The following is a 57,671-nucleotide window of genomic DNA, read 5'->3' as shown; positions in this document are numbered from 1 at the left end:
ATGCGCTGTGGTTCATGGTGAAAGGCGCGCGCACGCTGGCGCAACCGGCACAGGAGGCACGCTGATGGAGAACTACATTGCCCTGGCGCTGTTCGGCAGTTTTTTCATTTTGGTCTTTATCGGCGTTCCCATTTCTTTTTCCATCGGTATCGCCACCGTGCTTTCCATGCTGCTGATGTTTCCGTGGGACGTCGCCGTCATCACCGTTTCACAGCGCCTGGCTAACGGCCTGGACAACTTCGCCCTGCTGGCGATTCCGTTTTTTATCTTCGCCGGCACGCTGATGAACAGCGGCGGTATCGCCATACGGCTTATTAACCTGGCGCAGGTCATGGTCGGCCGCGTACCCGGTTCGCTCGGTCACGTTAACGTACTGGCGAATATGATGTTCGGCTCCATTTCCGGCTCTGCGGTTGCCGCCGCTGCCGCGGTGGGCGGTACGCTTAACCCGATCCAGAATAAAGAGGGGTACGATCCGGCCTTCTCTACGGCGGTGAACGTCTCATCCTGCATCACCGGGCTGCTGATCCCGCCTTCCAACGTTCTGATTGTCTTCTCCCTGACCGCCGGCGGCGTGTCAGTGGCTGCGCTGTTTATGGCCGGTTACCTGCCCGGTATCCTGATGGGGCTCTCCATCATGCTGGTCTGCGGCATCATCGCCAAGCGCCGCAACTACCCCGTTGCCCAGCGCCCGACCTGCGCTATGGCGGCGAAGGCATTCTTCGATGCGCTGCCCAGCCTTCTGCTGGTCATTGTCGTCATGGGCGGCATTCTCAAGGGCATCTTTACGGCAACCGAAGCCTCCGCCATCGCGGTGGTATATACCTTCGTGCTGTCGGTGTTGATCTATCGTGAAGTGAAGTGGCGCGATCTGCCCCGGCTGATACTGGAGTCTGTGGTCACAACGTCTATCGTGCTGTTGCTGATCGGTTTTTCAATCGGTATGTCGTGGGCAATGACCAATGCGGACATTCCCTACATGATCAGTGACGCACTGATGGGGATTTCCGAAAATCCGCTCATCATTCTGCTGTTGATCAATATTGTTTTGCTGATTGTCGGCATTTTTATGGACATGACTCCGGCAGTGCTGATTTTCACCCCGATCTTCCTGCCGATCGCAGAAGAATTGGGTATGGACCCGGTTCATTTCGGCATCATGATGGTCGCTAACCTGTGCATCGGTCTGCTAACTCCGCCGGTCGGCAGCGCCCTGTTCGTCGGCTGCTCGATATCAGGCGTAAAGATCCAGCAACTGATCCGGCCGCTGCTGCCGTTCTACGCCGCACTGCTCGTCTCACTGATGCTGATTACCTACATCCCGCAGATTTCGCTGTTCATACCGCAACTGCTTAACCTGATGTAACCCTGGTGAATACCGGCGCGGCAGCGGCGCCGGTATTCACATCTCCTCACTCATCCGGCTCTCACGATACTCTTTGGGCGTCATGCCGTAGCCTTTCTTAAACACGGAGTAAAAATACTGCAATGACGGATACCCGCACATTTGCGAAATTTCATTAATCGATAAAGAGGTGGCGCTCAGCAGGTTACGGGCGCGGTCCAGCTTTTCTTCATGGATCACGCCATGAATTGTCTGCCCGGTTTCATCTTTAAAACGCTTCTCAAGATTGGAGCGTGACATTCCCACCGCGTCCAGCACCTGCTCCACCTTAATGCCCTTGCAGGCGTGGTGACGGATAAAGTGCATGGCCTGAATAACAGCGGGATCGCGCAGCGAACGGAAATCCGTGGAACGACGGGCGACAACCTTCATCGGCGGCACCAGAATACGCTGCAATGTTTCCGATCCATTCCCCAGCAGCAGTTGATGCAGCAGCTTGGCGGCACGGTAGCCCATCTGGCGGGTTCCCTGCGCCACGGATGAGAGCGCCACGCGCGACAGGTAGCGCGTCAGCTCTTCATTATCGATGCCGATAACACTGAGCTTCTCCGGTACGGCGATATCCAGGTGCTCACACACCTGCAACAGGTGGCGCGCCCTGGCATCCGTCACGGCGATAATTCCGGTTTGGTGCGGCAACGTCTGCACCCAGTCGGCCAGGCGGTTCTGGGCATACTGCCAGTTGTCCGGCGACGTTTCCATGCCCTGATACACCACGCCCTGGTACTGCTCGGCCTCAACCAGGCGGCGAAAAGCATACTCGCGTTCGAAAGCCCAGCGTTTGCCGCTGGCGGCGGGCAGGCCGTAAAAAGCGAAGCGGTTAAGCCCGCGCTCCTTCAGGTGCATGAACGCGGCTTCTACCAGCGCGGTATTATCGGTGGCAATATAATGAACGGGCGGGTAATCCTCAGCGCGGTGGTAAGAACCGCCGACGCCTACCAGGGGAACATTGACCCCGCTCAGCAGTGATTCAATCTCGCGGTCATCGAAGTCCGCAATCACACCGTCGCCCAGCCAGTTCATGATGTTGTCAATGCGGCAACGGAAATCCTCCTCAATGAAGATATCCCAGTCGCACTGAGACGCCTGCAAATACTCTCCAACCCCCTCAACCACCTGGCGATCGTAAGCCTTGTTGGCGTTAAACAGCAGGGTAATGCGATAACGTTTATCAAACATGGTTCCGTTGCGCTCCAATAAGAAAAGTTCAGGCCGCATCCCGGATGCCCGGAACACAGCCTATAACACAACCCTCCGCAATCGGGTAAAAAACGCAGCCAAGTGTGATCGTTACCGCCTTATGCACGGCGCTTGGTGGCCGAGTCCATCCATACGGCCAGTAGCAGAATGGCGCCTTTAACGATGTACTGCCAGAACGTCGGCACGTCCAGCATGCTCATTCCGTTGTCTAACGAGGCCATGATAAAAGCGCCCATCACCGCGCCGGCCACGCTGCCTACGCCGCCCGCCAGGCTGGTGCCGCCGATAACACAGGCGGCGATGGCGTCCAGCTCGGCAATATTCCCCGCCGAAGGCGAGCCCGCACCCAGCCGGGAACTCAGGATCAAACCAGCAATCGCCACCATCAGGCCGTTAATCGCAAACACCGCCAGCTTGGTGCGCTCCACGTTAACCCCGGAGAGGCGCGCCGCGTCGATATTGCCGCCGATAGCGTAAATCCGGCGCCCAAACGCGGTGCGGGTCGCCATAAAGATCCCGGCCAGCATCAGCGCTACCAGAATCAGCACCGGGGTTGGTACGCCACGGTAATCGTTAAGCAGATAAATCGCACCTAATACGATGATGGCCGTCAGCGCCTGACGGGTTACGTCGCCGCCCGCTGCCGGTACGCTCAGGCCCAGTTGCTGACGCTGGCGGCGGCTGCGCCACTGCCAGGCCACGAAAAGCACCAGCCCGAGCGTACCGATACCAAAGCCGATGCCATCCGGCAGATAACTCTGGCCGATCTGCGACATCGCGGCGCTGGTCGGCGATACCGTCGTACCGTTGGTAATACCAATCAGGATACCACGGAAGGCCAGCATGCCCGCCAGCGTCACGATAAACGACGGCACCTTACGATACGCCACCCACCAGCCGTTCCAGGCGCCCAGCACCAAACCGGCAACCAGCGTCACCAGCACAGTAAGCGGCAGCGGCCAGCCGAGCCAAACATCCAGTATCGCCGCCACGCCGCCCAGCAACCCCATCATAGAGCCGACCGACAGATCGATTTCAGCGGAAATAATGACGAACACCATGCCCACCGCCAGAATGCCGGTGATTGCGGTTTGGCGCAGCAGGTTGGAGATATTACGGGCGCTCAGGTAAGCGCCTTCCGTCGTAAAAGTGAAAAACAGCATAATGACGACGATCGCCGCCAGCATCACAAAAACCTGAAGATTGATATTCCTGAACCGCGAACCGGCGGCAGGGGCCGCAGCCGGCGCGGCAGTTTCAGCTTGTGGGGTCTTCAACATGGTTGTTCACTCCTGAGTGCGGCTTCCATCACCTGCTCCTGCGTCAGGTTGTGGTTAACGAGGCTGGCCTTAATCCGGCCCTGATGCATGACCAATACGCGGTCGCTGATGCCGAGCACTTCGGGCAGCTCGGAAGAGACGACGATCACCGCGATACCTTGTTCCACCAATTGGCAAATCAGCTTGTAGATCTCATGCTTGGCGCCGATGTCGATGCCACGCGTTGGTTCATCCAGAATCAAAATGCGCGGATTGAGCAACAGGCACTTAGCCAGAATCGCTTTCTGTTGATTCCCGCCGCTCAGGCGGGCAATCGCTAATTCCGGCGACGAGGTTTTCACCCTCAGGCGCGCCAGCGACTGCTGAATCGCCGCCTGTTCGCGTGCCGCATCCAGCACGCTGCCCACGCCGGTAAAGTCATCCAACGCCGCCAGCGTCATGTTGGCGCCGACGCCCATCACCGGCACAATGCCGTCCTTCTTGCGATCTTCCGGCACCATGGCAATGCCTAACTCCATCGCCTGCCGGCAGGTGGAGATCGTCACCGGCTGGTTGTCGATGAAGATATCGCCGCGCCAGCGTCCCGTATAAGCGCCGAACAGGCACTGCACCATTTCCGTCCGCCCCGAGCCCACCAATCCGGCGACGCCCAGAATCTCGCCCCGGTGCAGGGTAAAAGAAGCATTATCGACGCGGCGGATATGGCGGTTAACCGGATGCCAGGCGGTCAGGTTCTCCACCCGCAGGATTTCATCCCCCGGCACATGATCGCTGTGAGGGTAAAGTTCATTCAGCTCGCGCCCGACCATCATGGCGATGATGTCGTCCTCGCTCATCGTGTCGGCGGCGCGGGTGCCAATGTGCTTACCGTCGCGGATGACGCAGATGGTGTCCGAAATCGCTTTCACTTCGTTCAGCTTGTGCGAGATATAGACGCAGGCGATATCGTGGTTGCGCAGGTCGCGCACGATATCCAGCAGAATGTCGGTTTCGCTTTCGGTCAGCGACGCGGTTGGTTCATCCAGCACCAGCAGGCGCACCTGCTTGTTCAGCGCTTTGGCGATTTCCACCAGTTGCTGCTGACCCAGACCCAGTTCGCCGACTTTGGTATTCGGATCCACGTTAAGCCGCACTTGCTCAAGCAGGGTGCGGCAACGCACGTACATGGCATCGTAATCCATGATGCCGAACCGCCCCCACTCCGCACCCAGGAACATGTTCTCCAGCACCGACATCTCCTTCACCAGCGCCAGTTCCTGATGAATGATGGCAATGCCTTTCTGCTCCGTATCACGAATGGTTTTAGCCTTCAGCTCCGTGCCGGAAAACAAGATATCGCCCTGATAGCTGCCGAACGGATAAATCCCGCACAGCACCTTCATCAACGTAGATTTCCCTGAGCCATTTTCACCGCAAAGAGATAAAATTTCCCCGGCATTCAGCCGCAGCGTTACATCATCAACAGCTTTTACCGCGCCGAATTGCTTGGTGATATTTTTCATTTCCAACAGGCAGGGCATATTTCCCTCCATGTTATTATCGTAATATTCACCGGTTGACATTACGAAGAAGCAGCGGCGGAAATATTTCCACGACTTTTCCGCAACGCCGCCAGAGAATAACCAACGTTACTGCCCGTATTATTTATAGACAGCGTCTTTAGTATGGAAACCGTCGGCAATAACCGTTGAATCTATGTTGTCTTTATCTACCGCAACCGGTGTTAATAAATAGGCGGGAACATCCTTCAAACCATTATTCAGCGTGGCGTTGGACTCCGGCGCCGCGCCTTTTCCTAATTCCACGGCAATACCCGCTGCGTCATCCGCCAGCTTACTGATCGGCTTGTAGACCGTCATAGTCTGCGTGCCGGCGACGATACGTTTTACGCCGGCCAGATCGGCATCCTGCCCGGAGATGGCAACCTTACCCGCCAGCCCCTGCGCCGCCAGCGCCTGAATCGCCCCACCGGCGGTGGCGTCGTTGGAAGCCACCACGGCGTCGATCTTATTATTGTTGGCGGTCAGCGCGTTCTCCATGATTTTTAATGCATTTTCAGGCAGCCAGGCATCAACCCACTGGTCGCCCACCACCTTAATCTTTCCCTGATCGATCAACGGCTGTATCACGTTCATCTGCCCCTTACGGAACAGCTTGGCGTTGTTGTCGACCGGCGATCCGCCCATCAGGAAATAATTCCCCTGCGGCACGCGTTCGACCAGGCTTTTAGCCTGCAATTCGCCCACTTTTTCGTTGTCGAAGGAAATATAGAAATCGATGTCCGCGTTGTTAATCATGCGGTCATAGGCCAGTACCTTAATACCTTCGCGTTTCGCTTCGGCAATCACGTTGCTGAGCACCTGCCCGTTGTAGGGAATAATCACCAGCACGTCGACACCGCGGTTAATCATGTTTTCAATCTGCGACATTTGGGTTTCTTCATTACCGTTCGCCGATTGCACGAATACCTTCGCCCCCAGGGACTCCGCTTTTTTCACAAAAATATCGCGGTCTTTTTGCCAGCGTTCCAGACGGAGGTCGTCAATCGCCATGCCGATTTTTACTTCTTTTGCCATAGCGCCATGACTTAATAACGCTAAAGCCGTACAGAGTGTGAGTACAATGTTCTTCAGTTTCATCTCATTTTACCTGTTATTTTCAGTGGATAGGGATAAGTGAGAAAAGGACAAAACATTTACGCTCCGGGGATTGTTGACTCTCTTTTTTACTTCGGCAATTACAGATTTTCATCTGTCAGTTATGTTTTTTCGTTTAATTCTCGTTTTATGATAGTGATCATATTTATTAGTAACCCCGTACATCCGTTGAAATAAAAATGCTTCAGTCCCCGTAAACCTTATTTTCCCCAGCCGAATTAATGAGATCTTCCGCACAATAAGCAATTCTCTTAATTTGACTGTGAAATAACGTAATTGTGACGACGGGGGAGAACTTCCAAGATAAGGCCGTATTCATTAGTTCCCTTGCGCCCGAATCATACCCAGGAGTTAACCATGCAAGCTTATTTTGACCAACTTGAACGCGTTCGTTACGAAGGAACGCAAAGCAGCAATCCGCTCGCCTTCCGTCACTACAACCCGGATGAGCTGGTGCTCGGCAAGCGGATGGAAGATCACCTGCGTTTTGCCGCCTGTTACTGGCATACGTTCTGCTGGAACGGCGCGGACATGTTCGGCATCGGCGCATTCGACCGTCCCTGGCAACAACCCGGCGACGCCATCGCCCAGGCCAAGCGCAAGGCCGACGTCGCCTTTGAGTTTTTCCATAAGCTCAACGTTCCTTTCTACTGTTTCCACGACGTAGACGTTTCGCCGGAAGGGAATTCTCTGAAAGAGTACCGGAGCAACTTCGCCGCGATGGTTGATTATCTGGCGGAAAAACAGCAGAGCAGCGGCGTGAAACTGCTGTGGGGCACCGCAAACTGTTTCACCAATCCGCGCTACGCCGCCGGCGCCGCCACCAACCCGGACCCGGAGGTTTTCGCCTGGGCCGCCGCGCAGGTGTGCAGCGCCATGCAGGCGACCAAAACGCTGGGCGGGGAAAACTACGTCCTGTGGGGCGGGCGTGAGGGTTATGAAACCTTGCTGAACACCGACCTGCGTCAGGAACGCGATCAAATCGGCCGCTTTATGCAGATGGTTGTGGAGTACAAACACAAGCTCGGCTTCCAGGGCACCCTGCTGATTGAGCCGAAACCGCAGGAGCCGACCAAACATCAGTATGACTACGACGTCGCCACCGTATACGGCTTCCTCAAGCAGTTCGGCCTGGAGAAAGAAATTAAGGTCAATATCGAGGCGAACCACGCCACGCTGGCCGGCCACACGTTCCATCATGAAATCGCCAGCGCCATCGCGCTGGGTATTTTCGGCTCCGTCGATGCCAACCGCGGCGACGCGCAGCTGGGCTGGGACACCGACCAATACCCGAACAGCGTGGAAGAAAATGCGCTGGTGATGTATGAAATCCTCAAAGCCGGCGGCTTCACCACCGGCGGCCTGAACTTTGACGCCAAAGTACGCCGCCAGAGCACGGATAAATACGATCTGTTCTATGGCCATATCGGCGCGATGGACACGATGGCGCTGGGCCTGAAGATCGCCGCCAAAATGCTGGAGGATGGCGAGCTGGATCGCCGCGTCGCCAAACGCTACGCCGGCTGGAACGGCGAGCTTGGTCAGCAGATTCTGCAGGGCCAGATGTCACTGGATGCCGTGTCGCATTATGCCGATCAGCGTCAGCTGGCGCCGGTTCACCAGAGCGGTCAGCAGGAGCTGCTGGAAAACATCGTCAACCGTTATCTGTTTGGTTAATCTGCCGTTTACCGGCATCCGCACGGATGCCGGTTTTTTTATCACTCTTTTTTATCGCATTGCCTTTCCGGCAACGAGGAGTCGCCATGTATCTGGGGATCGATTTAGGGACTTCCGGCGTCAAAGCCATCCTGCTGAGCGAAGAGGGCGAGGTCATCGCCGCACACAGCGCCGAATTACAGGTTTCACGCCCGCATCCGTTGTGGTCGGAGCAAGATCCGGAATCCTGGTGGCAAGCAACGGAGCAGGCAGTCGCCGGGCTGGCGCAGGCACACCCGCTGCGCGCGGTACGCGCCGTCGGCCTTACCGGCCAGATGCACGGCGCCACGTTGCTGGACAAACAACAGCGGGTGCTGCGACCTGCCATTCTGTGGAACGACGGACGCAGCGCACGCGAATGCGCCGAGCTGGAACAACTGGTGCCGGATTCGCGCCGCATCACCGGCAACCTGATGATGCCGGGTTTCACCGCCCCCAAGCTAAAGTGGGCAGCACGTCATGAGCCGGATATTTTCTCCCGCGTAGACAAGGTGCTGCTGCCCAAAGATTACCTGCGCTGGAAGATGTGCGGCGTTTTCGCCGGCGACATGTCCGACGCCGCCGGCACCATGTGGCTGGACGTCGGCAAACGCGACTGGAGCGATGCCCTGCTGGACGCCTGCGGGCTGAGCCGCAGCCATATGCCGCAGCTGTTTGAAGGCCCACAAATTACCGGCGAACTGCTGCCCGGTGTGGCCGAACGCTGGGGCATGCCGGCGGTGCCGGTCGTGGCCGGCGGCGGCGACAACGCAGCCGGCGCGGTCGGCGTCGGGCTATACCGCCAGGGGCAGGCAATGCTGTCACTCGGTACATCCGGCGTCTATTTCGCCGTCAGCGACGGATTTCTCAGTAATCCGGAAAGCGCGGTACACAGCTTCTGCCATGCGCTGCCCAACACCTGGCATCTGATGTCGGTGATGCTGAGCGCTGCTTCTTGCCTGGACTGGACCGCACGCCTGACCGGCGTGACCGGAGGCGTTCCCGAACTGCTGCACGAAGCCGAGCACGGCGCGCGGGCCAGCCTGCCGCTGTGGTTCCTGCCTTATCTCTCGGGCGAACGTACCCCGCATAACAACCCGCAGGCCAAAGGCGCATTCTGGGGACTGACGCACGAACACCAACGTGCCGATCTGTGCCGCGCGGTGCTGGAAGGCGTCGGTTTTGCGCTGGCTGACGGCATGGACGTACTGCACGCCACCGGCCTGCGCCCCGACGGCATCACGCTTATCGGCGGCGGCGCCCGCAGCGCTTACTGGCGGCAAATGCTGGCGGATATCAGCGGTCAGCGGCTGGAGTACCGCACCGGCGGCGATGTCGGGCCGGCGCTGGGCGCCGCACGTCTGGCGCGCATCGCCCTGCACCCGGGCGCATCATTGTCAGAATTGCTGCCCGCGTTGCCACTGGAGCAGATACATGAGCCTGATGCGGCGAACCATGCCCGCTATCAGGAACAGCGGAAAACGTTCCGTGAGCTTTACCGCCTGCTGCTGCCATTGGCACAGTGATCTTACCAACGGGGATGCCGGCATCCCCGCTTTTGGCCTTACGCCACATGATTCAAGGCGATAACCTTGGCCGGCAGGTTCTTTGATAACGGCGTGCCCGGATTTCCGCTCGCCGCCAATACCGGTACAGTTTAAATAATAGGATATATAATAATCACGGTTGCCAACCGCGCCGGTTGGCGTCAGAATAGCCGCCCGGATGTTGCTTAATCTCACGCCCGCCTGATTTCTCTTTCGCTCTTTATCGGTTAACTCATCAAATCAACTATGAAAAGTTCTTCACCCTCTGCCCTGCGCTTAGGTCGGCAAGCGTTGCTGTTCCCTCTCTGCCTGGTGCTGTATGAATTTGCCACCTATATCGGCAACGACATGATTCAGCCCGGCATGCTGGAGGTGGTACAAAACTTTAACGTCGGCGAAGAGTGGGTACCCACTTCCATGACCGCTTATCTGGCGGGCGGCATGTTCCTGCAATGGTTGCTGGGGCCGCTGTCTGACCGTATCGGTCGCCGCCCGGTAATGCTGACCGGCGTGATTTATTTTGCCGTCACCTGCCTGGCGATTCTGCTGGCGCAAACCATTGAACAATTTACCCTGATGCGTTTCCTTCAGGGGGTCAGCCTCTGTTTTATCGGCGCCGTGGGATATGCCGCTATTCAGGAATCGTTTGAAGAAGCGGTGTGTATCAAAATCACCGCCCTGATGGCCAACGTGGCGCTGATTGCCCCGCTGCTCGGGCCGCTGGCCGGGGCGGCATTAATTCATGTCGCGCCGTGGCAAACCATGTTCGTTCTGTTTGCCGTGCTGGCGATCATTGCGTTTTTCGGGCTGTGGAAAGCCATGCCGGAAACTGCACCGCGCCGGGGTGAAAAGCTCTCTCTGCGTTCAATAGCGCAGGATTACAAGCAGGTACTGTCCGATCGTCATTTTCTGTGCGGCGCGATTGCAACCGGATTTGCCGGATTACCGCTGCTGGCCTGGATTGCCCAGTCTCCGGTCATCATTATTACCGGAGAAAAACTGGGTACTTATGAATACGGCCTGCTGCAGATCCCGGTATTCGCCGGCCTGATTTTGGGGAACTTCACGCTGGCGCGCATCGCCGGACGCGTTCCGACGCGTCTTCTGATCGTCCGCGGCGCCTGGCCGATACTGGCCGGGTTGACGATCTCTGCGGTCATGACCCTGCTGTGGTCATCCCACGCGTATCTGTGGATGGTCGCTGGCCTCAGCCTGTACGCCTTTGGCCTCGGTATCGCCAACGCCAGCCTGTTCCGCCTGACGCTGTTCTCCAACCCGATGAGTAAAGGTACGGTGGCGGCAACCATGGGCATGATCAATGCGCTGACGTTCACCGTGGGAATTGAAGTCATGAAGCACGCCTGGCTGGGCGGCGGCAACGGCCTGTTCAGCGCCTCCAACCTGATCAGCGGGCTGATCTGGCTGGCGCTGGTCGCCGCCTTCTTGCGGGATAAAACCGTGGGGATGCCGGCGCCTGCGGCATAACGCCAAAAGGGCATTTACGCGCCCTGCGTAAATGCCCTGATAACTTCGTTTACCAAAAAGAACGATTATTCAGTTATCAAAAATCGGCCTTAATGATCTCTTTGATATTACGTTCCGCCAGTGCGGCAATCGTCAGCGACGGGTTTACCAGGCCGGAGCTGCCCGGCATTAGCGCACCGTCGATAACATAAAGTTTGGCTGCACCTTTCACCCGTCCATAGTTGTCGGTCGCTTTACCAATAACCGCCCCGCCCAGCGGGTGAGCCGTAAAGCCCGCCGCAATGTCAGGCACAACAAGCGGCACGCCGGGAACGCTGAGTGACTTACTGGCAATCTTATTATTCACTTTCCTGATGGCATTTACGGCCTCGTCGTTACCGTTTTTCGGCCACAGCAGATCAACGCTGTCGCTGGATTTGTTATACACAAAATCAGCCCGGTTTTTGGTATCAAACGTCATTGCCAGCGAGCCGGCAATGCCAATGTTGACCGGAATGCCCGGCGCATACCAGTTTTCGAGCGTAACCGGCATTTTCGACGTCGTCGTATCGTCAATTTTAGACACGCTCGGCGCAGCCTGAACCAGGCCTTTAAGCTTGCTCATGGAACGCACGACAATCGCATCGCCGTTAGTCCCCCAGCCTTTACCGATATGCTCGTTCAGGCCCGGGATCTTATTCAGCGCTTTCGCTTTCACCAGCAGTTCAGAAGTCCCGATTGAACCTGCAGCCAAAAAGAGATAATCACAGGTCAGGGTATAGGTATCGAGAACTTTGCCATCCGGGTCCAGTTTCTTCACCTTAACGTTGTACTTATTCCCCTGGAAGGAAATATGCTCCACCTGCTGTCCGGTATATACCTCCGTCAATCCGCTGTCTTCGGCATATTTCAGGTAGTTTTGCGTCAGGTCGAACTTCGCGCCGTTGCTGTTGCCCAGCGTACTTTCGCCGATGGTGGCCGAAGCCCGGCTTTTACAGCTCAACTCCTCACGGATAACATCGAGATTAAAAATAGTCTCAATCTTATAAGGCTTATAACCCGCCTTCGTTGATTGCTCATCCCATACGCGTGAGTGACCGAAGGGGCTGCTCTTATAAATATCATCCGGGATAGTTTTAAGATTCAGCATCTTTCTTACTAACGGAAAATATGTTGAGTTCATTTCATCATAGTTAACGCTGCCCTGAAATAACGCATCAAAATACTTTCGCTCCGGCTGGATCATCACACCCGTAAAAATAACCGAGCCGCCGCCAACGCACGCACCACGCCACACGTCGATGTGCTTATAGGCAGTGACATCCATCACCCCGCCAAAGTCATCAACGAGAGCAGGCAACGTATTCAGCTTTTTGAATATCCCTTTCTTATGCCAGAAGCCGCGCCCGTCCGGCAAGACTTCATCGGTAAACGTTTTCCTGTTTTTAGAGATTGGCCAACGTAAACCGCGCTCCAAAACCGACGATTTTATACCGGCCTGCGCCAGCCGCCACGCCGTAATAGCGCCGCCAAAACCGGAGCCGATAATTAAAACCTTAGAGTGAGCCGGGGGTGTTTTGGTTTTTTCAAACACCTCAGGAACAACACTTTTATAATATAAAGAAGAAGTCATACTATACCTTATGTATTTTATATAAAATCAATAAATGTATTTATTTTTATTCAAACTTAGCAACCTGCTAATAAAAATCGTATTAGCTAAAATAAGAGCAGGTATAAAATTGACAGAACAATTATTCAGAAAGGTTGGCCAATAATTATTAGCTTTATATATTGCAGAAATTTATCTGCACTGATGAGCCATAATCGGCTAAATAATAATATTTTCTAAAGGTCCTCCGCTCAGTTACTGTTTATGCACACAGTATACTTCCTGTTTACGGAGTCACCTAGATTATGGCGGGATCTTTTTTAATAAATAATCATATATATTACAATTAATTAAGTTTTTATGAAGAGCAGGCCGCTGCCCACCCTTCATTATTCGCCATTACTCTTCGCTAAACAGACCACGATCTCTCAGCACATGCTGATTCCCTTTCCGGCGGGTAAACCCGCTGCGATCGAAAAACTCCAGAATCTGAATCGCCAGTTTACGCCCCACACCCAGCCGATCGCGAAAATCCGCAGCATTGGTGCTGCCCTGGGTTACGTCCATCGCCCGGATCAAATCGGCGAATTGCCGTATACGCCCGGCGATGTAGTAACGATCGCGCACAATCGCAATGATGTGCCCCAGCAGCGCCGCCTTGCGCAGCATCTGGCGCATATCATCCTCTTCCGCGCCGGATTGCACGGCGAGATCGCGCACCCACCAGGCCTCATCGCCGAACAGCGGCGCGGTACGATCCCACAGCGCCTGTTGTTCCGGGCTGAATGACAGGCCGTGTTGGGGAAGATGCAGCCAGCCGCGGGTATTGATCAGTTTCCCCTCCGCCAGCAGGCGGTCGATCAGGGTCAGAACCAGCGTTTCCGGCTCTGAAGGCAGCGCCATGCGCCGCAGCCGCGCCCGTCCGACGCCCAGCTGATCGGCATGCTGCTGATGAAACTGTTCCAATACGTCGAATAAACGCTGCTGATAGCGCAACGCCAGCGCCGGGGCCAACGCATAATCCCCCGCAACCAACGCTCCGCTTTGTTGCAGCAAGGCCGTGCAGGCTGCTTCCGGCAGCTGACGCGCCCAGGCAAAGTAAGGCACCGACAGCGTACCGCGCGGCAACCGAAGCGCCAGTGTACCTGCGTCATCGCGGGTTGCCGTCAGTTGGTGCAGCCAGTCGAGAAATTCCGGCTGGCGCTTACCGCGACGCGGTGCGGTAAGCTGAATCACACGTGCTCCGGCCAGCGTACGGCGGGCGGAAATGTCACGCACAATCAGGCGATCTTCCTCCGCCAGCCACAGAGGGGAATCCAGTATCAGTTCAGCCAGCGGTTCATCGCCCGGCGCGTCTTCCAGCAGGGAAACACGCCCGGTGATATGGCTGGCGCCATGATGCAGGTGCACCGGCTGCCAGTGTTGAAGCGGAACCAACGGGTCCAGCGCGACCAGCACCCGTTCGGCGGGCGAAACCGGCGGACGCTGCGCCAGCAGCCAGTCGCCGCGGGAAATTTGCCCTTTATCCACGTCGCCGGCGATATTCAGCGCAATGCGCTGGCCGGAGTGCGCCTGTTCTGCCGGTTGGTTCTGGGCATGAATGCCGCGCACCCGCACCGGGCGATCGCTGCCGGTCAGCCACAATGTCTCTCCCACGCTGACGCGTCCGGCCAGCGCGGTTCCTGTTACCACCAATCCGGCCCCTTTGACGCTGAAGGCACGGTCAATCGCCAGGCGGAAACGGTGATCGAGATGCTGCGGCTGCGCGTTCAGCGCAATCAGATGCGCGCGCAGAGCATCAATCCCTTCCCCGTTCGCAGCGGCGGTAACAAACAACGAAACCTCATTCCACCCTTGTTGCTGAACCTCCAGCGCCACCTGTTCGCGAACTTCTTCGACCCGTGCGGCATCGACGCGATCGGCCTTGGTCAGCGCGACGGTCAGCGACGGCTTACCCGCCAGACGCAGCAGGGTGAGGTGTTCACGGGTTTGCGCCATCACGCCGTCGTCACAGGCCACGACCAGCAGCGCATGGGGAATACCGCCGATACCGGCCAGCATGTTAGCGAGAAATTTCTCGTGCCCCGGTACGTCGATGAATCCCAGCACCTCGCCTTCCTGCAAAGGCAAATAGGCATAGCCGAGATCGATAGTCATGCCGCGCTGCTTTTCTTCCGGCAGACGATCGGCATCCACACCGGTCAACGCACGCAGCAGGGTGGTTTTGCCGTGGTCAACATGACCGGCGGTGGCGATAATCATTGGCATAACTCCTTCAGCAGACCTTCCTCATCATCCAGACAACGTAAGTCAAGCCAGAGCCGGCCATCGCTTAAGCGACCAATAACCGGTTCCGGCAATTCACGCCATGCCTTCGCGAGAGATTCGAGTTCGCCGCCGCGACCGTTGCGCGGCGTGAGCGTCAGCGCATAGCCGGGCAGGCGATCTACCGGCAGCGAACCACTGCCGATCTGGGATAAACAGGGTTCAACGCGGATATCAAAGCGTTCGCCATAACGGGCGATGAGCGCCGGCAGCAGGCGTTCCGCGGTCACCTGAATCGCCTGCGGGGCGCGCGTTAAATGGCGCAACGCCGGTAAATGCGCGCTGAGCTTCGCCGGTTGCTGGTAGAGGCGCAGCGTAGCGTCCAGCGCGGCCAGGGTCATTTTGCCGACCCGCAGCGCACGCTTGAGCGGATGCTGTTGCAGCTTCTCGATCAAATGCCGCTTGCCGACGATAATGCCCGCCTGCGGTCCGCCCAGCAGCTTGTCGCCGGAAAAGCTGACCAGGTCCGCACCGGCGGCAATCAGCTTCTGAGGCATAGGTTCGGCCGGCAGGCCGTATTGCGTCATGTCCACCAGTGAACCGCTGCCGAGATCGGTGATTACCGGTATACCCTGTTCCCGCCCCAGCGCTACCAGCTCTTCTTCGCTTACTGCGGCGGTAAATCCCTGAATCGCATAATTGCTGGTATGCACCTTCATCAGCAATCCGGTGTGTTCCGTCAGCGCCGCCCGGTAGTCTTTTAAGTGCGTGCGGTTAGTGGTGCCCACTTCCCGCAGCGTACACCCGGCCTGGCGCATCACATCCGGAATCCGGAAGGAACCGCCAATCTCCACCAGTTCGCCGCGCGACACCACGACTTCCTTCCCCGTCGCCAACGCAGCCAGCATCAACAGCACCGCGGCCGCGTTATTGTTAACAATACAGGCATCTTCGGCGCCGGTAAGTTCACACAGACGATCGGCGATAGCGCGATCGCGATGGCCGCGCCCGGCGCCGTCGAGATCGTACTCCAGCGTTACCGCATGGCGCATCGCCGCCGCGCAGGCGTCAATCGCCTCCTCCGCCAACAGCGCGCGCCCCAGGTTGGTGTGCAGCACGGTGCCGGTCAGGTTAAACACCGGCCGCAGCGCGTCCCGTTGCCCTTGCGCCAGCTGCGCTTCTGCGGCCTGCGCCCACGCGTCGCACCATGCCGGCAACGACTGCGACTGCTGGATGGCATCGCGCGCCTGCTGCTGAAGCACGCGCAGGCACTGCGTCACCAGCGGCGCGCCGTAGGTTTCCAGCAGCGGCTGAAATGCGGTGTCGCGTAGCAGCGTGTCTACGGAAGGGATCTGGCTGAAAAGGGTTTGACCGTCTGCGCTCATGGAGGCTCCCGTGCCTGTATCGTCGGAAATAATGCTTAATGATAAAGGCTGCGCAGGCAGGAATACAGGTATCCGGGGCAGAAAGTCAGCACCGATCGCAAGGAGCTCATCTTTCCGCATTTACGGAGAAATGTTTTTTTCCCAATAATGCGTTCTGTTACGGGTGAATTTATAACGCCCCTCCTGGCGGAAACATTTCCATATTATAGATTTGATACAGTAGTAACATTTGATAGCTATCACATACAAACCAGCAAAAATTAAGTTCTAATAATGGATTAAATAATAAAAAAGAGATGCATTACACTTTTATCGTTATAATAAGGAAATCAGCCATGATAAATACAATCAAAAGAATAATATCTTTTGGTAATAAAAATCCATTACAGAATGAGATGGATATCTTGCTGTCTGATACATCATTGCCCGTCAATGCCGGTGAAAATTCAGCCGCCTACGAAAGAATTATCTGCGCACAGTTGTTGTCGGGTTCCACAATGTTAGAGGCTATCCGGGATGCACAGCTGCGCTCCAGCCAAACGCTGCATAATGAGCAAAAAACCATTGATGAACTGAACAGCAGCAACGATGAAGCAAAAACAGCGCTGAACCACCTGAAGCAGATTATCAGCGAAATCAGCGCCGGCGCGGACCACAGCACGGCATCAATGACAGAACTCACGCATTCGTTAAATGAGGTATCGGAATGCGTTACCGCAATCCAAAAGATATCCAATCAAACCAACTTAATTGCCATTAACTCAGCCATTGAGGCCGCCCATGTCGGTATTGACGGGCGCGGTTTCAGTGTTATCGCCAAAGAGATAAAAACGCTTTCCCATGATGTGCAGACAAGCGCCGCCAATATATTTGAAATAATCAAAGTCATTGAACAAAAGTCTCACAAGGTACACACCACAATGTCCGCACAAATACCGTTAGTCACACAGGTAAATAAAGACATTGCCAGCACCATAGAGCTAATAGAGCGGGTTATTCATCGCTCCGCAAAAATGCAGGACATCATCAGATATATTTCATTATTACAGTTTCTGAATACGGTCAAACTGGATCACGTAATATGGAAGTTTCAGGTCTATCACTTACTGTATCAGCAGGAAACCAGTTACCATCTCAGCGCCTGTACGGAGTGCCGCCTGGGGAAATGGTATTACGAAGGCGAGGGGCGCGCATTTTCCCACTTTGAGGCCTTCAGCGCGCTTGAAGCCCCTCATAAGGCCGTGCACACCTCAGGAAGAGAGGCGCTGGAGTCCTTTCTCTCCGGCGATCTTGATGCCATGACGGCCGCGCTCGCCGACATGGAACAGGCCAGCCAGCGCGTGGTCCTGCTCATCGATCGGCTGGTGGAGAACATCACGCCTCAGGAACAGTTACACTGAGCTCCCGCGCCGGATTAAGGCTGGGGCGGCTCAGTACGGGCGAAGCTCTCACGGGCAAACAGGCGCTCGGCCAACCTGACCAGCGCCGGACGGTTAACGCACCAGTTCGGCGCCAGGCGGCGGAAATTGAGGTAGCCGATACAGCAGCCGACGGCAATGTCCGCCAGCGTTAGTTGCTCGCCGCCCAGCCACTCTCCCTGCGCGGCATGCTTCTCCAGCGCGTCCAGCCCGCGGTTCACCGCGTTGCGCTGGCGCAGCACCCAGTGCTCATCCTGCTTTTCTGCCGGCCGGCGGCTCTCCAGCAAAATCGCCACCGCCGCATCGGTCACGCCATCGGCCAGCGATTCCAGACGCCGCACGCGCAGCGCCTCCATTGGGTCGGCGGGTAAAAACGCCGGCGCAGCGCCCAACAACTCAACATAGCCTGCTACGACGGGCGAGTCATAAAACACTTCTCCCTGTGCGGTAACCAGCGCAGGCACCTTGCCCAACGGATTGAAGTCCGGCACGTGCGTGGCGGCCTCCCACGGCACGTCATTAACGAACTCAAACGTTATTCCTTTTTCCAGCAACATGACCGAAATTTTACGCACGTAGGGGCTGGTGTAACTTCCGATCAGCTTCATAATCCGTTCCTCTTCGTTTCAACGTGGCGGGAATGCCTGCAGAGAAAAGTATGGCATGAATCCGGGAAGATAAAGAAGAGAGCCTGACAAGGCTCTCCGGGAAATGCGTTATTGATGCTGCCCTTGCTGACGCAGGAACTCTACGCCCTTATCCGGGAAGTCGGTAAATACGCCGTCAACGTCCGCCTTATTATACATCAGGTCAAACAACTGGTTTACGTCGGTGACGTAAGCCGGCAGCGCATCGGCGCGGATGGTATAGGGGTGCACCGCCATGTTGCTGTCGTGCGCGTCATTCACCATGGTCGTCAGGGTGATGTGGCCCGGTTTGGCGTCTTTTTCCACCAGCATGTGATAGTCCGGTCCGATACCGTCGGCCCAGGCGGCAACCTGCTTCATCGCGCCCGGTTTCATCATCCAGTCATAATCGTAGTTTACCCATTTACCGTCAGGTTTCTTCTCGAAGGTTTCTTCCCAGTCGGTATAGGCGATCAGTTGCACCAGCTTCAGGTTCATGCCCATGGCGGGCATCAGCTCGTTTTTGATGCGCTTAAGCTCGTTCGGATCGAAGCATTGCAGGTAAACCTTGTCCTTCTTCTGGGTGTAGCCGTACTGCTTCAGCACCTCCAGCGTCCGCGCAGCAATGTCCTTTCCTTCCTGATGGTGGAACCAGGGCGCCTTGATTTCCGGGTAGATGCCGATGTTTTTGCCGGTAGAGTGGTTCAGCCCCTGAACGAACTCAATTTCCTCCTGGAAGGTATGCACCCGGAACACTGATTTGTCCATTGGGAAGCGGCCGGGATAGCTCTGCACCCGCTTGCCGTCTTTAATATCAAACCCTTCGGTAAACTTCAGGGACTTGATCTCAGCCAGGGTGAAATCGATGGCGTAGTAACGGCCGTCTTTGCGCGCGCGATCGGGGAAGTGCTGCGCGACATCGGTGACGCGGTCAAGGTAGTGATCGTGCAGCACCACCAGCTGATCGTCTTTGGTCATCACCAGATCCTGTTCCAGATAATCCGCCCCCTGCGCGTAGGCCATCGCCTTCGCCGGCAGTGAATGCTCCGGCAGGTAACCGCTGGCGCCGCGGTGAGCGATAACCACTTTGTCCGCCGCCTGAACCGCGCAGCTCATCATTCCGCCAAGCACCAGCGCCGTTACCAGAGTTTTCAGAGGTGAGGTCATTACGTTCTCCTTCATTACGTCATTATAAAAGCTGACAAAAAAAGCCGTATCGTTATGTGCCCACAACGGTACGGCCTGAACATGACAAACGAATTACTTCACTGCGCGCTGTGCAGCAATCTCTTCATGATGTTTTTTCTCACCACGCATCACGACCAACAGCAGAATCACGGCCAGCACGCTGCCGCCAATCATCACCATGAATCCGCCGTCCCAGCCGAAGAAGTCCACGGTGTAGCCGACGATGGCGCTTGCCGCCACGGAGCCGCCCAGGTAGCCGAACAGGCCGGTGAAGCCCGCCGCGGTTCCCGCCGCTTTCTTCGGCGCCAGCTCAAGGGCATGCAGGCCAATCAGCATAACCGGGCCGTAAATCAGGAAGCCGATGACGATCATACAGGCCATGTCTACGCCAGGGTTGCCCGGCGGGTTCAGCCAGTAAACCACGGTGGCGATAGTGACCAGCGTCATAAAGAACACGCCGGTGGCGCCGCGGTTGCCCCTGAAGACCCGGTCAGACATCCAGCCGCAGATCAGGGTGCCGGGAATCCCCGCATATTCATACAGGAAGTAGGCCCAGGATGATTTATCCAGCGCAAAGTGCTTCACTTCCTTCAGGTAGGTCGGCGACCAGTCGAGAATGCCGTAACGCAGCAGATAAACGAATACGTTGGCGATCGCGATGTACCACAGCAGACGGTTGGGGAATACGTACTGCATGAAGATTTGCTTCGCGGTCAGCTCTTGCTCGTCTTTCTCGCTGTAGTCGTCCGGATAATCGTTCTTGTATTCTTCAATCGGCGGCAGGCCGCAGGACTGCGGCGTATCCCGCATCAGGCCGAAAGCGATCAGCGCCACCAGAATGGCGGCGAACGCCGGCATATAAAGCGCCGCGTGCCAGTCGTTAAACCACGCCATGCCCAGCAGGAACAGCAGCGGAGGCAGGCCGCCGCCGACGTTGTGCGCGCAGTTCCAGATAGAAACGATGCCGCCGCGCTCTTTCTGCGACCACCAGTGCACCATGGTACGGCCGCAGGGCGGCCACCCCATGCCCTGGAACCAGCCGCACATAAACAGCAACACGAACATAATGGCAATGCTGGACGTCGCCCAGGGGACAAAGCCCATAAACAGCATCACCAACGCGGCGAGAATCAGGCCGGCAGGCAGAAACACCCGCGGGTTGGAGCGGTCGGATACCGACCCCATGATGAATTTGGAGAAACCATAGGCGATGGAGATCCCGGAAAGCGCAAAGCCCAGATCGCCGCGGGAAAACCCTTGCTCAACCAGATACGGCATCGCCAGGGTAAAGTTTTTACGTACCAGGTAGTACGCCGCATAACCAAAAAAAATCCCCATGAAGATCTGCCAGCGCAGTCTACGGTATGTCGGATCGATTTGATCCGGCTTCAGCCGTGCGGCATGCGCAGCAGGTTTAAAAATACTTAACATAGAAAGCCTCCGTGTGGCCGTTCATTATCGTTATTAGTCACCGGCTCCCCGATGAACCGGTCAGAACACATACTGCAAAAACAAAACGGGATGACCTTCGTCATCACCAAGTAATTTTCCTTTTCGCGCGGATACTATTCATTTTCACTCATGAATACTGTGAATCATCGCACATTGTGTTACAAATGTATTACACCAAGACTTTTATTCACGATTAATTCTCTTTTTAGAAAATACACACATTATTAGAAGTGATTTACATCACACAATATATTTCTAAAACGGAAAATATTTTCGTTTTATGTTCGAATTTGCTCATTATCAAACAAAAGACACCAGAGACACGGTTAATATATAGAAGTGGTCATTCGGTGAATTACAGAGCAACGGGAGCCTTTTATGTCGCCAGTCCCGGCCTTACAGGAAACAGACGTTATCATTATCGGTGGCGGCGCAACCGGCGCAGGCATCGCCCGTGACTGCGCACGGCGCGGTCTGCGTTGCATTCTGCTGGAACGCCACGATATCGCCACCGGCGCGACCGGCCGCAACCATGGCCTGCTGCACAGCGGCGCGCGCTATGCCGTGACGGACGGTGAGTCCGCGCGGGAATGTATTGAGGAAAACCGCATCCTGAAGCGTATCGCGCGCCACTGCATTGAGCGCAGCGACGGCCTGTTTATTACCCTGCCGGAGGACGATCTGGCCTATCAGCCGGGTTTTATTGCCGCCTGCCGTGCTGCGGGCATCGACGCCGAGGCGATCGATCCGGCACAGGCGCGTATTCTGGAGCCGTCGGTCAACCCGGCGTTGATCGGCGCAGTGCGCGTACCGGACGGCACCGTCGATCCCTTCCGCCTGACCGCCGCGAACATGCTGGACGCGCGCGAACACGGGGCGCAGGTGCTGACCTACCATGAAGTCACCGGTCTGCTGCGCGACGGCGATCGGGTGCGCGGCGTGCGCGTTTTCGATCACCATGCGGGAACACATTACGAAATTCATGCCGGCATAGTGGTGAATGCGGCCGGAATCTGGGGTCAGCGCATCGCGGAATACGCCGATCTGCGCGTACGGATGTTCCCGGCAAAAGGGGCATTGCTGATCCTGGGGCACCGCATCAATAACATGGTCATCAACCGCTGCCGTAAACCGGCAGACGCCGATATTCTGGTGCCGGGCGATACGATTTCGCTGATCGGCACCACCTCGACCCACATTGATTACGACCAGATCGACAACATGCTGGTGACGCCGGAAGAAGTGGATATTCTGATCCGCGAAGGCGAAAAGCTGGCGCCCAAACTGGCGCAAACGCGCATTCTGCGTGCTTATGCCGGCGTACGCCCATTGGTGGCAAGCGATGACGATCCCAGCGGTCGTAACGTCAGCCGCGGCATCGTCCTGCTCGACCATGCCGCACGCGACGGACTGGAAGGTTTCATTACCATTACCGGCGGTAAACTGATGACCTACCGCCTGATGGCAGAATGGGCGACCGATATGGTGTGCGCCAAGCTTAACGTCAGCACCCCCTGCACCACCGCCGAAGAACCGTTGCCCGGCTCGCGCCATTCGGCAGAGGAAACCCTGCGCAAGGTTATCTCGCTTCCGGCACCGATTCGCGGCTCGGCGGTTTACCGTCATGGCGATCGGGCCGAACGCATGCTGGCCGGCGATCGCCTCAGCAACAGCCTGGTGTGCGAATGCGAAGCCGTCACCGCGGGTGAAGTGCGCTATGCGGTGGATTCGCTCACCGTCAATAATCTGGTGGACCTGCGCCGCCGCACCCGCGTCGGGATGGGCACCTGCCAGGGTGAACTATGCGCCTGCCGCGCCGCCGGTTTGCTCAACCGCTTCCGGGTGACTACGCCGCAGCAGTCCATCAGCCAGCTTTCCCATTTTCTCAATGAGCGCTGGAAAGGCGTACGTCCTATCGCCTGGGGCGACGCCCTGCGCGAAAGCGAATTCACCAGTTGGGTTTATCAGGGGCTGTGCGGGCTGGACGCGCCCGCCGCCGTGAACGACATCCGGGAGAGCGACAATGAAATTTGACAGCGTGATGATCGGCGGCGGCCTGGCCGGTCTGGTATGCGGCATTCGTCTGGCGGAAGCCGGGCAACGCTGCGCCATCGTCAGCGCCGGGCAAAGCGCGCTGCATTTCTCTTCCGGCTCGCTGGACCTGCTGTGCGCCCTGCCCGACGGCACGCCGGTGGAAACGCCGCCGACGGCGCTGGATGCGCTGTCCCGCCTGGCGCCGGCGCATCCTTACAGCCTGATGGGCGCGGATGTGGTTCTGGCGCATGCGCAGGAAGCAGAGCGCCTGCTGGCACGCAGCGGCCTGCAACTGACGGGCAGCTACCGTGAAAATCACCTGCGCATTACGCCGCTCGGCACCCGGCGCAGCACCTGGCTCAGCCCGGATGAAATCCCGACGCTGCCCCTTAATGCGCCGTTGCCCTGGAAGCGGATTCTGGTCGCCGGCATTGAAGGCTTCCTCGACTTTCAGCCCCACCTGGTTGCCAGTTCGCTGGAGGAACAGGGCGCAAGCACGGAAACCACCGAGCTTACGTTACCGGCGCTGGATCAATTACGTAATAACCCGAGCGAATTCCGCGCGGTCAATATCGCGCGGGTACTGGATATCGAGGAAAACCTGGCGCTGCTGGCGGAAGAGCTGAATCAGTTAACGCAAAACGCCGACGTCGTTTTCATGCCCGCCTGTATCGGCCTGGAACATCCGGATGCGCTGGCAAATCTGCGTTCACGCATCCGTTGCCCTCTGCTGCTGCTGCCGACGCTGCCGCCATCGGTGCTGGGGATGCGTATGCATCACCTGCTGCGCCGTCGCTTCCAGCAATTGGGCGGCACCATTATGCCCGGCGACGCGGTGCTGAAAGCGGAAATCCACGACGGACGCATTACCGGCATCTACACCCGCAACCACACGGACATCCCACTGCGCGCCAGCAACGTCCTGCTCGCCAGCGGCAGCTTCTTCAGCAATGGGCTGCACGCCGGTTTTGACGCCATCCGGGAACCCGTGCTGGGGCTGGACGTCACCCCTGCGCCCCCGCGTTCCCAATGGTCCGTACCGGAATTCTTCGCCCCCCAGCCCTACTTACAGGCGGGCGTCACGACCGACGGCGCACTGCGCCCGACCCTCAACGGCGTGAAGTTGCGCAATCTGTACGTTGCCGGCGCGGTGCTGGCCGGTTTCGATCCCATTCAACAAGGCTGCGGCGCGGGCGTTTCGGTCATTACCGCCCTGCATGCGGCGCAGCATATTCTGGCGCAGACGGAGGACGTACGATGAGCCTGCTTAACGACAGCAGTTTCGAAAACTGTATCAAGTGTACCGTCTGCACCACGTACTGCCCGGTCGCCAAAGTGAATCCGGCCTATCCGGGGCCGAAACAGGCCGGGCCGGACGGCGAGCGCCTGCGGTTGAAAGATCCCATGCTGTATGACGATGCGCTGAAATACTGCACCAACTGCAAGCGCTGCGAGGTGGCCTGCCCGTCAGACGTGAAGATCGGCGACATCATCCAGCGCGCGCGCGGCAACTACAGCAAGCAAAAACCGACGCTGCGCGACACCATTCTCAGCCATACCGATCTGATGGGGTCGCTTTCCTCGCCTTTTGCGCCGATCGTCAATGCCACCACCGGCCTGAAGCCGGTGCGCATGCTGCTGGATAAGGCCCTGCAAATCGATCACCGCCGCGAGTTGCCGAAATACTCCTTCGGCACATTTCGCCAGTGGTATCGCAAGCAAGCCAAGGCGCAGGCGCGTTTCGCCGAACAGGTAGCGTTTTTCCACGGCTGTTATGTGAACTATAACCACCCGCAGTTGGGCAAAGATTTAATTCGCGTCTTTAACGCGATGGGCATCGGCGTGCAGTTGCTGAAACGCGAGAAATGTTGTGGCGTGCCCCTGATCGCCAACGGGTTTATCGATAAAGCGAAAAAACAGGCCGCGGTGAATGCGGAGTCGCTGACGGAAGCGGTGATTGGGCGTGGTATTCCGGTTATCGCTACTTCGTCCACCTGCACCTTCACCCTGCGCGATGAATATCCGCACGTGCTGGACGTAGACACCCGCCCGGTGCGCGATCACATCGAACTGGCGACGCGCTATCTGTATCGTCTGCTGGACGGCGGGCGCGAGCTGAAGCTCAAAACCACGCCGCTGCGTATCGCTTACCATACGCCGTGCCATATGGAGAAGATGGGCTGGACGCCGTACACCCTGGCGCTGTTGCGTATGATCCCCGGCGTTGAGCTGACGATTCTGGAGTCCCAGTGCTGCGGTATTGCCGGTACTTACGGATTTAAGAAGGAGAACTACCCGACGTCACAGGGGATCGGCGCGTCGTTGTTCCGTCAGATTGAGGAAAGCGGCGTGGATCTGGTGGTGAGCGACTGCGAAACCTGTAAGTGGCAGATCGAAATGTCCACCAGCAAACGTTGCGAACATCCCATCACCCTGCTGGCGCAGGCGCTGGAATAATCCCCCGGCGGCGCCCCTTACTATGGGGCGCCGTGCGTTATTAACGAATCTCGCCCTCTTCGTCATCTTCCGACGCCGGCAAAACCATATACGTCCCTTCAAACACCGCGCCGCTGGCGCCATCTCCCAGCAAATTCACCGAAAGCTGCGCCCTGGCCCGGCGGCCGCGGGCGAGACGATCAAGATCGCCGCTCATCGAGTTGAGATCGGCCACTGCGCGCGGGCGCCCGGTAATCGGCGCACTATAACGGATATGCGCATCGACCAGAACGATAGTGCCGCCCAGATGACGTTCGCGCAGTAACAACCAGATCAATCCCCAGCCGGTCAACGTCGCCAGAGAGAACAGGCTGCCGGCGAACAGGGTATGGTGCGGATTCTGATTGCCGGCCTCCGGCATGGTGGTTTCGAAAAGCTGGCCGGTATACTGGCTGATACGAACGCCCATTTTTTCACTCAGCGGGATATGTTCGTACCACGCCTGCTGGAGCTGCCCGCACCAGTCGGGGCGGTGAAGGATGTCGTCCAGCGTCACCACCGGCTTAATCATCAGGAAGTGGCGCACCGGCGTAGTTTGCGGCGTTGTAATCTCGCCGCGGTTTTCAAAACCAAGCTTGGCAAAAAAAGGCACCGCTTCCTCACGCGCGCTGCACACTACGCGCTTCACGCCTTCCTGACGCGCCACGGACTCCAGCGTCATCGCCACCAGCGTTCCCAACCCCTTGTTTTGTAACGACGGGTCCACCGCCAGAAAACGAATTGAGGCCTCATTGTCCGCATTCACATACAGTCGCCCGATGGCGACCGTTCTGCCCCGATCGTCTACCACCATCTGGTGGTGCGCCATGGCATCGTAGGCGTCGCGCTCCGAACCCACTGGCTGATGCAGCGGCTTGCGCAGCATTTCCCAGCGGAACTGGTAATACTCATTCAATTCTTGTTCTGTAACCGGAACCCGCAAGTGATACATGGATATTATCTCTACGTAGTAGGGGCTGAACGCGCGGTTTATACCTGCAACCAGAAAGTGACCGGCCCGTCGTTCAGCAAAGAAACCTTCATGTCCGCCGCAAAACGTCCCGTCTGTGTGCTGATTCCCGTCGCCCGGCATTGTTCGGCAAAGTATTCGTACAGTTTTTCCGCTTTGTCCGGCGCAGCGCCGCCGGAAAAGCTGGGGCGCATCCCTTTGTTGGTGTCCGCCGCCAGCGTGAACTGCGACACCACCAGCACGCCGCCGCCGGCCTGCTGGACGTTCAGGTTCATTTTGTCGTTCTCATCGCTGAAAATGCGGTAACCCAGCACTTTCTCACATAGTCGCCGGGCTTTTTGTTCGTCGTCCTCTTTTTCCACGCCCAGCAGCACCAGCAATCCGTTGCCTATATCTCCCACCACCTGACCGTCAACCGCGACGTCGGCGCGGGTTACCCGTTGAATTAACGCTATCATTGACTCACTTTTCCCGTGTCATCATTTTCCGGCCCGCGCTGCCGGCGGCGGCGCCATGCCCGGTGCTGCCCCAGCACCACGGTAATTTCCGCCCCCAGCAACACAATACACCAGCTCCAGTACACCCAGACAAACAGAATAGGAATAACGGCCAGCACCCCATAGATCAATTGATAAGAAGGGAACAGGGTGACGTACAGCCCGAACACCTTTTTACCCAGCTCAAACAGCACGCCGGCCACCAGTGCGCCAATCAGCGCATCGCGCGGCGGCACGCGCGTCGTCGGCACCACGCAGTAGATCAGCCAGAAGCTGACGCAGGACAGCAGCAGCGGAAATATGCGCAGCGCCTGATCCACCACGCCGTGAATGCCGTCGGAAACCAACCAGCGCAGCGAAAGCAAATAGGTGCTGATCGCCATGCTTGCCCCGACCAGCAGCGGCCCGAGCGTCAGTATCATCCAATACACGGCGAAGGAGTAAACCAGCGAGCGCTGCCGATGGCTGCGCCAGATTTTATTCAGGGAACCATCCACCGAAGAGATCAGCAACAGCGCGGTGATAATCAGCCCCACCGCCCCTACGGCGGTCATTTTGCTGGAGTTGGCGACAAATTGTTCCAGGTAGGACTGTACCACATCCCCCGCCGCCGGCATGAAATTGGTGAAAATGAAGCGCTTAAGCTGCCCCGACACATCCGAGAACATCGGGAACGCGGCAAACAGGGAAAACACCACCGTCACCAGCGGCACTAAAGACAGCAGGGAAACATAGGCCAGGTTCCCGGCCATCATGGTCACCCGGTCGTGATTGGCTTTTATCCACAGCAGGCGGCCGAACGCCGCGGCGTGGCGGAAAAAACGGGCCATAAACGCTCCTGAACGAAGTTCCGGCCCGGCGGGGGCGGAAACGTTACTCTCGTTTAATGTTAACGTTTCCGCGCGGTTACGCAAAAGCCATTATGCGAAATAGGCGGGTACTACGTCGCGATCGGTCACCAAAATAGCGCGGATGCCCAGCGCCTGCGCTGCAACCACGTTCTCTTCATTATCGTCGAAGAAAACCACATCGCCCGGCGCGACGCCCTCTTTCTCCAGCACGTAGCGATAGATTTCCGCGTCCGGCTTGCGCATGCCCAGATCCTGGGAAAGGTACATATGATCGCTTGCCGCTTCGACTTCGGGATAATGCTTCGGCCAATAATTACTGTGCAGACGGTTGGTGTTGGAGAGTACCACTACCCGATTCCCCATGGTGCGCAGCTTTTTCATCTGTTCGATCACTTCCGGGCGCAGCCCGACGAAAATAGCCTGCCATCCCAGCTCGAACTGCTCAAAGCTCAGCGCGATCGCCATTTCATCACACAGCCGGGCAGCGAACTCCTCATCGCTGATCGTACCGCGTTCATGCTGCTGAAACACATCGCCCATCTTAAAACGCTCGCTCAGCGTAGCCAGCGGCATGCCGCTGAAATTGCTCCAGACGCCCAACACCCGCTTAAAATCAATATCAACGATCACATTCCCTAAATCAAAGATATACAGCATGTGTGACTCCCGATTTTCTGTGAATAGACCCACTCTAGACAAAAATAACGTTGGCGAACAGAAGGCGATCTTATTTTTTAGCGTCGCACACAGGAAAGCGGATAAACGCCAGTAAAATAAAACCCCGCCACAGGTGGGGGGTTTATTGATGCATCAGGGAAACGGCAAAATCAATATCATTGGCGCAAACATCATCCTGCCTATATTTTGAGAGTTATCCGAAGCCACAGGCGATCAGATATCTCCCGGAAATACTATTTCTTCACCCAACTCTCCTGCCACACTTTGGCGCGCCGTTGTCCGTCAAGAATCTGCTGAGTGTTCAGTTCGCGTTCAAGCCTTTCAATCCGTTTTTTGGCATTTGCTAATACAAACCATTTATACGCTTCCACGGGATCTTCGGGGGTATTAATTCCCAGCTCACTGAGTACGCCCAGATTATAATAAGCTTTCGCGTTTCCCTGTTTAGCCATCTTCATAAACCAGTCCGGCGACGGCGTAAATTTCTTTGAGGCATACATCTCTTCCAGCATCCCTCTTGCATCCTTGTCATACGGCGCGGCACTAAAGTACCACCGTGCGGCGGCATTGCGGTTTATTACGACGCCATCGCCCCCGTAATACATGCCGGCTAAATTAGTCCGCGCGCTGATGCTGCCGTTATTCGCCGCCTTTTGATACCACTCAAACGCTTTGCGTCTGTCTTTTTCTACGCCATCGCCGTTAAAGTACATATTACCCAGGTTGTTCTGGGCGCGATAATCCCCCTGCGCCGCCGCAAGCCCGTAATATTTTATGGCACTGGCATAATCACGCGGAGTGCCCAGCCCCTTACGATAGAACAACCCCAGCATAAACTGCCCCTGGGGCGCCAGCTGCCGGGCTGATTTCATCGCCCATTCAAACGCACGGTAATTATCTTTATTGCATCCCTTCCCGTCACTGTACATTTCGCCGACTAACGCCTGTGCAACGGGGTCACCGCTTTGCGCCAAAGGCAAAGCGTCCTTATAAGCCTGATAATAGTCTTCACGATCATATTTTTTTAAAACGGCGACAGCCGCAGGCGAGGCATTATAATAGCGGGGGGAAGGACGTTTATCATCCAGGTCTTTAATATTCCAGTTCAGCGCCCTGACTTCTTGCGTATATTCCCGCTGATGTTTTAAAAGAATATTTGTCATCAGACATCCGGAAAGATTAAAAATAACACAAGATAATACGATGAACCGGATCCATACCATTTAGCTTGTCCCTGTTATAGTGAATATACGCGCAGACGGTTATTACACGGTATAGCGAGAGCATAAGCTAATCAACAAAAATCCGCTGATGGGTAAAAAATCAAAATGGATTATTTATTCATAAAATAAATTATTGGTTATATATTCACAACAGAGATGGGAATTAAACTCTGGCGCTAAAAAAAGTAAACGGGCAATTAAGCCCGTTTATTCAACGCATTCAGCAATACGTATTACGCGTTGCTGCTGCGATTCGCGCGACGGCGATCGTTTTCTGTCAGGTGACGCTTACGCAAACGGATAGAGGTCGGCGTAACTTCAACCAGTTCATCATCATCGATGAACTCCAGCGCCTGCTCCAGCGACATTTTCACCGGCGGGCTCAGGGTGGTGGCTTCGTCAGTACCGGAAGCACGCATGTTGGTCAGCTTCTTACCGGTCAGGCAGTTTACGGTCAGGTCGTTGGAACGGCTGTGAATACCGATGATCTGGCCTTCATAGACTTCCGCGCCGTGGCCGAGGAACAGCTTACCGCGATCCTGCAGGCTGTAGAGCGCATAGGCGACTGCCTTGCCCTGGCCGTTGGAGATCAGCACGCCGTTCTGGCGCTGGCCGATTTCACCCGGACGCACATCGTCGTAGTGGCTGAAGGTGGAGTACAGCAGGCCGGTACCGGAGGTCATGGTCATGAAGTCGGTACGGAAGCCGATCAGGCCACGGCTCGGAATGATGTAGTCCAGGCGCACACGGCCTTTGCCGTCCGGCAGCATGTCGCGCAGGTCGCCCTTACGCAGGCCCAGCGCTTCCATGATGGAACCCTGGTGCTGCTCTTCGATATCCAGCGTCACCTGCTCGAACGGCTCCTGGGTACGGCCATCCACTTCGCGGAAGATAACTTTCGGGCGGGATACCGCCATCTCGTAACCTTCGCGGCGCATGTTTTCGATCAGTACCGACAGGTGCAGCTCGCCACGGCCGGAAACGCGGAAAGCGTCCGGGTCCGGCGTTTCTTCCACGCGCAGCGCCACGTTGTGCACCAGTTCTTTCTGCAGGCGCTCGAGGATCTGACGGGAAGTCACGTACTTACCTTCTTTACCGCAGAACGGCGAGGTGTTGACGCAGAAGAACATGCTTACGGTCGGCTCGTCCACGCTCAGCGGCGGCAGCGCTTCAACGTTGTTCACGTCGCACAGGGTATCTGAAATGTTCAGATCGCCCAAACCGGTGATGGCAACGATGTCGCCCGCTTCCGCTTCCGAGCTCTCGATGCGCTGCAGGCCCAGATGACCAAGCACCTGACCGATTTTACCGTTACGGCGCTTGCCTTCGCTGTCGATGATGGTGATCTGCTGGTTGGGCTTCACTTTACCGCGCTTGATGCGGCCCACGCCGATAACGCCGACGTAGTTGTTGTAGTCCAGCTGGGAGATTTGCATCTGGAACGGACCGTTCAGATCCACGTTCGGCGCTTCCACGTACTTGACGATGGCTTCGAACAGCGGCGTCATGTCCGGCGCCAGTTCGTTATAGTCCAGACCCGCCACGCCGTTCAGCGCAGACGCGTAAACGATCGGGAAGTCCAGTTGCTCATCGGTAGCGCCCAGGTTGACGAACAGGTCGAAGACCTGATCGACGACCCAGTCCGGACGCGCGCCCGGACGGTCAACCTTATTGATGACCACAATCGGCTTCAGGCCATAGGCGAACGCTTTTTGGGTGACGAAACGGGTCTGCGGCATCGGACCATCCATTGCGTCGACCAGCAGCAGCACCGAGTCAACCATAGACATCACACGCTCCACCTCGCCGCCGAAGTCGGCGTGCCCCGGGGTGTCAACGATGTTGATGCGGTAATCGTTCCAATTGATGGCGGTATTTTTCGCGAGGATGGTTATCCCACGCTCTTTCTCCAAATCGTTGGAGTCCATTACGCGCTCGGTACCGTCGGTGCGGTCGCCCAACGTGCCGGATTGTTGCAACAGCTTGTCAACCAGGGTGGTTTTCCCATGGTCCACGTGCGCGATAATGGCGATGTTACGCAGATTTTCGATCACAGATTTGCCTCAGGCATTAGAAATAGCGCGCTATTGTACACGTATTAGGCGAGGGACTGAAACAAGATCACAGCCTTCTCTTATAAACAATAGTAAAAAGACGGGATTGTGATCCTATTCACGGTGCATAACGACGCAAGATTAATCAATTTGCACATTCTTGGTGCAGGTAAGTGAGAAAAAGCACCATATTGGTGCATAAGGCTATTATGGTGCAGAATCACATTACCGGTCGGCGCACAGAATAAGCGCTTTTCCGGGTATTAGCAAAGTTGGCATGGTTTTAGCTTTAACCTAAAGCATCAGGGTTGGGTCTTTAAACCATCATCAATAACCAGGATTCGTTGCAAGACGAGTTAAGGCAACCGGGAGTTAAGAGTATGTCCGCTGAACACGTATTAACGATGCTGAATGAGCATGAAGTGAAATTCGTCGACCTGCGCTTTACCGACACCAAGGGTAAAGAGCAGCACGTGACCATTCCCGCTCATCAGGTAAACGCCGACTTCTTTGAAGAAGGCAAAATGTTTGACGGCTCCTCTATCGGCGGCTGGAAAGGCATTAACGAATCCGACATGGTCCTGATGCCGGACGCCAGCACCGCAGTGCTGGATCCGTTCTTCGAAGATCAGACGCTGATCATCCGCTGCGATATTCTCGAGCCGGGCACCATGCAGGGTTACGACCGCGACCCGCGTTCCATCTCCAAGCGCGCGGAAGATTTCCTGCGCTCATCCGGCATCGCCGACACCGTGCTGTTCGGGCCGGAACCGGAGTTCTTCCTGTTTGACGATATCCGCTTCGGCAGCAGCATCTCCGGCTCTCACGTTGCTATCGACGACATCGAAGGCGCCTGGAACTCTTCCACCAAATACGACGGCGGCAACAAAGGCCACCGTCCGGGCGTGAAGGGCGGCTACTTCCCGGTTCCGCCGGTTGATTCCTCACAGGATCTGCGTTCTACCATGTGTCTGACCATGGAAGAAATGGGTCTGGTGGTGGAAGCGCATCACCACGAAGTGGCTACCGCCGGTCAGAACGAAGTGGCTACCCGCTTCAATACCATGACCAAGAAAGCGGATGAGATTCAGATTTACAAATACGTGGTGCACAACGTTGCCCACGCATTCGGCAAAACCGCCACCTTTATGCCCAAGCCGATGTTTGGCGATAACGGTTCCGGCATGCACTGCCACATGTCGCTGTCCAAAAACGGCACCAACCTGTTTGCCGGCGACAAATACGGCGGCCTGTCAGAAACCGCGCTGCACTACATCGGCGGCGTGATCAAGCATGCCAAAGCAATCAACGCGCTGGCCAACCCGACCACCAACTCCTACAAGCGTTTGGTTCCGGGTTACGAAGCCCCGGTTATGCTGGCCTACTCCGCCCGTAACCGTTCTGCGTCCATCCGTATTCCGGTGGTCGCCAGCCCGAAAGGACGCCGTATCGAAGTACGTTTCCCGGACCCGGCTGCCAACCCGTACCTGTGCTTCGCCGCACTGCTGATGGCCGGCCTGGACGGCGTAATCAACAAAATTCATCCGGGCGATGCCATGGATAAAAACCTGTACGACCTGCCGCCGGAAGAAGCTAAAGAAATCCCGACCGTGGCCGGTTCCCTGGATGAAGCGCTGGCAGCGCTGGACGCAGATCGCGAGTTCCTGACCCGCGGCGGCGTATTCACCGACGATGCTATCGATGCTTACATCGAGCTGCGTCACGCTGAAATGGAGCGCGTTCGCATGACGCCGCACCCGGTTGAGTTCGAGCTGTATTACAGCGTGTAAACCAGAGTAACGCTGATGCCGGTATCTCACGGTTCCGGCATCAGACAGCAAACAATCTGTTTAGATGTTTTTGTTGCCGTGGAAACTTTTCAGCCCATCTTCGGATGGGTTTTTTTCTCCCGCAACAACATTGCCCCCATATTGCATGACCCGGACATAACGGGCGTGGTACAGTGCGGTAAATTCAATTGCACCAAAACAGTGCAGGAGTCTGCGGTATGGCAACAGGCACGCTGCCCGATGCTGGGCAGATTCTCAATTCATTGATCACCTGCGTTCTGGTTCTGGAGCGCGATCTCACCGTTCGCTACGCGAATCCCGCTGCCCAGCAACTGTTGGCGCAAAGTTCGCGCAAGCTGTTCGGCACGCCGTTGCCGGAGCTGATCGGTTACTTCTCGCTTAACACGGCGATGATGAACGACAGCCTGAACGCAGGTCAGGGCTTTACCGATAATGAAGTCACCCTGGTGGTGGACGGCCATGCCCACATCATGACGCTGACCGCCCAGTTGCTTGAAGAAGGCTTCATCATGCTGGAAATGTCGCCAATGGACAGCCAGCGCCGCCTGAGCCAGGAACAGCTCCAGCATTCACAACAGGTTGCCGCCCGCGATCTGGTGCGCGGCCTGGCGCATGAAATCAAAAACCCGCTGGGCGGATTACGCGGCGCGGCGCAGCTGCTTGCCAAAGCACTGCCCGATCCGGCGCTGACCGAATATACCCGCGTGATCATTGAACAAGCCGACCGGCTGCGCAATCTGGTGGACCGGCTGCTCGGCCCCCAGCATCCGGGAAAACGCATCACCCTGAGCATTCATCAGGTAGTGGAACGGGTTTATCAGTTGGTGGCGCTGGAAATGCCGGAGAACGTCAGCCTGGTCAGGGATTACGATCCCAGCCTGCCGGACCTGACTCTCGATCCGGAGCAAATCGAGCAGGTGCTGCTGAACATCGCGCGCAACGCCTTACAGGCGCTGGGCGGGAACGGCGGCACCATTACGCTGAGAACCCGCACGGCGTTCCAGCTTACCCTGCATGGCGAACGTTATCGCCTGGCGGCGCGCATCGACATTGAAGATGACGGCCCCGGCATTCCGGCCAGCCTGCACGACACATTGTTTTACCCGATGGTCAGCGGACGCGAAGGCGGCACCGGGCTTGGCCTGTCGATTGCAAGAAGTTTGATCGATCAGCATCAGGGAAAAATAGAATTTAACAGTTGGCCGGGTCATACCGAATTTTCGGTTTATTTGCCGATACGCAAATAGAACCCGCCGCGGATAAAAGAGTGATGAGGTGGCTATGCAACAGGGGATAGTCTGGATTGTTGACGATGACAGCTCCATTCGCTGGGTGCTCGAACGCGCGCTGAACGGCGCCAATCTGGCCTGTGAGGCGTTCGAAAACGGGCAGGAGGTGCTGGAAGCCCTGGCAACGCGTACGCCGGACGTTTTGCTGTCGGATATTCGTATGCCGGGCATTGACGGGCTGGCGTTGCTAAAACAAATCAAGCAGCGTCATCCCATGCTGCCGGTGATCATCATGACCGCGCATTCCGATCTGGACGCCGCAGTCAGCGCCTATCAACAGGGCGCTTTCGATTATCTGCCCAAACCGTTCGACATTGATGAAGCGGTGGCGCTGGTTGAGCGCGCTATCAGCCATTACCAGGAACAGCAGCAGCCGGCACGCAGTAATCAGCCGGTCAGCAACCCTGCCACGGACATTATCGGCGAAGCGCCCGCGATGCAGGACGTGTTCCGCATCATCGGCCGGCTGTCGCGTTCGTCCATCAGCGTGCTGATTAACGGTGAATCCGGCACCGGCAAAGAGCTGGTGGCGCATGCGCTGCACCGCCACAGCCCGCGCGCCCGGCAACCGTTTATCGCCCTGAACATGGCGGCAATTCCCAAAGACCTGATTGAGTCCGAGCTGTTCGGCCATGAGAAAGGCGCGTTCACCGGCGCCAATCAAATCCGCCAGGGCCGTTTCGAACAGGCGAACGGCGGCACCCTGTTCCTTGATGAAATCGGCGACATGCCGCTGGACGTACAAACCCGCCTGCTGCGCGTGCTGGCCGACGGCCAGTTTTACCGCGTCGGCGGCTATGCGCCGGTACAGGTAGATGTCCGCATCATCGCGGCGACCCACCAAAACCTGGAGCTGCGCGTGCAGGAGGGGAAATTTCGCGAAGATCTGTTCCACCGCCTGAACGTGATCCGCGTCCATTTGCCCCCGTTGCGCGAACGTCGCGAGGACATCCCGCGCCTGGCGCGCTATTTCCTGCAGGACGCGGCCAGGGAACTGGGCGTGGAAGCGAAAATCCTTCACCCCGACACCGAGCAGGCGTTAACCCGCCTGCCGTGGCCCGGCAACGTGCGCCAGCTGGAAAACACCTGCCGCTGGCTGACGGTGATGGCCGCCGGGCAGGAGGTGCTGATACAGGATTTACCCGGCGAACTGTTCGAAACCACCGTGCCGGAAGCGCAGGGGCAAAGCTCTCCCGATCACTGGTCATCCCTGCTGGCGCTCTGGGCGGAGCGCGCCTTGCGCTCTGGTCATCAGGATCTGTTATCAGAGGCGCAGCCGGAAATGGAGCGCGCGCTTCTTACCACCGCGTTACGCCATACGCAGGGCCATAAACAGGAGGCTGCCCGTCTGTTGGGCTGGGGGCGAAACACCCTGACGCGCAAGCTTAAAGAGCTGGGCATGGAGTAAAAAGAAAAATATTTGTGTGATTTGCGTAAATAGTTCGTTTCATCATGATAGAAACACAATCAAGCGCACAAAAAAACGCCAGTGCCGCTCTTTACAGGGCGGTATGCCTCAGTATGATCGTCTGCGGTAATCAGGGAGAAATATGATGATCGATTCATTGCTGGCTATGGTTTCCCATGGCTCTGAAATCAGTGCGGCAGCCGGGCATTCCTCACAGACTGCGATTGCGGCAGTATTGTGCGCTGCGCTGTTCAGTTTTTTCAGCTAATAGCATTCATTCAAACGAAGCATATTAACGGTATGCTTCGTTTACGCTAACCGTTAATATTTCCTTTTGTTCTTTATTTTCACTTTATTATTCCTTTTTTTACCTCATCCCATTGAACGCTTCGCCGCCATGGCTGCTATTATCAATCATTCGTGTTTATTCCCGATTGCTGATGTTTTGCCAAGGAGCTGTCATGAAGCCTGCCATCGTAGTGTATAAAGCCCTCCTCCCCACAGAGCTGCGCCACAAGCTGGATGAGCACTTTTCCGTTACCGCCTTTGATGAACTCTCATCCGCCACTTACCCCGCATTCCTGCAGGCCCTGCAAAACGCCGAAGGGTTGCTCGGCGCCGGCGGAAAAATCGATGCCGACCTGCTGGATAAAGCGCCGTGCCTGCGTGCCGCCTCTACCATCTCCGTGGGTTACGACAACTTTGACGTCGCAGAAATGACCCGGCGCGGCATCGTATTAATGAATACGCCGACGGTTCTGACGGAAACCGTCGCCGATACCCTGATGGGCCTGGTTCTGGCTACGGCGCGCCGTATGACCGAGCTGGATGCCTGGATCCGCGCCGGCGGCTGGAAAGAAAGCATCACGCCGCCGTATTACGGTCACGATGTACACCATAAAACCCTGGGCATTCTGGGCATGGGCCGCATCGGCACGGCGCTGGCCCAGCGGGCGCACTTCGGCTTCGGCATGCCGATTCTGTATCACAGCCGTTCGCGCCATCAGGAAGCGGAAACCCGTTTCTCCGCCCGTTACTGCGATCTGGATACGTTGCTCGGGCAGGCCGATTTTGTGTGCATCATTCTGCCGTTAACGCAGCAAACCCATCACCTGATCGGGCGCGAGCAACTGAAGAAAATGAAGCCCGGCGCGATGCTGATCAACGCCGGACGCGGCCCCATCATTGATGAAAAAGCGCTGATAACGGCGTTGCAGGACGGCACGCTGTCCGCCGCCGGGCTGGACGTATTCGAGCAGGAGCCGCTGCCCGCCGATTCTCCGCTGATGACCCTGCCCAATGTGGTACTGCTGCCGCACATCGGCTCCGCCACGCATGAAACCCGCTACGGTATGACAGCCTGCGCCGTGGACAACCTGATCGCCGCATTGCACGGAAACGTTAAAGAAAACTGCGTCAATCCTGAGGCGCTGAAAAAGTAAGTCATCGGAGCCGGGCCGCCGGCTCCCTCCTTCGTCCGCCTACGCCCCCTGCGGGGAGGATTTCATTCGTGCAAATTCAGGCACACTGAGTCAATCTCCCTGACTCTGCCCGGATGGTGCCCTATGAAACGTTCTGCGCTCTGGTTGGCTTTGTTCACTCCCGCCGTGTTTGCCCAGTGGTCCGCTCCGCCGTTCGGCGCATTTACCGAAAGTCCGCCGGGGGTGTTCAGCACACAAACAATGCTGAATAAGGGAGCATTTCCACTGCGCCTTAAACTGGGCGATGCCTGCTGGCAGCCCACGGATGCAGTAAAGCTGGGTGAGACGCTCTCCCTGCAACCCTGCGCAAACGGCGAAGCGCCGCAATGGCGGATATTCCGCAACGGCGTCTATCAGGCACGCATCGATACCCGCAGCGGAACGCCGACGCTGTCCCTCAGCGTACAGCCGCTGCCGGACGAGAAGACCGCCGCCGCAAGCGTGGCTGAAACCTGCCCGCGCGGGAACGGCGGCCCGATAACCGTGGACGTTGGGCATACCTTCGCCGACGGCGAGCGCGTGCGGGATTTCTATTCCGGGCAGACGACCACCGTTGAAGCAGGCCGGATCACGCTGACGCCCGACGCCCGCAGCGGCGGTCTGCTGCTGCTGGAATCCGCCGCGACGTCGCAGGCTGCGCCCTTCAGCTGGCACAACGCCACGGTCTATTTCGTCCTGACCGATCGCTTCCACAACGGTAATCCGGCCAACGATCACAGCTATGGACGCCGCAGCGACGGTGAACAGGAAATCGGCACCTTTCACGGCGGCGATCTGGCCGGTCTGACGGAGAAACTGGATTATCTGCAACAGCTCGGCGTGAATGCCCTGTGGATCAGCTCTCCGCTGGAGCAAATTCACGGCTGGGTCGGCGGCGGCAGTAAAGGCGATTTCCCCCATTACGCCTACCACGGTTACTACCCGCTGGACTGGACCCGGCTGGATGCCAATATGGGCACGGAACAGGCTCTGAAGAACCTGGTTGAACAGGCGCACCGGCGCGGCATCCGTATTCTGTTCGACGTGGTGATGAACCATACCGGTTACGCCACGCTGGCGGATATGCAGCAGTTTAACTTCGGCGCGCTCTACCTGAAGGGCGACGGGATCGCTAAAACCCTTGGGCAGCATTGGGGTGACTGGCGCCCCGGCAAAGGCCAAACCTGGCACAGCTTCAACGATCTGATCAATTTCAATGACGCTGACGCCTGGAGCCGCTGGTGGGGCCACGCCTGGATCCGATCGGATATCAGCGGCTACGATGCGCCCGGCTATGACGACCTCACGATGTCGCTTTCCTTTCTCCCGGACATCAAAACTGAATCCACCTCCGCCAGCGGCCTGCCCGCATTCTACCGCAACAAACCCGACACCGCCGCGCGGGAAATCCCCGGCTATACGCCGCGTGATTACCTGACGCACTGGCTGAGCCAGTGGGTGCGGGAGTACGGCATCGACGGTTTTCGTGTCGATACCGCCAAGCACGTTGAAAAAGCGGCATGGCAACAGCTCAAAACCCAGGCGACACAGGCGTTGGCGGCATGGAAAAAAGAGAATCCGCAACAGGCATCGGACGCTTCCGCATTCTGGATGACAGGGGAAGCCTGGGGCCACGGCGTGATGAAAAGCGATTACTACGCCGCAGGCTTCGACGCCATGATTAATTTCGACTTCCAGGACCAGGCCGCCCGGGCGCTTCCCTGCTTTGCGAACATTGACGACACATACCGTCAGATGGCGGAAAAACTACGGGACTTCAACGTGCTGAGCTATCTCTCCTCGCACGATACCCGCCTGTTTTTCCATGATGATGCGAGGGGGGATCTGGCACAGCAAATGCGCGCTGCCGATCTGTTGCTGCTGGCACCCGGCGCAGTACAGATCTTTTACGGCGATGAGTCCGGCCGGCCATTCGGCCCCACCGGTTCCGACCCGATTCAGGGCACGCGCTCGGATATGAACTGGCACGATACGGAGAATAGCTCTGCCGCGCTGGTGCGGCACTGGCAAACGCTCGGGCAGTTCCGCGCCCGGCATCCGGCCATTGGTGCGGGGGCGCAGCGTTCATTCCATGAAAATGCGTATTATGCGTTCAACCGGCAAACGCCGGATGACAAAGTGCTGGTGGTCTGGCGCGGCAGCACCACGAAGTGATTGATTCATAAAATTCCAGTGTGAGCGGAAACGTGTCAATAATCCCTGCGATCTGTGGCACACGCCACAGCAACCCGCAGGGAAATCCTGAATGATGTTAGGGATTTTCGGCTTTGTTACGCCGTTTCGTTCAACTTTGACGCAAGGACGTTTTTACAATGAGCGATATCGCCCTTACGGTGAGTATGCTGGCGCTTGTTGCCGTATTAGGTCTGTGGATTGGTAACTGGCGTATCTATGGTGTCGGATTGGGGATTGGCGGCGTTCTGTTCGGCGGCATTATTGTCGGCCATTTCGCGCAGATGTATCAGCTGACGCTGAACGGCGACATGCTGCACTTCATCCAGGAATTCGGCCTGATCCTGTTCGTTTATTCCATTGGTATTCAGGTTGGCCCGGGCTTTTTTTCCTCCCTGCGGGTATCCGGGCTGCGGCTCAACGGGTTCGCCATCCTGATGGTGGTGATGGGCGGACTGGTTACCGCCGTGATCCATAAGCTGTTTGATGTGCCGCTGCCAATCATTCTTGGCGTCTTCTCCGGCGCCGTAACCAACACACCGGCGCTGGGCGCAGGCCAGCAAATCCTGAGCGATCTGGGCTCCGACCCGGCGCTGATAGATAAGATGGGGATGGGCTACGCCATGGCCTACCCGTTCGGGATTTGCGGCATTCTGCTGGTGATGTGGCTAATCCGGGTCTTTTTCCGCGTCAACATCGAGGCCGAAGCCAAAGATTTCGACGAGCATAACGGCCAAAGCCATGAACTGCTGCAAACCATGAACATTTCGGTGAGCAACCCCAACCTGCATGGCCTGACCATCGAACAGATTCCGATGCTGAATGAAGACAGCGTGGTCTGCTCACGCCTGAAGCGCGGCGAACATCTGATGGTGCCCTCATCGTCCACGGTGGTCGAAATGGGCGATTTGATCCATCTGGTCGGGCTACGTGCCGATCTGGAAAGGGCTCGGCTGGTAATCGGTGACGAAGTCGACGTCTCGCTGTCAACCCGCGGCACGGAGCTGCAGGTCAGCCGCGTGGTGGTGACCAACGAGCAGGTGCTGGGCAAGAAAATCCGCGATCTGAACCTGAAACAGAAATATGACGTGGTGGTTTCCCGCCTTAACCGCGCCGGCGTAGAACTGGTAGCCAGCAGCAATGCCACTCTGCAATTCGGGGATATCCTGAACCTGGTCGGCCGGCCGCAGTCCATCGACGCCGTCGCGGATATCGTCGGCAACGCCCAGCAAAAACTGCAACAGGTGCAGATGCTGCCGGTATTTATCGGTATCGGCCTTGGCGTGCTGTTAGGCTCCATTCCGCTGTTTATCCCCGGTTTCCCGGCGGCGCTGAAGCTGGGGTTAGCCGGCGGGCCGCTGGTTATCGCCCTGATTCTTGGCCGTATCGGCAGCATTGGCAAGCTGTACTGGTTTATGCCGCCCAGCGCCAACCTGGCGCTACGGGAACTGGGCATCGTGCTGTTTTTGTCCGTGGTGGGCCTGAAGTCCGGCGGGAATTTCTTTGACACCCTGCTGCACGGCGACGGCCTAACCTGGATCTTATACGGCGTATTCATTACCGCCATTCCGCTGCTGACCGCAGGCATTCTGGCGCGCATGGTGGCCAAAATGAACTATCTGACCATCTGCGGGATGCTGGCCGGCTCCATGACCGATCCGCCGGCGCTGGCCTTCGCGAATAACCTGCACGCCACCAGCGGCGCGGCTGCGCTTTCCTATGCCACGGTGTACCCGCTGGCGATGTTCCTGCGTATTATGTCGCCACAATTACTGGCCGTGATCTTCTGGGCTATGTAGCCCCTATCCGGGGCCGTATGGCCCCGGTTTTCCCCTTGTTTCCTTCCTTTTTCAGCAATTATTGCCACAGTTCACACTTTTGTTTCCTCTCTCTTGCATCCCGTGATGCAGATCATAAATCCACCATTTATCGCTTTTTTATGGAACCGGTTCCAAATACTTTATTCCTAAGCAATCAGGTGATCTTTTAATCACCAGGGAGAAAAAAATGCATCAGGAAATCGTTGTTGTAACTGCCGCCTACGGGTGGGATACCGTAAAAAGACTGGGAGGACAGGCCGCGCTACTGCCGGTGATTGCCGCTTCCGGCGCGGACGGCGTTGAAATCCGCCGTGAGCTGATGGATGAACAGGATCTGGCAGCGCTGCCGGCGTTGGCCCGGCAAATAGAAGCGTTGAATCTGTTTGCCGTGTACTCCGTTCCGGAAGGGTTGTTTGACGAAGCCGGCAATCTCAACGCCCATCTTGCCGCCCGTCTGGAAGAAGCCGCGCAGTTGAAGGCCCGGGTAATCAAATTCTCCCTCGGGCACTACCGTCCCGGCTTTAACTTTACCGGCCTCAGCGCCCGGCTGGCGCAAAGCCCGGTACAACTGGTGGTCGAGAACGACCAAACGCCTGACTGCGGCATCCTCTCGCCGCTGAATGCCTTCTTCGCGGCGGTCAATGACTGTCATTGTCCGATCCGGATGACGTTCGACATGGCTAACTGGCACTGGGTAGGTCAGGACGCCGTCCAGGCCGCACAAACCTTAGGAGATACCGTCGGCTATATTCATGTAAAAGCCGCCTGCCGCAACGACAAAGGCTGGTGCGCCGTTGAACTGGATAACAGCGACGGCAGCTGGAAGCCCCTGCTTGAAATGCTGCCGGGCAACGTGATGCGCGGTATCGAGTTCCCCCTGCAGGGCGACGACCTGACTGCGGTAACCCGCCATTACGTAAACTTACTGCGAGCACACTGATTATGAATACATCTGCATATCCTCTGGACGTTATTACCTGCGGTGAAGCCATGGCGATGTTCGTGGCACAGGAAACCGGCGATCTGGCTGAGGTGAACCACTTCACCAAACGCATCGCCGGCGCGGAGCTGAACGTCTCCATCGGCCTGTCGCGCCTGGGGTTGAACGTTGGTTGGGTCAGCCGCATCGGTAACGATTCGTTTGGCCGCTTTACGCTGGAAACCCTGAAGAAAGAAGGCATCGACAGCCGCGGCGTGACCGTTGATGACGCGTTTCCAACCGGCTTTCAGCTGAAATCCAAAGCCGAAAATGGAACCGATCCCAAAGTGGAATATTTCCGTAAGGGATCGGCCGCCAGCCACCTGTCCGTCGCCGATTTCGACCGCGCCTACTTTGCCGGCGCGCGCCACCTGCACCTGAGCGGCGTAGCCGCCGCGCTGTCGCCGGAATCGCTGGCGCTGAGCAACCATGCCGCCGCAGAAATGCGGGCAATGGGCAAAACCATTTCCTTCGATCCCAACCTGCGCCCGGTGTTATGGCCCAGCCAGCAGGTGATGTGCGAAAAACTCAACGAGCTGGCATTCCAGGCTGACTGGGTGTTGCCCGGCCTGAAAGAAGGCCAGATCCTGACAGGCCGCGATACCCCGGAAGCCATCGCCGACTTCTATCTGGAGCAAGGGGTGCGCGCCGTCATCATTAAGCTTGGCGCCGACGGCGCCTGGTTCAAGACCGCGGATGGCCACCAGCAGCACGTTTCTGCGGTACACGTCGCGCACGTGGTGGATACGGTCGGCGCCGGCGACGGCTTCGCCGTGGGCGTCATCAGCGCCCTGCTGGAGGGTAAACCCCTGGCGGATGCCGTTATGCGCGGCAATAAAATCGGTGCGCTGGCGGTACAGGCCATCGGCGACAGCGAAGGATTACCGACCCGGCAGCAGCTGGGCGAATAACAAAACGCGACGGATAACAACACAGATACGTCTTTCTCTGGCCCTACAGCCACCGGACGACACCGTAAAACCGCGTATCATGGCAAAACGCCGCGATACGTTCTGAAGGATGACAGCCATGAATACAACGAGTCTTGCCCCAAAACGTTGGTGGTACCTGATGCCGGTGATCTTCATCACCTACAGTCTGGCCTACCTCGACCGCGCTAACTTCGGCTTCGCCTCTGCGGCCGGCCTGAACGATGACCTCGGTATCACCAAAGGCATGGCCTCCCTGCTGGGAGCCCTGTTCTTTCTCGGTTATTTCTTCTTCCAGATCCCCGGCGCTATCTACGCCGAGCGCCGCAGCGTGCGCAAACTGGTATTCTGGAGCCTGATTCTGTGGGGGATGTGCGCCACCCTGACGGGGATTGTCAGCAATATTCCCGCCCTGGCCACCATCCGTTTCGCGCTTGGCGTGGTGGAAGCGGCGGTTATGCCGGCCATGCTGATTTATATCAGTAACTGGTTCACCAAAGCCGAACGTTCGCGCGCCAACACCTTTCTGATCCTGGGGAACCCGGTCACCGTGCTGTGGATGTCGGTGGTCTCCGGCTACCTGATTCAGGCTTACGGCTGGCGTGAAATGTTCATCATCGAAGGTTTCCCGGCGGTTATTTGGGCCTTCTGCTGGTGGATTCTGGTCAAAGATAAGCCTGAAGAGGTGAAATGGCTTTCCGACGCGGAAAAAGGCGCGTTGCAGGCTCAGCTGCAGAAAGAGCAGGAAGGCATCAAGGCGGTACGTAACTACGGTGAAGCGTTCCGTTCCCGCAACGTCATCATCCTGTGCGCACAATATTTTACCTGGAGTATCGGCGTTTACGGCTTTGTTCTGTGGCTGCCTTCGATTCTGCGTCACGGCACCAACATGGGAATGGTCAAGGCCGGTTGGCTGTCAGCCGTACCGTACCTGGCGGCAACCATCGCGATGATCGTGGTTTCCTGGGCGTCCGATAAAATGCAGAACCGTAAGCTGTTTGTCTGGCCGCTGTTGTTGATTGGCGCATTGGCTTTCATCGGTTCCTTCCTGGTCGGTTCAGAAAACTTCTGGTTGTCTTATGCCCTGCTGGTCGTCGCTGGCGCGGCAATGTATGCACCGTATGGCCCGTTCTTCGCCATCATTCCTGAAATGTTGCCGCGCAACGTCTCCGGCGGCGCGATGGCGCTGATCAACAGCATGGGCGCGCTGGGTTCATTCTGCGGCTCCTGGTTCGTGGGATACCTGAACGGCGCAACGGGTTCACCGTCTGCCTCCTACGTGTTCATGGCCGTTGCCTTACTGGCCTCCGTATGGCTGACCATTATCGTGAAACCGACACAGTCACAGAGCGCCACCCCGGCTGGCTCTGATTTACAGCCCCAGGGGAAATAAGTCATGAAACAGTCTGTTGTGTTATACAAAAAAATTCCGCCCGATTTGCAGCAACGGTTGGAACAACATTTTGAGGTGCGTTTTTTTGACGGCATCAAAGCAGAAAACCGCGAGCAGGTGATCCACGCCCTGAGTGATGCGGCCGGAATGATTGGCGCCAGCGTACCGGTGCGAGCGGATCTGCTGGATCACGCCCCGCATCTCAGGGCGATATCCACGATTTCCGTCGGTTACGATCAGTTCGACGTAAGCGATTTGACCCAGCGGCGCATCGTGCTGATGCACACGCCGACGGTATTGACGGAAACCACGGCCGATACGGTCTTCACCCTGATTATGATGACCGCGCGCCGCGCGCTGGAAATGGCGGAAATGGTCAAGGCCGGTAAGTGGCAGCGCAGCATCGGCAGCGAGAGCTACGGCGTTGACGTGCACGATAAAACCATCGGCATTCTGGGCATGGGCCGTATCGGCGCCGCCGTGGCCCGTCGCGCACACGCCGGATTCGGCATGAAAGTGTTGTACTGGAACGATATGCCCAACCCGCGCGTGGAGCAGGCCTATGCCGCCCAGCGCTGCGAGCTGGAGCCGCTGCTGGAGCAGGCGGATTTCGTTTGCATCACGCTGCCGCTCACCGATCAAACCTACCGGCTGATTAACGCGCAGCGTCTGGCACAGATGCGGCCGGAAGCTATCTTGATTAACGGCGCCAGAGGGAAAATCGTCGATCAGGCCGCGTTGATTGAGGCACTGAAAAACGGCACCATCCGCGCCGCCGGTCTGGATGTGTTCGAGGTGGAACCTCTGCCGGCAGATTCAGAACTGCTGAAGTTACCGAACGTGGTCGCGTTGCCGCATATCGGGTCGGCAACGCATGAAACGCGCTACAACATGGCGGCCTGTGCGGTGGATAACCTGATCACCGCCCTGACGGGCGAGGTGCGGGAAAACAGCGTCAACGGGCATCTGTTGCGCTGAATGAGGAATAGCGGCCATACCCAAACGGGTATGGCCGCCTTATCAGATCACGCGGGAGAACTGCTTCTTCCGCGCCTGATTACGCAGATAAACGTCAAAACACATGCAGATATTGCGAATCAGCAAGCGCCCGCGCGGCGTTACCTGAATGCCGCTGTCGCTCACTTCCACCAGCCCGTCCCGCGCCAGCGGCGCAAGCAGCTCCAGATCTTCGGCAAAATAATCGGCAAAGCTGATGTGATAATCCCGCTCGATCGGGGCGTAATCCAGACGGAAATTGCAAATCAGCCCTTTAATCACGTCACGACGCAGGCAGTCATCGTTCGTCAGGCTCAGGCCTTTCCACAGGGCGTGACCGTGATCGATAACATCGGCGTAGTACTCTTTGAGCACCTTACGGTTTTGCGCATAGCTGTCGCCGATCATGCTGATCGCCGATACGCCCAGCCCCAGCAGGTCGCTGTCGCCCTGCGTGGTGTAGCCCTGGAAGTTACGGTGCAGTTTTCCTTCGCGCTGGGCCACGGCCAGTTCATCGTCGGCGTGGGCGAAATGGTCCATGCCGATAAACTGGTAGCCACCGCCGGTCAGCGTGGCGATGGTCTGTTGCAGTATCGTCAGTTTGTCATCGGCCGAAGGCAGATCCGCATCCTTGATTTTGCGCTGGGCGGCAAACAGCTGGGGCAGATGTGCATAGTTGAAAACGCTGAGGCGATCCGGATTAAGCTCAATCACCCGTTGCAGGGTATAACCGAAGCTCTCCGGCGTTTGTTTCGGCAGTCCGTAAATCAGGTCAATGTTGGTTGAACGGAAACCGACAGCCTTCGCCCGGTGGATCAGATCAAAAATGAACTGTTCATCCTGCTCGCGGTTTACCAGCACCTGAACGTCTTTGTTGAAGTCCTGCACCCCCATGCTCAGGCGGTTGAAGCCTTCCGCACGCAGGTGGTCCAGTACGTCCAGCTCGATTTCACGCGGGTCGATCTCAATAGACAGTTCAGCATCCGGCTGGAAGTCAAAATGCCCGCGCAGCAGCGTCATAAGGCGCGAAATCTGGGCTTTGCTCAGGTACGTTGGCGTGCCGCCGCCCCAGTGCAGCTGGGTTACTTTGCGCCCGGAAAACAACGACGCGCGTTGTTTGATTTCCAGCTCCAGCCGATCGAGATATTCATCCGCTTTATGCGTCTGGCGGGTAACGATTTTATTGCAGCCGCAGAAATAGCAGAGTTTATGGCAGAACGGGATGTGTACATACAATGACAGCGGACGTTCAGGGTAACGGGCTACCGCCCGTGCGAACGCGGCCTCATCAAAATCCTCGCTGAACTCCAGCGCGGTGGGGTACGAGGTATAACGCGGCCCGGAATAGTTATATTTTTGAATCAGGGCCAAATCCCAGACAATTGCCTGTTCCGACATGCATCACTCCTTCCGATTGGTTCGCCTCCCTGACCGGAAGCCGGAGTGCGGCTGACGGTGTTTCAGGGCGGCATTGCGCCAGCGCGTTTTGCGCTGCGACAACCGCCACAGTTTACCTAATAACCACACCATATAACACGTCAGCAGCAGGGCTATCAGCGGGATCGTCCAGGTCACGCGTTAAAATACGTCTTTCGGGTTACCACGTCTGAGCAGTTGCATGATGTCTTCTTCCTTCTCTTCGTCTTCTTCATCATCATCCAGCTCAATGCCCAACTCTTCCATCAGCGCATCGATGCGATCCAGCATGTCATCCACGTATTTCTGCTCTTCCTGGTTCAGCGTTTCCTCGTTTTCCAGGCGCTCCAGCAGGGCATCCAGGCGCGGATCGTTCTCCAGGCGGGCCAGCTCTTCTTCCGGCGTCAGGCGTCTGGCCTTTTCAACCGGCGCTTTCGGCTGCACGGTGCGCGGCGCATCGGCAATCAGCGGAACAGGAACTTTACTGCCCAAACGCGGATCGCGGGCAGCACGGCGACCGCCGGCATTATCCGCCGCGTCGTCTGCGTTATTGCGGGAACCCGCTTTATTGCCGCGGTGCTTTTTCAGCCGCTTGCGATCGCGCCCTTCCAGATTCAGCTCCTGACGGGTTTTCTTCTTTTTGCCGGACGCCGGTCCTCTGGACTTCGGCACTTTGTGTGTTGGTGTCATAGTATGTGTGCTCTTAACGCTTAACAGGGATGATTCAGCATAGAATTGCGGCGGAATCTAACAGAAAGCAGACAAAGAAAAAAGGCGACAGTCAACGCTGTCGCCTTAATTTTACACCTTACTAAGAAGGATATTCTTTACATTCCATCCATGAATGCACGCAACATCCCGGTTTTTCCCTTTGCTGTTTTGCTTCCTGCGTCCTCTTCCTGAGGCTGAGCCTTTCCCTATTTCACTCACCGGCTCCGGTGAAACCACTCTATCCTGAGTGTATATTCCCTGGTGACATTATCCGTATGTCACAGCCTGTTCCCTGGCTTGATTCCTGTGCTCATTAGTGCGATCCTGCACTTTCCCTGAGCTATGCCATCCTGACACTGTCTTCCCAAGCGTTTCCCTTGCTGTGTGGTCTACTTTAGCGATAAGCCCTTTTTTAACAAGGGTCTTTAGGCGGCAAAAAACGTTTTCTATTTGACCTGTTTTTTTAATTCATTGATATAAATGAATTAAAATAATAAACCCTACAAATTAAAGCGAAATATCCAAAGCAATACATAGCAAATGTCTTACACGGATACACGCTCCGGGATTACGGATTTTACCCAGGATAAATCGCGTCGTATTTATGCTTCTTTTTCTTTCAGCCCGGTTATAATCCCCGGCAGAAATCCCGTTGTGATTGGAGACGAAAATTTTGACGACTAAAACGTATAACTATCATGTGACCCATTTCGTCACCAGCGCGCCCGACATCCGCCACCTTCCTTCCGACAGCGGCATTGAAGTCGCTTTCGCCGGGCGCTCAAACGCCGGAAAATCCAGCGCCCTCAATACGCTGACCAACCAGAAGAGCCTGGCCCGCACCAGTAAAACGCCGGGCCGTACCCAGCTGATTAACCTGTTTGAAGTGGCCGAAGGCGTTCGTTTGGTCGATCTCCCCGGCTACGGTTACGCGGAAGTACCGGAAGAGATGAAGCGCAAATGGCAGCAGGCGCTGGGTGAATATCTGCAAAAACGTAACTGCCTGAAAGGACTGGTGGTGCTGATGGATATCCGCCATCCGCTGAAGGAATTGGACCAACAGATGATTCAGTGGGCCGTGGACGTAAGCCTGCCGGTGCTGATTCTGCTGACCAAGGCCGATAAGCTGGCATCCGGCGCACGCAAATCCCAGCTCAATATGGTGCGCGAAGCCGTACTGCCTTTTATGGGCGACATACAGGTGGAATACTTTTCATCACTGAAGAAGACAGGCGTGGATAAACTGCGCAATAAGCTGGACTACTGGTTCAGCGAGCTTGAACCGGAGCCGGAAGCCGGGGAAGACGCTCAGGGCGAATAGCGTTCTATAACGTTACCCGATTTCAGAATACTTCTTTTCTTACCGGTGCGTCATTCCGCCGCACCGCACGCCATCCGGCATGATCTTTTCATTTATCAGGAAAAATCCGCCATCAGAAGTCTTGTTTCAATTTTTTGTTTATACAAAAAAAACGCCCCAGTCATAAAAGACTGGGGCGGCTAATATTCAGCCAAATCCGATTACGTGAAGTAAAAGGTCTGAAAGATAGAACATCTTACCTCTGTACCCTACAGAAGTAACTGTACAACATTTTTACGGCAGGTAAAACCTTTTTTGTACTTTACTTACAAAATACTGCACATTAAAACAGCACCAACGGCGTGAATGGCGCTATTTTATGTAGCTAAATTACATAATCAAGCCCTTACGCCACTAATCAGTGAGCCTGATCCCAGTTTTCTCCGACCCCGACATCCACTTTCAGTGGAACCGCCAAACTCATGCTCTGTTCCATCAGAACGCGGATCTTTTCAATAGCCTCATCAACCCTGGATTCATGAATCTCAAACACCAATTCATCATGAACCTGCATAATCATGCGAATGTCGTCATGCTGTTGATCCAGCAGCCAGGCATCAACGGCAATCATTGCCCGTTTGATGATATCCGCTGCCGTTCCCTGCATCGGCGCATTGATTGCCGCGCGTTCAGCGCCTTTACGGCGCATGGCGTTGCGTGAATGAATTTCCGGCAGGTAGAGGCGGCGACCGTCCAGCGTTGAAACATAGCCCTGCTCCGTGGCCTGCTGGCGGGTTCTTTCCATATAGGCCAGCACGCCGGGATAGCGCTCAAAGTAGAGATCCATATAACGCTGCGCCTCGCCACGGGCAATACCGAGCTGACGGGCAAGGCCGAAAGCGCTCATGCCATAGATCAGGCCGAAGTTAATGGCTTTGGCGCTGCGGCGCTGTTCACCGGTAACGCTTTCCAGCGGTAATCCGAAAACCTCCGCCGCCGTCGCCCGGTGAATGTCTTTACCGGCGGCGAAAGCGTCCAGCAAGCCTTTGTCGCCGGAAAGGTGCGCCATAATGCGCAATTCAATCTGGGAGTAGTCGGCAGCAACAATGCGAAACCCCTGCGGCGCGATAAACGCCTGACGGATACGCCGCCCTTCATCATTACGCACCGGGATATTCTGCAGGTTGGGATCGCTGGACGACAGACGCCCGGTTGCGGTAACCGCCTGATGGTAAGAGGTATGCACCCGGCCGGTCGCCGGATTAATCATCTGCGGCAGCTTATCAGTGTAAGTGGTTTTCAGCTTAGCCAACCCGCGGTATTCCAGAATCACCTTCGGTAATTCATAGTCCTGCTCGGCCAACTCCACCAACACTTCTTCATTGGTCGATGGCGCGCCGCCCGGCGTTTTCTTCAGCACCGGCAGCTTCTGTTTTTCAAACAGAATGGCCTGCAACTGCTTGGGAGAGGAAAGGTTGAACGGCTCGCCGGCCACCTCGTGCGCCTGCTTTTCCAGCTCATCCAGACGTACCGCCAGCTCTTGCGAGTGTTTGCCCAAAATCGTGCTGTCGATCAGTACCCCGATACGCTCCATACGCGACAAAACCGGCACCAGCGGCATTTCAATTTCAGTGAAGACCTTTTTCAGCCCCGGCTCAGCTTCCAGCTTCGGCCACAACGCCTGATGCAGTTGCAGAGTGACATCCGCATCTTCCGAGGCATACGGCCCCGCCTGCTCCAGCGCGATTTGGTTGAAGGTCAGCTGACCTTTACCTTTGCCGGCGATATCTTCGAACGAGATGGTCTTATGGTTCAGATGGCGTTCGGCCAGGCTGTCCATATCATGGCGGCCTGCCACGCTGTCCAGCACATAGGATTCCAGCATGGTGTCAAAAGCAATACCGCGCAGGGTAATGCCGTAATTCGCCATGATGCCCTTATCGTATTTCAGGTTCTGCCCGACTTTCAGCAGCGCGTCATCTTCCAGCAACGGCTTGAGTTTTGCCAGCACCTCATCGCGGGACAATTGATCCGGCGCATCCAGGTAGTCATGCCCAACAGGAATATAGGCCGCTTTCCCCGGCGCGGTGGCAAAAGAAAGCCCCACCAGGTTTGCCGTCAGCGTATCCAGTGAATCGGTTTCCGTATCGAAAGCAAACAGCGGCGCGGATTTCAGCTCGGCAATCAGGCTGTCCAGCGCTTTCTCATCCAGAATCGTTTGATAATCGTCCTGAGACAGCACGGCTTCGACGCCGTTTGGTTCAACGGCGGGCGCCTTCGCGCTGCCTGCCGCGGGCGCTGCGCTCTTACCGTTGCCGCCCAGCCAGGAACCCCCTTCTGCGTCCGCCAGCCAGCGTTTAAATTCGTAGCGGGTAAACAGATCAACCAGCACTTCCGTATCCGCTTTACGCAGCGCCAGATCGTCACAGGCGACGTTCAGCTCAACGTCCGTTTTGATCGTCGCCAGCTTATAGGAAAGCTCGGCCATTTCCCGGTTCTGCTCCAGCTTGGCGCCCATAGTTTTCGCGCCACGAAAACTGAGCTCCGCCACCTTACTCAGATCGGCATAGATTTGTTCGATGCTGCCGATACCCTGAAGCAACGCCTGAGCCGTTTTCTCGCCAACGCCGGGCACGCCCGGGATGTTGTCGGACGAGTCACCCATCAGGGCCAGGAAATCGATAATCAACGACGGCGGTACGCCATACTTTTCACAAACTTCATCCGGCCCGAGGATGGTGTTATTCATGGTGTTGATCAGCGTGATATCCGGCGTAACCAACTGCGCCATATCTTTATCGCCGGTACTGATCAGCACGTGGCGCCCGGCTGCCGCCGCCGATTTAGCCAGCGTGCCGATGACATCATCCGCCTCAACCCCGCTGATGACCAGCATGGGAAACCCTGCCGCTTCCACCATCTTGTGCAACGGCTCGATCTGCATACGCAGATCGTCCGGCATCGGGGGACGGTGGGATTTGTATTCTGCAAACAGCTCATCACGAAAGGTTTTTCCCTTGGCGTCAAACACCACGGCAATATGGCTGGGGTGATACTGGAGCATCAGGCTGCGCAGCATGTTCATCACGCCGTACATCGCGCCGGTAGGCTCTCCCGCTTTGTTGGTCAGGGGAGGAAACGCATGGTATGCACGGTAGAGGTACGACGATCCATCAACGAGGATCAAAGGATTTTCAGCAATCTGGGCCATAATCTGTCTTTGTCATGAGTGTTGTCCTTGCCGTTAAGGATGCCACACCTTGTGGCAAGAGACGAACTTTCACAGGGAATTTGTGATTGTTTTTCCATAGATCCACACGATCTTCATAAGCTGTGGATAACTTTGTGCACAAAACTGCAATCAAATGGCAACTTTCTATATCTACGCGCTTTCCTATTTAAAAATTTCTTTTTTTTTAAAAGATTAAATTAAAATTGATCCAGGTGACGATAAGTTGAACACCCTATGCTTATGTGGATAATAGTTTACTTACGCACGCTTTAATGTCGGCAAAATTCGTTTCAGTGTATTTTTTATCAACAACGAAAGGGCCGAATTACTCCGTCACAACTTAATAGGTCCGATGTCAGGGGAAATGCTGTCCAATATTTCCTCTTCTGTTAAAATCGCCCCCTCTCTCTAATGACGAAAAAACACGAAAACAACTGATGCCGGCATTGATTACCAGGATTTTGACACCTCTCATTTTTTTGCTGACCTCCGTACTGGCGGTAATTGTCACGATCCTGTGCTCCATCCCCATCATCCTGGCCGGCATAATAAAAATCCTGCTGCCCATTCCGAAGGTGTGGCGTTATATCTCTTCATTTGCCGACAAGGTAATGTGGTGCTGGTGTCAGGGATTATCCCAGCTGATGAAGTTCAATATCGACATGAAATGGGATGTGGATGGGCTGGGCGGGCTCAGCAAAAAGAATTGGTATTTGTTGATCAGCAATCACAAAAGTTGGACCGACATTGTCGTTCTGTGCGTTTTGTTCCGTAACCACATTCCGATGAATAAATACTTCCTTAAACAGCAGCTGGCCTGGGTGCCTTTTGTCGGGCTTGCCTGTTGGGCGCTGGACATGCCGTTCATGAAGCGCTATTCCCGCAGCTATTTACTCAAACATCCGGAACTGCGCGGTAAGGATATTGAAACCACGCGCCGCTCCTGCGAGAAATTCCGTCAGCACCCGACGACGATCGTAAATTTTGTCGAAGGCTCCCGCAGCACGGATGCAAAAATTATCAAGAGCAACTCGCCCTACCGTAATCTTTTACCGCCGAAAGCCGCCGGCATCGCTTTTACGTTAAGCACGCTGGGAGAACAATTTGACCGGGTACTGAACGTTACGCTGGTTTATCCGGAGAATGAGCGCCATCCTTTCCGCGATTTATTACTTGGCAGAATGAAACATATCGTAGTAAGAATTGAAACGTTGCCCGTAACGGCCGGTATGCATGGCGACTATTTTAACGACAAGTCGTTTAAGCGGCAGTTCCAGCTGTGGCTGAACAACCTTTGGCTGGAAAAAGATCGGCTGATTGATAAATTAAGAAAGCAATATTCAGTACAGTGATACATAAAAAAACCGGGAAATCCCGGTTTTTTTATGCTGCTTTTGCCAATTACTTCAGCGTCAGCAGGTATTTCACTACGTTGGAAAATTCAGCCACGTAGTTGTCGATAGATTCTGTATCCAGTCCGTCGTTTTTCACCATGTATTTACCATTGACGAAAATAGCCGGAACACCGCGCAGTTGCAGCTCCTCAGCCGCTTTCTCCTGCTGAACGACCAGAGACTTCACGACAAAGCTGTTCAGCGCCGCATCGTACTCTTCACCGCTGATACCGGCGTTTTTGACAAACACATCACGGATATCATCCGGAGTACGGATGGTTTGCGTTTTCTGTACGCCTTCAAACAACGGAACGGTGATTTTATCTTCAACGCCCAGCGCAATGGCTACAGCCCATGCCTGGGTCATTTGTTTACCCAACGGCCCAAGAAACTCCACGTGATATTTGGTCATTTTCACGCCTTCCGGCAACGCTTTTTTCACCGCGTCGGAAATGTGGAAAGTCTCTTCAAACTGGTAGCAGTGCGGGCAGTAAAAGGAGAAGAACTCCAGTACCTGCGGTTCGCCCACTACAGCTTTGTCTAGTTTTACATACTGTTTTCCTTCGGAAAACTGGGCTGCGGAGGCACTGAAAGCCATTGCGATACCCACTAACGCCAACCAAATTTTTTTCATAATCCAAACTTCTCCATCATCATAAATTTAATACATCGGCATTAGCTGCAACGGCGGAGCCTGTAACAGCTTAACCTGCTCCCGAAACGCGGCGATTTGCTTCAGCCAGAAACCTTCGTCCGTCATCCAGGGAAAGCTTTTAGGAAACGCGGGGTCCTGCCAGCGGCGGACGACCCACGCAAGGTAATGAATCATGCGCATTGCGCGTAAAGGTTCGATCAAGCGTAGTTGCTGTTGATCGAAATCAGCAAACTCACCGTAAGCCTCTAAAAGAATATCCAGTTGCACCAATTGATCGCGGCGCTCTCCGTGCAATAGCATCCAAAGATCCTGCACCGCCGGGCCATTACGCGCATCATCCAGGTCAACAAACAACGGGCCGTCACGCCACAGGATATTCCCCGGATGGCAATCACCATGTAAACGCAACGCCGGCCAGTCCGTCTGCCAAAATACGCCTATTTCGTTAATCAGCCCGTCCAGCGCAGCCAGGAAGCCGGCTTTAAGCCCCGACGGGATCAACGCCGTCTCATCAAGCGTGATACGCGGCTGACAGACATACTCCTGAAGCCCGAGAGTTGGTCGCTGCTCAAAACACCGCCGCTGCCCTACCTGATGGATACGCCCCAGAAAACGCCCGACCCACTCAAGCTGATCTTCATTGTCCACTTCATACTGGCGCCCGCCCATGCTGGGAAACAACGCAAAGGCATAGCCGGCAAAATGGTGCAGCGTGTTTTCCTGCAGCACCAACGGAGCCACGACCGGAACCTCGTCCGCCGCCAGTTCAGCAGCAAACTGGTGCTCTTCCCGTATTTGCTGTTCGCTCCAGCGCTCCGGCCGGTAGAACTTCACCACATAGCGGCGACGCTCTTCATCCATTAGCTGAAAAACCCGGTTTTCAAAACTGTTCAGTTCGGTAAGGCCGGAGTCTACACGGATACCGGTACTTTCAATGGCATCAAGAATAGTGTCGGGGGTGAGCGTATGAAAGTTAAAAGCCGGGCTGCTATTCATAATATTCAGTCTTTGATAACGCCGCGGGCACGCAGCAATGCGGTTTTGAAGTCTTCCTCATAGTCTTTCTTCAATCCCGGGATTGCTTCCGTTTTTTCGGCATTACGCATCTTCAGGTGATAGATTAAAATATCATCCGTCAGATCGGCGAGTTCTCCTTTATAGCCGGCCTCATCAGCCAGTTTTTGGACAAACTGAACCAGGTTCAAATCAGGTTCCTGCTGCCAGGCTGGGTGAATCAATTCAATCAGTTCATTAAGACGATGGCATTTCATTCTCATTTTCTCCCTGGATGCCTGCTGGGCTGTAAAATTAGCAGGCATAATCTACCAAAGATAGTGTCTGTTGGTGTAACGCTTACTTTTTACAAACTATTACACTGTGCATACATAAAAGTAAGCGCTACTTAATAGATGATGAAGAAAAACGAAAGGTTTCAACCATGAAGAAGATTGACGGCGTGATCCTGGCCGGTGGGCAGGCGACGCGCATGGGAGGGGCAGATAAGGGGCTGATACAGCTAAACGGACGGCCGCTGTATCGCTATGTGCTCGACGTACTCGCTCCGCAGGTTCATAACATCGCCATAAGCGCCAATCGCAATCAGGCGCTTTACAGCGAGTCCGGCATCCATGTATTCAGCGATACGCTGCCCGGATTCTTCGGCCCGCTGGCCGGGATGTTGAGCGGCCTGGAATCTATGCAGAATGAATGGGTTGCCTTCGTGCCTTGCGACGTTCCTTTCGTTCCCGCCGACATCGTCGAACGTCTGTGGCAGGGGAGAGATAACGCTCTGGCCGCGTATATTGATGACGGAGAGCGCAGTCATCCTACAATAGCCTTGTTACATCGCTCTCTTGCAGCGAATTTACGCCATTATCTTGAACAAGGTGAACGTAAGCTGATGTTATTTCTGGAAGGTGAAGGGGCTAAGCGGGTAACCTATCCCCGTCCTGAGTGCTTCATCAATTTCAACACCCCGGAGGATTGTCTGCGGGTAGAACAACAGCTACGGAATAAATCGTGAAAAAACCACCGTTATTGGGAATTGCCGCATACAGCGGGACCGGGAAAACCACGCTGCTGAAACGTTTGATTCCGTTACTTAATGCCATGGGAGTTCGTATCGCCCTGATTAAGCATACTCATCATGATATGGATGTAGATACGCCGGGCAAAGACAGCTACGAGCTACGTAAAGCCGGAGCGGAACAGACGCTGGTCGCCAGCGATAAACGCTGGGCGTTGATGACCGAAACACCGGAACAGGAGCCACTGGATCTGCAGTTTTTGGCATCAAGGATCGACCCGGCACGCTGTGATTTAATTCTGGTCGAAGGGTTTAAGCATGATGCCATTCCCAAGATTGCGTTATACCGCCAGAGCGTTGGGAAGCCGTTTGCTGGTGTTATTGATGAAAACGTTATCGCGCTTGCCAGCGAGACTAAGCAGGAAAGTAATATTCCTCAGTTAGATATCAATCAGCCTGAAACCATCGCGGCGTTTATTCATCAATGGCTGAAAACGCGATAGGAGATAATTTATCTCCTTCTTTTTTGAAGCGTTTTTCAAATACCTAAACGCAAAAACCCCGGCCTTCCGACCGGGGTTCTCACTGATAAAAGCCTGGCAGTTCCCTACTCTCACATGGGGAAGCCCCACACTACCATCGGCGCTACGGCGTTTCACTTCTGAGTTCGGCATGGGGTCAGG

The 57,671-nt window shown here is 56.1% G+C and carries 47 protein-coding genes and 1 rRNA gene (1 of these 48 running past the window's edge); 24 read left to right on the top strand and 24 right to left on the bottom strand.

All coding sequences use genetic code 11. The features are described 5' to 3' along the window. Window positions 1-65: the 3' end of a TRAP transporter small permease gene (locus C8D90_RS18845; RefSeq protein ID WP_115460013.1), read on the top strand. 439 nt of this gene lie to the left of the window's left edge; the window shows 65 of its 504 coding nt (coding positions 440-504); the start codon falls outside the window, past its left edge; its stop codon occupies window positions 63-65. Further along, window positions 65-1,366, top strand: a complete 1,302-nt coding sequence (locus C8D90_RS18840) for a TRAP transporter large permease (RefSeq protein ID WP_115460012.1) — start codon at window positions 65-67, stop codon at window positions 1,364-1,366. Before C8D90_RS18845 ends, C8D90_RS18840 begins: the two co-directional genes overlap by 1 nt. Window positions 1,367-1,402: 36 nt before the next feature. Here the strand turns inward: C8D90_RS18840 and xylR are convergent, their stop codons facing one another. The 4 genes from xylR to xylF form a co-directional block, all read right to left on the bottom strand. Next, window positions 1,403-2,584 carry a D-xylose utilization transcriptional activator XylR gene (gene xylR, locus C8D90_RS18835; RefSeq protein ID WP_115460076.1) on the bottom strand — a complete coding sequence of 394 codons (1,182 nt, stop codon included), beginning with the start codon at window positions 2,582-2,584 and terminating at the stop codon, window positions 1,403-1,405. Window positions 2,585-2,703: 119 nt separating this feature from the next. Further along, entirely contained in the window at window positions 2,704-3,885 is a 1,182-nt protein-coding gene (gene xylH / locus C8D90_RS18830) for a xylose ABC transporter permease XylH (protein ID WP_115460011.1), read from the bottom strand. Continuing rightward, window positions 3,879-5,405 (bottom strand): xylose ABC transporter ATP-binding protein, encoded by a 1,527-nt coding sequence (locus tag C8D90_RS18825; protein WP_115460075.1) that lies wholly within the window; start codon window positions 5,403-5,405, stop codon window positions 3,879-3,881. Before C8D90_RS18825 ends, xylH begins: the two co-directional genes overlap by 7 nt. Before the next feature lie 120 nt (window positions 5,406-5,525). Then, window positions 5,526-6,524: a D-xylose ABC transporter substrate-binding protein gene (gene xylF, locus C8D90_RS18820; protein ID WP_115460010.1), complete on the bottom strand. Its 999-nt coding sequence runs from the start codon at window positions 6,522-6,524 to the stop codon at window positions 5,526-5,528. 375 nt (window positions 6,525-6,899) lie between these two features. On the opposite strand from xylF, the gene xylA reads away from it, so the two are divergent. From xylA to C8D90_RS18805, 3 genes are all read left to right on the top strand, one after another. Further along, entirely contained in the window at window positions 6,900-8,219 is a 1,320-nt protein-coding gene (xylA, locus tag C8D90_RS18815; RefSeq protein ID WP_115460009.1) for a xylose isomerase, read from the top strand. An 86-nt stretch (window positions 8,220-8,305) separates the two neighbouring features. Continuing rightward, window positions 8,306-9,763 carry a xylulokinase gene (gene xylB, locus C8D90_RS18810; protein ID WP_115460008.1) on the top strand — a complete coding sequence of 486 codons (1,458 nt, stop codon included), beginning with the start codon at window positions 8,306-8,308 and terminating at the stop codon, window positions 9,761-9,763. Between the two features lie 267 nt (window positions 9,764-10,030). After that, on the top strand, window positions 10,031-11,269 hold the full coding sequence (locus C8D90_RS18805; RefSeq protein WP_115460007.1) for an MFS transporter: 1,239 nt from the start codon (window positions 10,031-10,033) through the stop codon (window positions 11,267-11,269). 76 nt (window positions 11,270-11,345) lie between these two features. Here the strand turns inward: C8D90_RS18805 and C8D90_RS18800 are convergent, their stop codons facing one another. From C8D90_RS18800 to selA, 3 genes are all read right to left on the bottom strand, one after another. Further along, window positions 11,346-12,881 (bottom strand): GMC oxidoreductase, encoded by a 1,536-nt coding sequence (locus C8D90_RS18800; RefSeq protein WP_221810610.1) that lies wholly within the window; start codon window positions 12,879-12,881, stop codon window positions 11,346-11,348. 378 nt (window positions 12,882-13,259) lie between these two features. Further along, a complete protein-coding gene (gene selB, locus C8D90_RS18795) occupies window positions 13,260-15,122 on the bottom strand; it encodes a selenocysteine-specific translation elongation factor (RefSeq protein WP_115460006.1) in 1,863 nt (620 codons plus the stop codon). Then, complete coding sequence (selA, locus tag C8D90_RS18790; protein WP_115460005.1) at window positions 15,119-16,510, bottom strand: L-seryl-tRNA(Sec) selenium transferase; 1,392 nt, start codon at window positions 16,508-16,510, stop codon at window positions 15,119-15,121. The genes selB and selA overlap by 4 nt, the downstream gene beginning before the upstream one ends. 296 nt (window positions 16,511-16,806) lie before the next feature. Here selA and C8D90_RS18785 point away from each other — a divergent pair, with 296 nt between their 5' ends. Next, the gene (locus C8D90_RS18785; RefSeq protein ID WP_115460004.1) at window positions 16,807-17,910 is read left to right on the top strand and encodes a methyl-accepting chemotaxis protein; all 1,104 of its coding nucleotides are present in this window, start codon (window positions 16,807-16,809) and stop codon (window positions 17,908-17,910) included. 14 nt (window positions 17,911-17,924) lie between these two features. On the opposite strand, the gene C8D90_RS18780 is transcribed toward C8D90_RS18785, so the two are convergent. From C8D90_RS18780 to glpT, 3 genes are all read right to left on the bottom strand, one after another. Further along, on the bottom strand, window positions 17,925-18,536 hold the full coding sequence (locus C8D90_RS18780; RefSeq protein ID WP_115460003.1) for a glutathione S-transferase: 612 nt from the start codon (window positions 18,534-18,536) through the stop codon (window positions 17,925-17,927). A 108-nt stretch (window positions 18,537-18,644) separates the two neighbouring features. Next, complete coding sequence (gene glpQ / locus C8D90_RS18775; protein ID WP_115460002.1) at window positions 18,645-19,721, bottom strand: glycerophosphodiester phosphodiesterase; 1,077 nt, start codon at window positions 19,719-19,721, stop codon at window positions 18,645-18,647. Between the two features lie 93 nt (window positions 19,722-19,814). Beyond that, window positions 19,815-21,173 carry a glycerol-3-phosphate transporter gene (gene glpT / locus C8D90_RS18770; RefSeq protein ID WP_115460001.1) on the bottom strand — a complete coding sequence of 453 codons (1,359 nt, stop codon included), beginning with the start codon at window positions 21,171-21,173 and terminating at the stop codon, window positions 19,815-19,817. 399 nt (window positions 21,174-21,572) lie between these two features. On the opposite strand from glpT, the gene glpA reads away from it, so the two are divergent. Genes glpA through glpC form a run of 3 tightly spaced genes read left to right on the top strand, consistent with a single transcriptional unit; the run spans window position 21,573 to window position 25,685 of the window. Then, window positions 21,573-23,228, top strand: a complete 1,656-nt coding sequence (gene glpA, locus C8D90_RS18765; RefSeq protein WP_115460000.1) for an anaerobic glycerol-3-phosphate dehydrogenase subunit A — start codon at window positions 21,573-21,575, stop codon at window positions 23,226-23,228. Beyond that, window positions 23,218-24,489 (top strand): glycerol-3-phosphate dehydrogenase subunit GlpB, encoded by a 1,272-nt coding sequence (glpB, locus tag C8D90_RS18760; protein WP_115459999.1) that lies wholly within the window; start codon window positions 23,218-23,220, stop codon window positions 24,487-24,489. The genes glpA and glpB overlap by 11 nt, the downstream gene beginning before the upstream one ends. After that, window positions 24,486-25,685, top strand: a complete 1,200-nt coding sequence (gene glpC, locus C8D90_RS18755) for an anaerobic glycerol-3-phosphate dehydrogenase subunit GlpC (protein ID WP_162844429.1) — start codon at window positions 24,486-24,488, stop codon at window positions 25,683-25,685. Before glpB ends, glpC begins: the two co-directional genes overlap by 4 nt. Window positions 25,686-25,725: 40 nt before the next feature. Here the strand turns inward: glpC and fabY are convergent, their stop codons facing one another. The 6 genes from fabY to typA all read right to left on the bottom strand — a co-directional run bounded on the left by fabY (window position 25,726) and on the right by typA (window position 31,976). Continuing rightward, on the bottom strand, window positions 25,726-26,655 hold the full coding sequence (gene fabY, locus C8D90_RS18750; RefSeq protein ID WP_115459998.1) for a fatty acid biosynthesis protein FabY: 930 nt from the start codon (window positions 26,653-26,655) through the stop codon (window positions 25,726-25,728). A 38-nt stretch (window positions 26,656-26,693) separates the two neighbouring features. Then, on the bottom strand, window positions 26,694-27,131 hold the full coding sequence (dtd, locus tag C8D90_RS18745) for a D-aminoacyl-tRNA deacylase (protein WP_115459997.1): 438 nt from the start codon (window positions 27,129-27,131) through the stop codon (window positions 26,694-26,696). Continuing rightward, the gene (locus C8D90_RS18740; protein WP_115459996.1) at window positions 27,128-28,000 is read right to left on the bottom strand and encodes a virulence factor BrkB family protein; all 873 of its coding nucleotides are present in this window, start codon (window positions 27,998-28,000) and stop codon (window positions 27,128-27,130) included. The genes dtd and C8D90_RS18740 overlap by 4 nt, the downstream gene beginning before the upstream one ends. Window positions 28,001-28,090: 90 nt before the next feature. Continuing rightward, window positions 28,091-28,678, bottom strand: coding sequence for a glucose-1-phosphatase (yihX, locus tag C8D90_RS18735; protein ID WP_115459995.1), 588 nt, complete (start codon window positions 28,676-28,678; stop codon window positions 28,091-28,093). Window positions 28,679-28,932: 254 nt separating this feature from the next. Further along, the gene (locus C8D90_RS18730; protein WP_115459994.1) at window positions 28,933-29,922 is read right to left on the bottom strand and encodes a tetratricopeptide repeat protein; all 990 of its coding nucleotides are present in this window, start codon (window positions 29,920-29,922) and stop codon (window positions 28,933-28,935) included. 233 nt (window positions 29,923-30,155) lie between these two features. Next, window positions 30,156-31,976, bottom strand: coding sequence for a ribosome-dependent GTPase TypA (typA, locus tag C8D90_RS18725; protein WP_115459993.1), 1,821 nt, complete (start codon window positions 31,974-31,976; stop codon window positions 30,156-30,158). A 380-nt stretch (window positions 31,977-32,356) separates the two neighbouring features. Between typA and glnA the strand changes: the two genes are divergently transcribed. From glnA to C8D90_RS18670, 11 genes are all read left to right on the top strand, one after another. Next, window positions 32,357-33,766, top strand: a complete 1,410-nt coding sequence (gene glnA / locus C8D90_RS18720; RefSeq protein ID WP_115459992.1) for a glutamate--ammonia ligase — start codon at window positions 32,357-32,359, stop codon at window positions 33,764-33,766. A 218-nt stretch (window positions 33,767-33,984) separates the two neighbouring features. Then, window positions 33,985-35,034, top strand: coding sequence for a nitrogen regulation protein NR(II) (gene glnL / locus C8D90_RS18710; protein WP_115459990.1), 1,050 nt, complete (start codon window positions 33,985-33,987; stop codon window positions 35,032-35,034). A gap of 34 nt (window positions 35,035-35,068) precedes the next feature. Continuing rightward, window positions 35,069-36,484, top strand: coding sequence for a nitrogen regulation protein NR(I) (gene glnG / locus C8D90_RS18705; RefSeq protein ID WP_115459989.1), 1,416 nt, complete (start codon window positions 35,069-35,071; stop codon window positions 36,482-36,484). Between the two features lie 145 nt (window positions 36,485-36,629). Beyond that, the gene (locus C8D90_RS22020; RefSeq protein WP_147291388.1) at window positions 36,630-36,752 is read left to right on the top strand and encodes a YshB family small membrane protein; all 123 of its coding nucleotides are present in this window, start codon (window positions 36,630-36,632) and stop codon (window positions 36,750-36,752) included. A gap of 193 nt (window positions 36,753-36,945) precedes the next feature. Then, window positions 36,946-37,926 carry a glyoxylate/hydroxypyruvate reductase GhrB gene (gene ghrB, locus C8D90_RS18700; RefSeq protein WP_115459988.1) on the top strand — a complete coding sequence of 327 codons (981 nt, stop codon included), beginning with the start codon at window positions 36,946-36,948 and terminating at the stop codon, window positions 37,924-37,926. Window positions 37,927-38,049: 123 nt separating this feature from the next. Further along, window positions 38,050-40,119: an alpha-amylase gene (locus C8D90_RS18695; RefSeq protein WP_115459987.1), complete on the top strand. Its 2,070-nt coding sequence runs from the start codon at window positions 38,050-38,052 to the stop codon at window positions 40,117-40,119. A gap of 158 nt (window positions 40,120-40,277) precedes the next feature. Beyond that, window positions 40,278-41,936, top strand: a complete 1,659-nt coding sequence (locus C8D90_RS18690; RefSeq protein ID WP_115459986.1) for a putative transporter — start codon at window positions 40,278-40,280, stop codon at window positions 41,934-41,936. A 208-nt stretch (window positions 41,937-42,144) separates the two neighbouring features. Further along, on the top strand, window positions 42,145-42,897 hold the full coding sequence (locus C8D90_RS18685) for a sugar phosphate isomerase/epimerase family protein (RefSeq protein WP_115459985.1): 753 nt from the start codon (window positions 42,145-42,147) through the stop codon (window positions 42,895-42,897). 2 nt (window positions 42,898-42,899) lie between these two features. Further along, window positions 42,900-43,847, top strand: a complete 948-nt coding sequence (locus tag C8D90_RS18680; protein WP_115459984.1) for a sugar kinase — start codon at window positions 42,900-42,902, stop codon at window positions 43,845-43,847. A 118-nt stretch (window positions 43,848-43,965) separates the two neighbouring features. Continuing rightward, on the top strand, window positions 43,966-45,258 hold the full coding sequence (locus tag C8D90_RS18675) for an MFS transporter (protein WP_115459983.1): 1,293 nt from the start codon (window positions 43,966-43,968) through the stop codon (window positions 45,256-45,258). A gap of 3 nt (window positions 45,259-45,261) precedes the next feature. Continuing rightward, complete coding sequence (locus C8D90_RS18670) at window positions 45,262-46,236, top strand: NAD(P)-dependent oxidoreductase (protein WP_115459982.1); 975 nt, start codon at window positions 45,262-45,264, stop codon at window positions 46,234-46,236. Window positions 46,237-46,278: 42 nt separating this feature from the next. Here the strand turns inward: C8D90_RS18670 and hemN are convergent, their stop codons facing one another. Next, a complete protein-coding gene (gene hemN, locus C8D90_RS18665; protein WP_115459981.1) occupies window positions 46,279-47,652 on the bottom strand; it encodes an oxygen-independent coproporphyrinogen III oxidase in 1,374 nt (457 codons plus the stop codon). Between the two features lie 180 nt (window positions 47,653-47,832). Beyond that, a complete protein-coding gene (gene yihI / locus C8D90_RS18655; protein ID WP_115459980.1) occupies window positions 47,833-48,360 on the bottom strand; it encodes a Der GTPase-activating protein YihI in 528 nt (175 codons plus the stop codon). A 694-nt stretch (window positions 48,361-49,054) separates the two neighbouring features. Here yihI and yihA point away from each other — a divergent pair. Continuing rightward, window positions 49,055-49,702, top strand: a complete 648-nt coding sequence (yihA, locus tag C8D90_RS18650; protein ID WP_115460071.1) for a ribosome biogenesis GTP-binding protein YihA/YsxC — start codon at window positions 49,055-49,057, stop codon at window positions 49,700-49,702. Window positions 49,703-49,888: 186 nt separating this feature from the next. Here the strand turns inward: yihA and C8D90_RS22575 are convergent, their stop codons facing one another. Further along, window positions 49,889-49,936 carry a spot 42 RNA, inhibition of DNA synthesis gene (locus C8D90_RS22575; RefSeq protein WP_071892919.1) on the bottom strand — a complete coding sequence of 16 codons (48 nt, stop codon included), beginning with the start codon at window positions 49,934-49,936 and terminating at the stop codon, window positions 49,889-49,891. 163 nt (window positions 49,937-50,099) lie between these two features. Further along, complete coding sequence (gene polA / locus C8D90_RS18645; RefSeq protein WP_115459979.1) at window positions 50,100-52,892, bottom strand: DNA polymerase I; 2,793 nt, start codon at window positions 52,890-52,892, stop codon at window positions 50,100-50,102. 470 nt (window positions 52,893-53,362) lie between these two features. Between polA and C8D90_RS18640 the strand changes: the two genes are divergently transcribed. Beyond that, window positions 53,363-54,265 carry an acyltransferase gene (locus C8D90_RS18640; protein WP_115460070.1) on the top strand — a complete coding sequence of 301 codons (903 nt, stop codon included), beginning with the start codon at window positions 53,363-53,365 and terminating at the stop codon, window positions 54,263-54,265. Between the two features lie 49 nt (window positions 54,266-54,314). Here C8D90_RS18640 and dsbA read toward each other — a convergent pair whose 3' ends face one another. The 3 genes from dsbA to C8D90_RS18625 are packed head-to-tail and all read right to left on the bottom strand — an operon-like array spanning window position 54,315 to window position 56,233. Beyond that, window positions 54,315-54,941: a thiol:disulfide interchange protein DsbA gene (gene dsbA, locus C8D90_RS18635; protein ID WP_115459978.1), complete on the bottom strand. Its 627-nt coding sequence runs from the start codon at window positions 54,939-54,941 to the stop codon at window positions 54,315-54,317. A gap of 27 nt (window positions 54,942-54,968) precedes the next feature. Next, complete coding sequence (locus C8D90_RS18630; RefSeq protein ID WP_115459977.1) at window positions 54,969-55,958, bottom strand: serine/threonine protein kinase; 990 nt, start codon at window positions 55,956-55,958, stop codon at window positions 54,969-54,971. 5 nt (window positions 55,959-55,963) lie between these two features. Then, window positions 55,964-56,233: a YihD family protein gene (locus C8D90_RS18625; RefSeq protein ID WP_115459976.1), complete on the bottom strand. Its 270-nt coding sequence runs from the start codon at window positions 56,231-56,233 to the stop codon at window positions 55,964-55,966. A 167-nt stretch (window positions 56,234-56,400) separates the two neighbouring features. Between C8D90_RS18625 and mobA the strand changes: the two genes are divergently transcribed. Beyond that, window positions 56,401-56,985 (top strand): molybdenum cofactor guanylyltransferase MobA, encoded by a 585-nt coding sequence (mobA, locus tag C8D90_RS18620; protein ID WP_115459975.1) that lies wholly within the window; start codon window positions 56,401-56,403, stop codon window positions 56,983-56,985. Continuing rightward, window positions 56,982-57,491, top strand: coding sequence for a molybdopterin-guanine dinucleotide biosynthesis protein MobB (gene mobB / locus C8D90_RS18615; protein ID WP_115459974.1), 510 nt, complete (start codon window positions 56,982-56,984; stop codon window positions 57,489-57,491). The genes mobA and mobB overlap by 4 nt, the downstream gene beginning before the upstream one ends. A gap of 91 nt (window positions 57,492-57,582) precedes the next feature. On the opposite strand, the gene rrf is transcribed toward mobB, so the two are convergent. Next, window positions 57,583-57,671, bottom strand: a 5S ribosomal RNA gene (gene rrf / locus C8D90_RS18610); the annotation flags it as partial.

The organism is Enterobacillus tribolii (assembly GCF_003363015.1).
GTDB lineage: Bacteria > Pseudomonadota > Gammaproteobacteria > Enterobacterales > Enterobacteriaceae > Enterobacillus > Enterobacillus tribolii.
This window is presented reverse-complemented; position numbering and strand designations above follow the sequence as displayed.

What these genes read in the sequence shown, in the direction of transcription:
- C8D90_RS18840 (WP_115460012.1), top strand. Translation starts at nt 65, where the DNA reads ATGGAGAACTACATTGCCCTGGCGCTGTTCGGCAGTTTTTTCATTTTG.
- xylR (WP_115460076.1), bottom strand. Translation starts at nt 2,584, where the DNA reads ATGTTTGATAAACGTTATCGCATTACCCTGCTGTTTAACGCCAACAAG.
- xylH (WP_115460011.1), bottom strand. Translation starts at nt 3,885, where the DNA reads ATGTTGAAGACCCCACAAGCTGAAACTGCCGCGCCGGCTGCGGCCCCT.
- C8D90_RS18825 (WP_115460075.1), bottom strand. Translation starts at nt 5,405, where the DNA reads ATGCCCTGCCTGTTGGAAATGAAAAATATCACCAAGCAATTCGGCGCG.
- xylF (WP_115460010.1), bottom strand. Translation starts at nt 6,524, where the DNA reads ATGAAACTGAAGAACATTGTACTCACACTCTGTACGGCTTTAGCGTTA.
- xylA (WP_115460009.1), top strand. Translation starts at nt 6,900, where the DNA reads ATGCAAGCTTATTTTGACCAACTTGAACGCGTTCGTTACGAAGGAACG.
- xylB (WP_115460008.1), top strand. Translation starts at nt 8,306, where the DNA reads ATGTATCTGGGGATCGATTTAGGGACTTCCGGCGTCAAAGCCATCCTG.
- C8D90_RS18805 (WP_115460007.1), top strand. Translation starts at nt 10,031, where the DNA reads ATGAAAAGTTCTTCACCCTCTGCCCTGCGCTTAGGTCGGCAAGCGTTG.
- C8D90_RS18800 (WP_221810610.1), bottom strand. Translation starts at nt 12,881, where the DNA reads ATGACTTCTTCTTTATATTATAAAAGTGTTGTTCCTGAGGTGTTTGAA.
- selB (WP_115460006.1), bottom strand. Translation starts at nt 15,122, where the DNA reads ATGATTATCGCCACCGCCGGTCATGTTGACCACGGCAAAACCACCCTG.
- selA (WP_115460005.1), bottom strand. Translation starts at nt 16,510, where the DNA reads ATGAGCGCAGACGGTCAAACCCTTTTCAGCCAGATCCCTTCCGTAGAC.
- C8D90_RS18785 (WP_115460004.1), top strand. Translation starts at nt 16,807, where the DNA reads ATGCATTACACTTTTATCGTTATAATAAGGAAATCAGCCATGATAAAT.
- C8D90_RS18780 (WP_115460003.1), bottom strand. Translation starts at nt 18,536, where the DNA reads ATGAAGCTGATCGGAAGTTACACCAGCCCCTACGTGCGTAAAATTTCG.
- glpQ (WP_115460002.1), bottom strand. Translation starts at nt 19,721, where the DNA reads ATGACCTCACCTCTGAAAACTCTGGTAACGGCGCTGGTGCTTGGCGGA.
- glpT (WP_115460001.1), bottom strand. Translation starts at nt 21,173, where the DNA reads ATGTTAAGTATTTTTAAACCTGCTGCGCATGCCGCACGGCTGAAGCCG.
- glpA (WP_115460000.1), top strand. Translation starts at nt 21,573, where the DNA reads ATGTCGCCAGTCCCGGCCTTACAGGAAACAGACGTTATCATTATCGGT.
- glpB (WP_115459999.1), top strand. Translation starts at nt 23,218, where the DNA reads ATGAAATTTGACAGCGTGATGATCGGCGGCGGCCTGGCCGGTCTGGTA.
- glpC (WP_162844429.1), top strand. Translation starts at nt 24,486, where the DNA reads ATGAGCCTGCTTAACGACAGCAGTTTCGAAAACTGTATCAAGTGTACC.
- fabY (WP_115459998.1), bottom strand. Translation starts at nt 26,655, where the DNA reads ATGTATCACTTGCGGGTTCCGGTTACAGAACAAGAATTGAATGAGTAT.
- dtd (WP_115459997.1), bottom strand. Translation starts at nt 27,131, where the DNA reads ATGATAGCGTTAATTCAACGGGTAACCCGCGCCGACGTCGCGGTTGAC.
- C8D90_RS18740 (WP_115459996.1), bottom strand. Translation starts at nt 28,000, where the DNA reads ATGGCCCGTTTTTTCCGCCACGCCGCGGCGTTCGGCCGCCTGCTGTGG.
- yihX (WP_115459995.1), bottom strand. Translation starts at nt 28,678, where the DNA reads ATGCTGTATATCTTTGATTTAGGGAATGTGATCGTTGATATTGATTTT.
- C8D90_RS18730 (WP_115459994.1), bottom strand. Translation starts at nt 29,922, where the DNA reads ATGGTATGGATCCGGTTCATCGTATTATCTTGTGTTATTTTTAATCTT.
- glnA (WP_115459992.1), top strand. Translation starts at nt 32,357, where the DNA reads ATGTCCGCTGAACACGTATTAACGATGCTGAATGAGCATGAAGTGAAA.
- glnL (WP_115459990.1), top strand. Translation starts at nt 33,985, where the DNA reads ATGGCAACAGGCACGCTGCCCGATGCTGGGCAGATTCTCAATTCATTG.
- glnG (WP_115459989.1), top strand. Translation starts at nt 35,069, where the DNA reads ATGCAACAGGGGATAGTCTGGATTGTTGACGATGACAGCTCCATTCGC.
- C8D90_RS22020 (WP_147291388.1), top strand. Translation starts at nt 36,630, where the DNA reads ATGATCGATTCATTGCTGGCTATGGTTTCCCATGGCTCTGAAATCAGT.
- ghrB (WP_115459988.1), top strand. Translation starts at nt 36,946, where the DNA reads ATGAAGCCTGCCATCGTAGTGTATAAAGCCCTCCTCCCCACAGAGCTG.
- C8D90_RS18695 (WP_115459987.1), top strand. Translation starts at nt 38,050, where the DNA reads ATGAAACGTTCTGCGCTCTGGTTGGCTTTGTTCACTCCCGCCGTGTTT.
- C8D90_RS18690 (WP_115459986.1), top strand. Translation starts at nt 40,278, where the DNA reads ATGAGCGATATCGCCCTTACGGTGAGTATGCTGGCGCTTGTTGCCGTA.
- C8D90_RS18685 (WP_115459985.1), top strand. Translation starts at nt 42,145, where the DNA reads ATGCATCAGGAAATCGTTGTTGTAACTGCCGCCTACGGGTGGGATACC.
- C8D90_RS18680 (WP_115459984.1), top strand. Translation starts at nt 42,900, where the DNA reads ATGAATACATCTGCATATCCTCTGGACGTTATTACCTGCGGTGAAGCC.
- C8D90_RS18675 (WP_115459983.1), top strand. Translation starts at nt 43,966, where the DNA reads ATGAATACAACGAGTCTTGCCCCAAAACGTTGGTGGTACCTGATGCCG.
- C8D90_RS18670 (WP_115459982.1), top strand. Translation starts at nt 45,262, where the DNA reads ATGAAACAGTCTGTTGTGTTATACAAAAAAATTCCGCCCGATTTGCAG.
- hemN (WP_115459981.1), bottom strand. Translation starts at nt 47,652, where the DNA reads ATGTCGGAACAGGCAATTGTCTGGGATTTGGCCCTGATTCAAAAATAT.
- yihI (WP_115459980.1), bottom strand. Translation starts at nt 48,360, where the DNA reads ATGACACCAACACACAAAGTGCCGAAGTCCAGAGGACCGGCGTCCGGC.
- polA (WP_115459979.1), bottom strand. Translation starts at nt 52,892, where the DNA reads ATGGCCCAGATTGCTGAAAATCCTTTGATCCTCGTTGATGGATCGTCG.
- dsbA (WP_115459978.1), bottom strand. Translation starts at nt 54,941, where the DNA reads ATGAAAAAAATTTGGTTGGCGTTAGTGGGTATCGCAATGGCTTTCAGT.
- C8D90_RS18630 (WP_115459977.1), bottom strand. Translation starts at nt 55,958, where the DNA reads ATGAATAGCAGCCCGGCTTTTAACTTTCATACGCTCACCCCCGACACT.
- C8D90_RS18625 (WP_115459976.1), bottom strand. Translation starts at nt 56,233, where the DNA reads ATGAAATGCCATCGTCTTAATGAACTGATTGAATTGATTCACCCAGCC.
- mobA (WP_115459975.1), top strand. Translation starts at nt 56,401, where the DNA reads ATGAAGAAGATTGACGGCGTGATCCTGGCCGGTGGGCAGGCGACGCGC.